Here is a 56,161-nt window from a genome sequence, read left to right as displayed (position 1 = left end):
CCTTGGCCTTTTCGCGGATAGGCATGTAGTCGACGACAACGCCGTAAGCCTTCTCACCTGATGCAACCGACTTCAGCACCGCGCCGTTACCGCCACCGGAAATGGCTTCATTGGCCTTCAGCTGCTTGTAATAGTCCCAGCCGAGGCCGTTGGCAGCGGCCAGCGTCTGCGCGTGGATCAGCGCTGCACCAGAGGTCAGCGGGCTCGGCATGGTCACCAGACCCTTGGCTTCCGCCTTGGCAAGATCCTTCCAGCTCGTCGGCTTCATCGCAGCGGCAGTGTTATACATGATGCCGGTGGTGATGAGCTTGGTGGAATAATAATAGCCGTCCGCATCGTAGAGCGAGGCGTCGATGTTCTTCGCTTCCGGCGACTTGTGGGCCATAAGCTGGCCAGCCTGCTTCATACGCTCGAGTGTGACGGTGTCGGCGATCAAGAGCACGTCGGCAACCGGATTGCCGGCGCTGATCTCAGCCATCAGCTTGGCCATGATCTTCGGCGTTCCGTCACGCACCCATTCGACTTCGATACCGGGATTGGCGGCCTTGAAACCATCAACGGTCGCCTGCGCGTCCTCGTTCGGCTGGCTGGTATAAAGCACCAGGTCGGCAGCATTGGCAGCGGTGGCGATGAAGCCGAGCGATACGATGGCGGTAAAAGCGGAAAGCAGCGTTTTCATAGGTCCAGTCCCTGTTGTTTCGTGGGACCGCTAAAACATGATTGCATAACATGTATGTGACAGGCAGGATTTTAGGGGTGTGATCTCGGTAGCCAAGGTGGAGACCGGGGCTTACCCCCCCTCTGCCCTGCCGGGCATCTCCCCCACAAGGAGGGGGATCGGCAAGACGCTCTTTCGTCACTTAATTTTCGAACGTTGAGATGGGCGAAACCTCACCACGGGTCGATCTCCCCACCTGTGGGGGAGATGTCCGGCAGGACAGAGGGGGGGGGGTAAGCCGCACCCCCTGTCGCTGCCGAAAACCTCGCAACCCTCAAATCGCCGGAACCACTTCGGTCGTCTCCGCCTGCGCCGTCGCGATCAACCGGCCAAGCCGCTTCATGCCTTCCTCGATCATCGCCTCGTTGGCGCAGGAGAAGCTGATGCGCAGCGTGTTCGTGCCCGAGCCATCCGCAAAGAAGGCGCGACCCGGAACGAAGGCGACCTTCTCCGTTGCGATGGATTTTGCCAGCAGTGCGGCACCATCCATGCCTTCCGGCAGGGTGACCCAGATGAACATGCCGCCTTCCGGCTTGGTCCAGCGCGTGCCCTTCGGCATGTATCTGTCGAGCGCAGCCAGCATCGCATCGCGGCGGGCGCTGTAGGCAGCCTTGATCTTGGCGACCTGTTTGTCGAAGCCGCGCGAAGCGACACGTTCAATGGCGATCTGGTTGATCGTCGAGGAATGCAGGTCTGCGGCCTGCTTCATCAGCACCAGCTTGCGGATAACTGGCGCGGACGCAACGATGTAACCGACGCGAAGGCCGGGTGCGAGCGTCTTGGAGAAGCTGCCGCAATAGATGGTGCGGGTGTTCTCGATGCCGCCCGAGCGGGCAATGTCCAGCGCCATGATCGGCGGAACCGCCTCGCCGTCGTAACGCAGCGACTGATAGGCGGCGTCTTCGATGACGGCGATATCCAGCTCGTCAGCCAGCGCCAGAACCTTTTCACGGCCGGCAAGATCAACGGTTTCCCCGGTCGGATTGGAGAAATCGGCAGAGAGATAAGCGAACTTCACCGCGCCGCCGAGCTTTGCCGCGGTTTCGCGGTAAGCTTCGGGCGTGCGGTTACCGCCGGGATTGAGCTGGTCGTAATTCGGCTCATAGGCGTTGAAGGCGGAAAGTGCGCCGAGATAGGTCGGCCAGGTTACCAGCGCGGTATCCTTCGGCGACAGGAACAGCTTGCCGAGGTAGTCGAGACCCTGCTGCGAACCGGAAACGATGAAGACGTTGTCGGCAGTGCATTCAATGCCGATCTCGGCCATTTCGCCCGCCAGCCATTCGCGCAGCGGCTTGTAACCTTCGCTCACCGAATATTGCAGCGCCGAGTTGACCTGCGAACCCGAAAAAATTTCCGCATAAGCCTGCTGGAACTCCTCTGCGGGGAAAAGAGCCGGGTCCGGAATACCGCCGGCAAAGGAGATGATATCGGGCTGCTCGAGCAGCTTCAGCAGCTCGCGGATTTCAGACGCTTTCATGCGCGACGAGCGCGTGGCGAAAATTTGTTCCCAATCAAGCATGGGTACGTTTCCTCTTGTGTCGTTTTTATGCGTGCATCTTTACAGAAATGTCGATACGTCAGCAATACTGACTTATCAGTTTTTCGAATTATTTCTGCCTCCCTGCACGTTACCCGCATTTGGGCCCGCCTTTGGCGGACAAAGCCAAATACACCCTTGCGCAAAGCTTCACAATCTTCCGTTTGCGATTGACGCGGCAAGGTTTTCCGGCTGGATTGCGGCCACGCGCCGCGACACGGCGAAAGCATCATGGGAGTTTGACGACATGCTGAAAAATATCGACCCGGCGCTGAATGCCGATGTCCTTCACGCGCTACGCGCCATGGGTCACGGCGATACGCTGGTGATTTCCGACACCAACTTCCCTTCCGATTCGGTGGCTCGCCAGACAACGGTCGGCAAGGTGCTGCGCATGGACAACATCTCCGCCGCCCGCGCCATGCAGGCGATCCTCTCGGTGTTGCCACTCGACACGCCGCTGCAGCCTTCGGTCGGACGCATGGAAGTGATGGGCGCGCCGGACCAGCTGGAACCCGTACAGGTCGAAGTGCAGAAGGAAATAGACGCGGCGGAGGGAAAATCCGCCCCCATGTATGGTATCGAACGCTTCGCCTTCTATGAACAGGCTAAAAAAGCATATTGCGTCATCACAACAGGCGAGACCCGTTTTTACGGCTGCTTCCTGCTGACGAAGGGCGTCATCCCGCCGGGCAAATAAGATCGAACGGCAGACTGGGTCGTGTGCTAAACCCGTCATGACAATTTCAAGTTGTTGTGGCAAAAACTTCCACTAGGTTTTGTAAAACCAACCGGAGGTGTGAGGTATCATGACCCAATATGTCCTGGCGTTCTGGAATGTCGAAAACCTGTTTGCGCCGGAGGGTTATCCAGCGCGCGAACCTTGGATTGCCGAGCGGCTGAAGAACGATCTCAAAGGCTGGACCGAAGATCTGTTCAAGACCAAGCTCAGGCAACTCGGTTTGATCATAAGGCAGATCGGCGGCGCCGGGCCGGATCTGCTCGGCGTGTGCGAAGTCGAGAACCGTTTCGTTCTGGAGACGCTTGCGGAACATCTGAACGACCTCATGCCTGAGCGCGCCTACCGTGTGGTGCATGCAGATTCCAGCAAGGACCAGCGCGGCATCGATACGGCCTTCATCTATGACAGCAAGAAGCTACTGATCAACGAAACCGAGATTTTCAGCCATTTCGTGATGCGCCGCACCGGTACCCGCGACATTACCCAATGCACCTTCATCACCAAGGGCGGACGCCAGCTTATCGCCCTTTCCAATCACTGGCCGTCGCGCTCCGGCGGCGCGGTGGAAAGCGCCGGTTTTCGCATGACCGCCGGTGAGACGCTTGGCTACTGGCACCAGCGGATCAGGGAAGAAAAAGGAAACGACATCGCCGTCGTCGCCTTCGGCGATTTCAACGACGACCCTTCCGATGCATCGCTGCGCTATCACGCCAATTCCACCCGCGAGCGCGACGATGTCGAAAGCTCGCAATCGGCAATGTTCTACAATCTCACCTGGAACTACCTGCGCCAGCAGGTAGTAGATTCAGTCGGTACGGCAAGAACGATCTATGGCACGCTCTATTTCAACGGCGACGCCAATATCTTCGACCAGATCCTCGTCTCAAGATCGCTTCTAACCGGGAGCAGCGGCTTCGCGGTGCGCGAGGAAACCGCGAAAATTGAAGCCATTGCCGCCATGGTCAGCCACAGCAAGAATGAGGGGCCGATCCGCTTCGGCCTGTCGAAAGGCGATGCAGTCAAAAACGTCAATCTCGGTGGTTTCTCCGATCACTTTCCCGTATCGGTCATTATCGAGGAAGCCGACGCCATCGTGTGATCCTAGCCAGGCGCAATGCAGAAAGGCCGGAGCTCTCGCCCCGGCCTTCCAATATTCTGTCAAGCAATGAAGCTTAGTTGACGGCCTTGTCAACCAGCTTGTTCTTGCCGATCCAGGGCATCATGCCGCGCAGCTTTGCGCCGACTTCTTCGATCTGGTGGGCGTCGTTGTTGCGACGGATGCCCTTGAAGCGTGCGCCGCCGGCCTTCCATTCCTGCATCCACTCAGTGGTGAACTTGCCGGTCTGGATGTCGTGAAGAACGCGCTTCATTTCAGCCTTGGTGTCAGCGGTGATGATGCGAGGACCGGTGACGTATTCGCCCCACTCGGCCGTGTTGGAGATCGAGTAGTTCATGTTGGCGATGCCGCCTTCATAGATCAGATCAACGATCAGCTTCACTTCGTGCAGGCACTCGAAATAGGCCATCTCCGGTGCGTAACCGGCTTCGACCAGGGTTTCGAAACCGGCGCGGATGAGTTCTACGAGACCGCCGCACAGAACGACCTGTTCGCCGAAGAGGTCGGTTTCGCACTCTTCCTTGAAGTTGGTTTCGATGATGCCAGAACGGCCACCGCCAACGCCGCAGGCGTAGGAGAGAGCGAGTTCAAGTGCGTTGCCGGAAGCGTTCTGGTGAACGGCAACGAGGCAGGGCACGCCGCCGCCCTTCTGGTATTCGCCGCGAACCGTGTGGCCGGGGCCCTTTGGTGCGATCATGACGACGTCGAGCGAAGCCTTCGGCTCGATGAGGCCGAAGTGAACGTTGAGGCCGTGTGCGAAAGCAATCGCCGCACCGTCACGGATGTTGCCAGCAATGTCGGCCTTGTAGATGTCGGCCTGCAATTCGTCAGGCGTCGCCATCATCAAAAGGTCGCCCCACTTGGCGGCTTCGGCAACGGTCATGACCTTGAAGCCGTCGGCTTCCGCCTTCTTGACGGTCGGCGAACCGGCCTTCAGAGCAATGACGACGTTCTTGGCGCCGGAATCCTTGAGGTTCAGCGCATGGGCGCGGCCCTGGGAACCGTAGCCGACGATGACGACATTCTTGGACTTGATGAGATTGAGATCCGCATCACGATCATAATAAACGCGCATTTTATGGTCCTTCCCTAATGCTTGTCTCTGTGTGAACCGGAACCTCAGGCGACCTTGCCGCCCAGTTCCGAATGTACCTTTTCCGTGCCGTAGAGTGTTAGAAAGGCGACCACCGCCTTCTTTGCCCGGGCGGAAAAATCCTTGTCAGGCGCCTCGCCCAGCAGCATGCGCACATGCAGATCCGAAACGATGAGGCCGTAAAAACTGCGATACGCCTCTTCGGCGTCATCGAAACGCAGGTAACCCGAACGGCGACCCGCCTCGATCAACCCGCGGGCGCGGCGGTCGATCTGGCGACGGCCACGTTCCAGAAGAAGATCGCCAAGCTTCGAACCATCACGGCTCGCCTGCCCTATCGCCAGACGGTTGAGCGCCAGCGACACATCGCCCGCCAGCACATCAAGCAGATCATGTGCGAAAACCTCGAGATGATCGGCAAGCTGCGGCGCAGACACGCGGTCGCCCGCCTTCTCGAAGGTGCGAACCTTGCTCTGCTGGAAAGTGATCATCGCAGCCAGCAGGCCGTCCCGGTCGCCAAACCATTTGTAGAGGCTTTCCTTGGAACAGTTGGCCGCACGCGCAAGACCAGAGGTCGTCAGCGCTTTCTCGCCACCCTCGACCAGAAGACGCAATGCCTGATCCAGAACGGCGTTCTGGCGCGGCGAAAATTCCTGCGCTGTGATCGGGTCGGAGGCCACTTATTTCCACTCCAGAGGCTCGATTAATGTACCGTACGGTACGGTTCGAGCGCCATTTAAGCGGAGGCAGCTTGCCCGTCAAGCGCTTTCTTCGCAGTGATGTACGAATTGACGCGATGCGGCAGCAGGATGCGCCGCACCATAATGCCGCTTTATCCGGCCGCGCTTATCTCACGCGAGGCGTCGACGTCGCGTGAGGGCGACATCCCGTAAAAGCGGCTGTATTCCCGGCTGAACTGCGAAGGGCTCTGGTAACCGACACGATGGCCGGCCGTGCCTGCATCCAGGCGCTCCAGCAGCATCAGCCGGCGCGCCTCATGCAGCCGCAGCTGCTTCTGGTACTGAATGGGCGTCATGGCCGTGATCGTCTTGAAATGGTGATGGAAAGACGACACGCTCATGCCGATATGCTCCGCAAGTTCCTCGATACGCAACTGGCGCGCGAAATTCTCGCGCAGCCAGGCGATGGCGCGGGCGATCCGATTGCCATGGCTTCCGGCAGCGACGATGTTCATCAGCTGCCCACCCGCTGGTCCCGTCAGGATTCGATAGAGGATTTCCTGCTCGATCAGCGGCGCCATGGCCGCAATGTCCGCCGGGCGGTCAAGCAGGCGCATCAGCCGGATGGCCGCATCAAGCAGCTCCGGTGTGGCGGCGTTCACCACGATGCCGCGCTGGCCGCTTACCGGCTCCTGAGGCCGCTCGATCGGCATGCGGCTCATAAGGTCGAGCAGCTTTTCGCTGTCGATCGCAAGCCCGATGCAAAAATGCGGTACTTCCTCGCTCGCTTCCACCACACGCCAGGCAACCGGCAGGTCGAGCGAGGTCAAAAGATAGTCGCCGGCCCCGTAATTGATCGTATCCGTTCCCAGCTGCACACTTTTCGACCCCTGGATCACCATTGCCAAACAGGGACGATAGCTGCCGTGGCACGGCGCGCTGGGTGTGGACCGGCGGCTGATGCCGAGGGTTTCGATTGCCGTCTGGACCTCGCCATCGCGGGTGGCATGCCGTGCGGCGATGGAGGCGATCTCCTGATAGAGATTGAACGGCATGGTCATCTGGGAAACCCTTTAGGGAAGGAAGCAGCGTGTCTGTTTGCATTATCTAGAAAGCCGGGCCAGTTTCCGCAAATAGCCCACCGAAATTTTTTGCAGGATCGTGCAAGAAGCTCGGAGGATCGCTCTAACGCCCCGGCACCCTTCCATTGCATATTCCGCCGTCCCCAACTCCCGAAAGGATATTCAGATGGCCATTGCAAGAGGTTATGCTGCGACCGATGCGTCGAAGCCGCTTACCCCGTTCACCTTCGAACGCCGCGAGCCTAACGATGACGACGTTGTCATCGATATCAAATATGCCGGCATCTGCCACTCGGACATCCACACCGTCCGCAACGAATGGAAGAATGCCGTCTTCCCGATCGTTCCCGGCCATGAGATTGCCGGTGTCGTGAAAGCCGTTGGCTCCAAGGTCACGAAATTCAAGGTCGGCGATCATGTCGGCGTTGGCTGCTTCGTCGATTCCTGCGTCGGTTGCGCCACCCGCGACCTCGACAACGAACACTACATGCCCGGCCTCGTCCAGACCTATAACGATGTCGATCCGAATACGAAGACAGCCACCCATGGCGGTTATTCCGACTCGATCGTCGTCAAGGAAGGTTATGTCCTGTCGATCCCGGACAACCTGCCGCTCGACGCTTCCGCGCCGCTTCTATGCGCAGGCATCACGCTCTACTCGCCGCTGCGCCGCTGGAACGCCGGTCCCGGTCAGAAGGTCGCAATCGTCGGCATGGGTGGTCTTGGCCACATGGGCGTCAAGCTCGGCGCTGCCATGGGCGCGGATGTCACAGTTCTTTCCCAGACCCTGTCGAAGAAGGAAGATGGCCTGAAGCTCGGCGCGAAGGAATATTACGCCACCAGCGACGCCTCGACCTTCGAAAAGCTGGCCGGCACCTTCGACCTGATCATCTGCACGGCAGGTGTCGCAATCGACTGGAACGCTTATCTCGGCCTCCTGAAGCCCAAGGGCAGCATGGTCGTGGTCGGTGCACCGGAACATGCGATCCCGGTCCACGCCTTCTCGCTCATCATCGGTGCGAAGAGCCTCTCCGGCTCGATGATCGGCTCGATCAAGGAAACCCAGGAAATGCTAGATTTCTGCGGCGAGCATGACATCGTCTCGGAGATCGAAACGATCAACATCCAGGATGTCAACGAAGCCTATGAGCGCGTGCTGAAGAGCGACGTTCGCTACCGCTTCGTCATCGACATGGCATCGCTCGACGCTTGAGCCCTGGATTGGCACAAGCTCGCCACATCCGCACTCCGTAACCCCGCACTTAATACGGCGTGACGGAGGAATGGTTTGGCGCACTGACCATAAGCAAGCGCGGGAAGCCAATGCTTCCCGCGCTTTCCTTTACCCGCCCTGCCCTCAGGCCTCGTCCTTCAACGTCTCTTTCTGGGTGATCAGCCGCGCGCTGTGCTGGCCGCTGAGGTAAATCCACAGCCAGCTCCACGCCACGGCCAGCCGCGAGCGCGTTCCGATCAGGAAATAGATATGGGCAAGCCCCCAGATCCACCATGCAAGCACGCCCTTGAGCTTGAACCTGCCGAAATCGATGACCGCCGCGCGTTTGCCGATTGTCGCCAGATTACCCTGATGGCTGTAGCGGAACGGCGCGGGCTCCGGCTCTCCGGATAGCCGCGCATTGATGACCTTTGCCACATGGGCGCCCTGCTGCTTGGCTGCAGGCGCAATGCCCGGCACCGGTTTGCCGTTTTCCTGATTGACGGCGGCCGTATCGCCGATGACGAAAATATTGGGGTCGTCTTCCAGATTGAGATGCGGCCCGACGATAGCGCGTCCCGCCCTGTCGGCAGCAGCATTCAGCCACTTTGCAGCGGGAGACGCCTGCACGCCAGCGGCCCAGACCACCGTGCGGCACGGATAAAAGGTCTCACCCACCGTCACGCCCTCATCGGTGCAGGCCGTCACCGGTGTGCCGAGCAGAACCTCGACGCCGAGCTTTTCAAGCGCCTGCTTGGCATAGGCGGAAAGATCGTCCGTGAAAACCGGCAGAACGCGCGGACCTGCCTCGACAAGCAGCACGCGGCTCTTTCTGGTATCCACATTGCGGAATTCCGGCGGCAGCGCCTTGTGGGCAAGCTCGGCGATCATGCCCGCCATTTCCACGCCCGTCGGGCCTGCCCCGATGATGACGAAGGTCAGTTGCGCCTGCCGTTCGTCTTCGCTGCTGGCAAGTTCCGCACGCTCGAAAGCCAGAAGCAGGCGGCGGCGGATCGTCGTTGCATCCTCGAGCGTCTTGAGGCCGGGAGCGGCACGCTCCCATTCGTCACGGCCGAAATAGGCATGACGGGCGCCGGTGGCCAGCACCAGCGTATCGAAGCCGATGACCTGACCGGAACTCAGATGCACGGTGCGGGCGTCACGGTCTACGCCGTTCACTTCCGCAAGCAGCGTCGTCACTTCCTTGCGGTCGCGGTAAAGATGGCGGATCGGCCAGGCGATTTCGGATGTCGCAAGAGCCGTCGTCGCAACCTGATAAAGCAATGGCTGAAATAGATGATGGTTGCGGCGGTCAATCAATGTGATGCGGACAGGGGCCCCCTCCAGCCCGTGTACCATTTGTAAGCCGCCGAAGCCTCCACCCACGACGACAACGTGATGTTCTTGCATGTGTCTCTGCCTTTAAAAGCTCGCGCACGGAGCATGCGCAAGCAGATTATAGGCAAAAAAATTGACTTTGGTTATGAAATAGCCTGACCGCAGGCGCGACAAAAACGCCGGACTGTTTCAGCCATGCCATATTCCAGCGCATCCGCCGTCAACCCGTGACCGATGGAGACCTCTGCAAGATAAGGTATACGTTTCATAAGCTTGGGCAGGTTTGCTACAGTCAGGTCGTGCCCGGCATTGACGGCAAGCCCGAGCGCTGCGGCGTAGTCCGCCGTCTGTCCGAGTTTTTCCAGAAGCGCGTCACCCTTTTGCGGATCGTCAAAACAGCCGCCATAGGGACCGGTATAGAGCTCGATGCGGGCAGCACCCGTCTCAGCCGCCAGCTCCACCGCTTCGCGCTCGCCGTCACCATCGGCAAAAAGCGAAACCCGCATACCGCCAGCCTTCAGGCGCCCAACGGCTTCTCTCAGGAAAACCGCGTGCTTGCGGAAATCCCAGCCATGGTCTGATGTCGCCTGCGACGGATCGTCGGGCACCAGCGTCACCTGCTCAGGCTGGGTCTGTTCGCACAGAACTAGAAAATCCTCCGTCGGATAACCTTCGATGTTGAATTCCGCACTTGGGAAACTGTCATCGATGAGCGCACGCAGCACCGGCAGGTCCGAAAAGCGGATATGGCGCTGGTCCGGTCGAGGGTGTACAGTCAGCCCGCTAGCACCCGCAGCGAGTGCAATATGCCCGAAATGCGCGACATCCGGCCATGGGAGATCGCGACGGTTGCGCAGCATGGCAATTGCGTTCAGATTGACGGAAAGTTTTGCGGGCATGACGGTCGAGGCTCCGGTTCGGAATTGACATCCTGTTTCACGCAGGTTGACGCCGACCGCAAGGAGGCCGATAAAATTTTTTAAGGATACGGGAACGAAAGCAGGCAATACAGGTTACGGTTCTCATGCAGCATCGGCAAAATGTCTTGATCAGAAGACAGGTCTGCGGTGGGGAACAAGTAACGAATGCCATAAAAAGCAGGCACACTGTCAAAACGCGCGAAGGGGGAAACGATGCAGAATGGCAGGATGCCGTTTGAACACGGCGACGAGGACAAACCCAATCTAAGGATCAGCAGCTTTTTACCGGATATAAGCCTGCCCTCCTCCCTGCCCGCCGAACCGGTTCCCATCGCCGACATGGCCAACATTTTCGGCGTAACGCACCGGACCCTGCATTTTTACGAAGAAAAGGCGCTGCTGACCTCAAAACGCATCGGCCAGATGCGGGTTTATTCCCACCGCAACGTGCAACGCATGGCGGTGATAAATGTCTGTCGCGAAGTCGGCATTTCCGTCGCAGCCATTACAGACATCATGGAAAAACTTGCCCGCTCTCTCTCGCAGGAAGAAGCGGACGAGATATTCCACTCCGCGCTGCGGCAGCGAAAAAGAGAACTGACCGCGGAACGCTCCACGCTTCAGCGCCAGGCCCAGCAGATCGAGGAACTGCTCGCCACCGATAACGATGCTGATGGCCTCGATGCGGCTGAGCGGGGACCGGGCAAGGATATCGCGCTGACAGACAACGAGCGAAAATGCCTGGAACTGATGGCGGAGGGGTACGCCCCGGTAAGGCTCGCGCGCGCTCTCGGCCTTTCAGGTAACGACCTCAACGAACTGGAGGCGAAGATTATCGGCAAGTTCAGTGCCAGCAACCGCTTTCAGGCAGTTGCCAAAGCGGTTCTGCTGGGCGTCATCCGCGCCTGACAAGGCATTTCCACGAAAACTTCACAGCGGTTTTCCGTCCGGACAATGCACAGACAAAAGAAATGGAGCATTGAAGGTGTCCCGCTATTCACCGGAAATGCTCTATCTCAGCGAACGATTGTGAGTGTTTCTGCGGCGCGGGTGATGGCGGTGTAAAGCCACCGCTCGCGCGAATCGCGGAAGGCATAGCTCTCGTCAAAGAGAACCACATTGTTCCACTGCGAACCCTGCGCCTTGTGCACGGTCAGCGCATAGCCGAAATCGAACTCGTCATAACGCTTGCGGGTGGTCCACGGTATTTCCGTTTCCACATCCTCGAAAGCCGCCTTCAGCAATTTGATCTTGGCAGCGCCGCGATCCATATCGTCGTCTTCAGGCCGGATCATCAGGTTGATGCCGGGTTTCACCGTCTCGCGCGACGAACTCATGACCTGCCAGAGAGAGCCGTTCAGCAGGCCCTTGGCCGGATCGTTCCTCAAGCAAACCAGCTTGTCGCCGGATTGCGGATAATCGGCCGTAAATCCCTTCAGCTCGCGAAGCCGCTGGTTATAACGGCGTCGCGTGCGATTTGTGCCGACGAGCACCTGATCGGCATCGAGCACGAGCGACTGTGTCACCTCGGACTTGGAAATCACCTGCGCGGCACCGTAATCGCCACGCATGATCTCGCGGCCTTCCCGCACATCCATGGCAAGGTGGATGATGGGATTGTCCTTGGCCTGCCGATGAATTTCGGAGAGCAGGTAATCAGGCTCCTGCTCCGTAAAGAAGCCACCACCTGAAACCGGCGGCAACTGCCCGGGATCGCCGAGCACCAGGATAGGCGTGCCGAAGCTCATCAGATCCTTGCCGAGCTGCTCATCCACCATCGAACATTCATCGATGATGATGAGTGCCGCCTTGGCGAGCGGGCTCTGGCGGTTGATGGAAAACATCGGTGCGACCGAGGTCTTGCCGGTTTCCTCGTCTTCCACGGTCTCTTCGCCGCGCGGGCGGTAGATCAGCGAATGGATGGTGCGGGCATTGGTCGCCCCGCGCGAGCGCAGCACCTGCGCCGCCTTGCCAGTGAAGGCCGCAAACAGCACTTCGCCATCGACATTTTCCGCGAAATGTTTGGCAAGCGTTGTCTTTCCGGTTCCGGCATAACCGAACAACCGAAAAACCGGCGTCCGGCCTTCCTTCAGCCAGCGGGAAACAGCCTTGAGCGCTTCGTCCTGTTGCGGTGAAAATAACATGCGCCCTCATCGCAGGATTCGAGCACCGTGCGCAACAGAAAAAGAACGAAAGATGAATCACACCATCAGAATGCGGCAATAAAACACGGCTGGTTTTTAAACCATGGCGGGTATCATGCGGCGCATGAAGATATTGATTCTGGGCGCAACGGGTTTCATCGGTTCCGAAGTGATCCGCAGCCTTCACGGCAAAGGTCATACCGTTACTGGGCAGGCTCGCATCATTGCGCGAGCTAAAGATAAATGGCCTTTCGCCAGCTGGGTTCCCGCCGATCTCTCGCGTATGACCAGCGCTGCCGACTGGGCGGCACTCGTTAGCGACCATGACGCCATCGTCAATTGCGCAGGTGCGCTTCAGGACGGCTTATCGGATGATCTTGCCGCGACGCAGGAAAAAGCGATGCTCGCGCTCTACCAGGCAGCGGTAAATGCGGGCGGCAAACTGGTGATCCAGATATCGGCCCGCACTTCCGGAGCCGCTTCCCAACTGCCCTTCCTCGCAACCAAACGCCGCGCCGATGTGGCACTTGCCGCAAGCGGTCTGCGCTTTGTCATTCTCCGCCCCGCACTGGTTGTCGGCCGCAACGCCCATGGTGGCACAGCACTCGTGCGCGCGCTTGCGAGCTTCCCCTTCGCTGTGCCGCTCGTAAACGGCAAGATGCCTGTACAGACCGTCGCAGTCGAAGATGTCGCGTTGGCAGTCAGCGCGGCAATAGATGGCGAAATCCCGTCAGGTAGCGATATCGAGCTGGCAGCAAACGAAACGCTGACATTGCAAGGCGTGATCGCTGCGCACCGGCAATGGCTCGGCCTCGCCCCTGCTCCCGCGCTAAATCTTCCGGCTGCCTTCATGCGCCCAGTCGCCCTCACGGCGGATATTGCGGGAAAACTCGGCTGGCGGTCGCCGTTGCGCTCAACCGCCATGACGGTGATGTCGGAAGGTATCGTGACGGAGAACAGCGCGCCAAAAGCGACGACGTCGCTCAAGAGCTTGAGGGACACGCTGGCGGCTCACCCTTCCGGCGTGCAGGACCTGTGGTTTGCCAGATCATATCTGCTCAAACCCGTCCTCATTCTCTGCCTGTCGCTGTTCTGGCTATTGTCCGGCCTCGTCCCGCTGCTTGATATCGACAGCTCGGCCGCGCATTTCCTGCCCTTCATGCCGCAAGTGCCAGCCGTCACCCTCACACTCGCATCCTGCCTCATCGATATCGCCCTGGGCGTCACCGTCCTGATAAGACCACTTGCCAGAAAAGCGCTCATCGCCATGCTCCTGGTCACCGCCGCCTATCTGACTGGTGGCAGTCTGCTGGAGCCGGGTCTGTGGCTCGATCCGCTCGGCCCCCTCGTCAAGGTCCTGCCCTCCATCGCCCTGACACTTGTCGCCCTTGCCACATTGGATGAACGCTGATGACACCTGAAGACCTTCTGCGGCTCGCCCATGTCATCGGCGCAACCGTGCTGTTCGGCACCGGGGCTGGCATAGCGTTTTTCATGGTGATGGCGCGGCGGACGGCAAACCCGGCGCTGATCGCCCATGTTTCGGGCACGGTCGTCATCGCCGACACCATCTTCACCGCCACGGCGGCGATCATCCAGCCGGTCACCGGTTATTTTCTGGCGCGCATCATCGGCTGGCCGCTGAGCGAAGGCTGGATCGCCCTTTCGCTCTGCCTTTATGTCTTCACCGGCATTTTCTGGCTGCCGGTGGTGTGGATCCAGATCAAACTGCGCGACATCGCCCGCGATTGTGTCGCTGCGGACGAGGCCCTGCCGCCGCAATGGTTCCGTCTCTACCGCATCTGGTTTGCCTGCGGTTTTCCGGCTTTCTTCGCGGTTCTCGGCATCATCTGGCTGATGCTGACCAAGCCGGATATTGCCCTGTTCGGTTGATGCGCCTCAATTGATCGCCTGTCTTTCGACAAGCTGCGCCAGTTGCTCGGCAACCGTGTTCCAGCCGTCGAAAAATCCCATCTCCGCGTGCTTGTCGCGATCCCCAGGGTTTCTATGCATGGCATAGGCCACATACTCCATGCCTTCAGGATGATCGCGAAAACTCATCACCGCGGTGAGGAATGGGCGCGCGGACGGGCGAAAGCCTGCCGTCAACGCGTCGGTGAAGACCAGACGCTCCTCATGATCCACCGCCAGGAAACAACCGCTTATGTGATCGCCAAATGCCTTCCCGTCTTCGCTGTAGCGGGTCTCGAAAGCGCCGCCGGGGAAAAGCTCCATTTTCTCGACACGGCATTTGCCGGGATGCGGCACCCACCACTGTTCGAGGCTGTTTTTGTCGACCCAGGCGTTCCAGACCAGATGGCGCGGCGCCCTGATGATCCTTGAAATCTTCAGATCGAGATCGGGATTGAAAGTGTCGGTCATTTGTCATTCTCCCCTTTATCGGAGGTTCTGTCCTGTTGCGCCATGACGAACTGTTCAAGCCGGTCCGTCCGGCCTTCCCAGATGGCATGCTGTTGCGAAAGCCAGCCCTCGATCATTGAAAACCGTTGTTTCTCCAGCGAGCAGAACCGCACCCGGCCCTGCTTGCGCGTCACGATCAACCCCGCTCCTTCCAGCTGGCGGATATGTTTCATGAACGACGGCAGGGCCATGGCGAAAGGTTCGGCAAGCGTGCCGACGCTCGCATCCCCGCTGCCCAACCGCAAAAGCACGGCCCGTCGTGTCGGATCGGCAAGGGACTGGAAGATATCGTCAAGTGGCACTGAATAGTTATCCATAAGACTAACTATCACAGCGAAAAACTTAGCTCAACGGATAAGTTTAAAAATCGCACCGGCGGAGGGAATAAAGCAGTGACCTGCGGTGTCTTTTGATGTGCTGGCGGCAGAAGCCGCCCGAACCAAGGAGGATATGTCCATGAAAATCCGCTTTATCGTTCCCGCCCTCGTTCTGGCATTTGCCGGAACGGCCTATGCGGCACCCGCGGTCGAAACGGTCAAGACCGCCAAAGGCAATGTGCTTGCGGGCGAAAAAGGCATGACGCTCTACACTTTCAAGAATGACAAGAAGGGCGTATCCAATTGTTATGACAAGTGCGCCACCAACTGGCCGCCGTTCTTCGCGGCTACTGGCGACAAGGCCGAAGGCGCCTATTCCGTCGTGACGCGCAAGGACGGCAAGATGCAGTGGGCAAAGGACGGCATGCCGCTCTACTACTGGGCCAAGGACATGAAAAAAGGCGATGCAACCGGCGACGGTATGAACGGTGTATGGGATGCCGCAAAACCATGATGGCATGAATGGCAAGACGCGGGGGAGCCTCTCCCCCGCAGCCGGCTCCTTCGAGGCGGAGATGCTGGCGCTGATACCCATGCTGCGGCGTTATTCCCGCAGCCTTTCCCACTCCGACGCCGATGGCGAGGACCTTTTGCAGGACTGCGTGGAAAAGGCGCTGACCAACAAGAGGCAATGGCACGGAACGGCTTTGAAATCATGGGCTTACGCGATAATGACGAATCTTTATCGCAACCGCCACCGCGCCGCGAAACGTCACCCGTCCGAAAGTCTCGACGGCCATGAGAGCCTGGCCGTTGCCGACACACTCGGCGACACGCTGGAAAACGATAGGCTGCACGTCGCGCTCGGGCTGCTTTCGCCAGAGATGCGGGCGGTGCTGATGCTGGTGACGGTGGAAGGCTACAGCTATCAGGAGGCAGCCGAGACATTGTCGATCCCGGTGGGTACCGTCATGTCCAGACTTTCCCGCGCCCGCGAAACCCTGCGCCAGCACCTGGCGGTGGACAATATCATTCCCCTGCGGAGACCACGATGAAAAGGCCCGATGCCATTACCGAAGACGATCTGCACGCTTATGTCGATGGGCTTTTGTCCGACGACGACCGCGCGGCTGTCGAGGCCTGGCTGACCGAAAGGCCGCAGGAGCGGGAGCGTGTGGAAGACTGGAAAAAACAGGCTGAAACCCTGCGAGCCGCATTCGCCGCCTATGCCGCCGAACATCCGCACGACACCGCGATGCTTGCCGAAAGAAAACAGGCGCCCGCGTGGCGGCTGAAACCGGTTCTTCTGCGAACGGCAGCTGTGTTGCTGATCTTCGCGGCGGGTGCGGCAGCCGGCAGGCTTGTGCCGCCGCCGCTCGCCACGCAGCAGGACGTGGTTCTGGCGTCGTTGACGACTGACATTCCCGCGCAGGCGAAATCGGCCTATCTCATCTATGCAAGCGAGGTGCGCCACCCCGTTGAAGTTGGAGCCGAACAGCAGCAGCACCTTGCAACATGGCTCGGCAAAAGGCTCGGTTATCCCTTCGCCATCCCCGATCTTTCCAAGATCGGATATGATCTCGTCGGCGGGCGCCTGATCCCCGTCAGCGGCAAGCCAGGGGCGATGCTGATGTATCAGGACAAGACCGGCCGCCGGGTAACGGTGCTGGTTGGCCACAACGAGGAAAACCGCACCACCAGCTTCCGCATGGCGAGCGCCGATGGCGTCGAGACCTTTTACTGGATCGACAACGAACTCGGCTATGCGGTTTCTGCCGAACTGACGCGCGCCGAGGTGCAGAAGATCGCCGAGGAATGTTACCGCCAGTTCCCTGCGTAGAATAACCTATACCCCCACCCCACATCCATGCGACAGGCACAGGGGTGACGAAGGGAGAACACCTATTTCAACATCGGCCAGAGGCTGACGACGAGAAGGACGGCCATGGTGATGTTGAACCATTTGAGCCGCACAGGAACGGAAAGCCAGTCGCGCAGGGCCGAACCGAAGCCCGCCCAGGTCGAAACGCTGGGAAGATTGACGGCGGCGAAAACCACGCCGACGATCAAAACGGTGACGAGATATTGCCGCTCATCCGTATAGGTCGCCATCGCGGTCACGGCCATTACCCAAGCCTTGGGATTGACCCACTGAAAGGCTGCGGCGGCAAGAAAGCTCATCGGCACCGATGCGGCAGCACCCTCGTTCAGGCTGCGGGAAGTGCCGATCTTCCACGCGATCCAGACGAGATAAAGTCCGCCCGCGAATTTCAGCACGGTATAGAGCAAGGGCACGGAGTGCAGCAGCGCGCCAAGCCCAAATCCGACGCCGATCAGCAATGACAGGAACCCCGCCCCGATGCCCAGCATATGCGGGATCGTGCGGCGGAAACCGAAATTCACGCCGGAGGCAAAAAGCATCATATTGTTCGGGCCGGGCGTGATGGAGGTTGTGAAGGCAAACAGCACCAGCGCAACGAGGGTTTCGACAGTCATGATCTCTCCTGTGAAAAGACCCTATCCGCCGAACCACCATCAAACCAGTCCGATCAACCGATAGGCGTAGTCAAATTTTTTGATGGATCGATCCTTTCCATGCCGGGTTTGAGAAGTCGGAACAAAGGGCTATTCTCCGTCAACAACCGCTGGAGCGAACCGATGTATGACGACATTCCTTCCGTCACCCTGCCATCCGGAAAAGAGATACCAGCCCTTGGCCTCGGCACCTGGAACATGGGCGAGATGAGATCATCGGCTCCGCAGGAAGTCGAGAGCATTCGCAAGGCGATCGATCTCGGCATGACGCTGATCGACACGGCCGAAATGTATGCAGACGGCCGATCCGAAGAGGTGGTGGGCACGGCGATTGCCGGCCGGCGCGACGAGGTGTTTCTGGTCAGCAAGGTCTATCCCTGGAACGCCAGCGCCCGAGGCACGATTGAGGCCTGCGAGCGCAGCCTCGCAAGGCTCGGCACCGACCGGCTCGATCTCTATCTGCTGCATTGGCGTGGTGATCACCCGCTGGAAGAAACGGTGGCCGCTTTCGAAAAGCTGAAAAAAGCCGGCAAGATCGGCGACTGGGGCGTCTCGAATTTCGACACCGACGACATGGAGGAGCTTTTCGCTGTTCCCGACGGTAAGAATTGCGCCGCCAATCAGGTGCTCTACAATCTCTCCCGGCGCGGACCGGAATTTTCGCTTCTGCCCTGGTGTCAGTGGCACAGCGTGCCGCTGATGGCCTATTCGCCAATCGAACAGGGGCGCATCCTAAACAACCACGAACTCATCCGCATCGCCAAGGCCTATCAGGCTACGCCTGCGCAACTGGCACTGGCCTTTCTTCTGGAAAGAGAAGGCGTCATCGCCATTCCAAAATCCGCCAGCGCCGCACGCGTGGAGGAGAACCGAGGTGCCACCGATCTCGAAATCACCGATGAGGACTGGGCCGCGCTGGATGCCGCCTTCCCACCACCGACACGCAAGACGGCGCTGGAAATGCTGTGATTTAACAAAGCATTAAGATGTTTTTCGGAATCAGGCACTCAAGCAATTGAATCGAAGTGTGAGCCCTGCGAACTGATGCTTTGGGCTGCACCATTTCAATTCAATAACGGCGCAGCGAACCGCGCCGTCAGTCTCCCAGACATGCTGCACCCAGTTACGGTATGCGGCGCTCATATTCCTCTTTCAGTCCCAGCCAGCTATCCCAGAAAGGCCCCGGTTCCTTTTCCTGAAGACGGGCGGCGAGAATGTCGAGATGCGCATGCCAGCCGGCGCTGACATTGAGCTTGGTCGTGCGATCCGCAAGCCGGCGGTGAACGAGTGTCAGAAGCACATCCTTGCCCAGAGCCTGAAGCTCGATCGACACCTCTGCGCTCTCACCCCAGGTGAAGACGAGGCGGTGCGGCGCAACGACGGTGATGATGCGTGAGGTCATCCTGTTCTCTTCGGAAAAACCTTCCGGGCGGCTGCCCGGCGGGTCGGAAAGCTCGTCGTTGCGCCAGACGAGTTCAAATGGTGCGTCGGGCGCAAGCCGCATCTCGCCGGACGCCAGCCACCGGCGGCGAAGTTCGCTCTGTGTCAGATAGGCCCAGACCCGCTCGATTGGTCCCGGCAGGAGCCGTTCTATCTTCAGGGTTGTCGACTCGACGAGCCGGCCATAGGCGTCAGGCATTGCAATATCAGCCATTGTCATTTCCTCCATCTGCAGGGGATTTTCCCTGATCATCCTCCCTGAGCATCTGCTCAAGAATATCGAGGCGGCTGTTCCAGAACTGCCGGTAGAAATCCAGCCATTCATGCGCCTCTGCCAACCGTTCCGGCGCAAGGCGGCAGACATGGGTACGCCCCCTCACCTCACGGCGAATAAGCCCGGCGTTTTCCAGCGCCTTGATGTGCTTGGATGCCGCAGCCAGCGATATGTCGAACGGCTCGGCCAGCTGGCTCACCGTTCGCTCGCCACGGGATAGATCGCGCAGCATCGTGCGCCGCGTCGCATCGCCAAGGGCATGAAAGACAGTGTCGAGATGTGGAACAGATAATTCAACCATGTTGTTGAATATAGGCCGCCAGACTAAAAAGTCAACCATATGGTTGAATATCAATTCACCGGAGCGCAGCCCATAAAAAAAACCCGCGGCGAACCGCGGGCTTGGTATTACAAGGATATTCGAAAGGCGGAGGATCACATCCCCTGCGAACCGCGGTTCATGGCTGCAATACCCGTGCGGCAGATCTCGATCAGGCCGAGCGGCTTGATGATGGCCACGAACTGGTCGATCTTGGACGACTTGCCGGTGATTTCGAAGATGAAATGCTCGACTGTCGCGTCCACCACCTTGGCCTGAAACGCATCCGCAAGACGAAGCGTCTCGGCGCGGGCTTCACCCGAACCGGCGACCTTGATCAGCGCTACTTCACGCTCGATCGGCCGTTCCTGCCCGAGTTCGCGGGCGCGAACGGTGAGATCGAGCACCCGGTGCACAGGAACGATGCGTTCCAGCTGCGCCTTGATCTGCTCCAGCACGATCGGCGTGCCGCGCGTTACGATCGTGATGCGCGACAGATGCGCCTCATGCTCGGTTTCCGAAACCGTCAGGCTTTCGATGTTGTAACCCCGGCCGGAAAACAGGCCGATGACCCGGGCGAGAACGCCCGGCTCGTTGCTGACGAGAACCGACAGCGTGTGATTTTCGACGGCAGCCGTTTCCTTCTGGATGAAATAGGCGGAGCCGGTGGGTTGTAGGTGTGCGTTCATGTCCTTTTCCTCTCCCGGCTCAGACTAGCTGACGGCCCTTGGCATCGATGGCGTTGGCAACAGCTTCATCCGTCGCCTCATCCGGCAACAGCATCTCGTTATGGGCTTTACCAGATGGGATCATCGGGAAGCAATTGGCGAGATTGGCAACGCGGCAATCGAAGATGACCGGCCTGTTGACCGCAATCATCTCGGCGATCTTGTCGTCCAGTTCCTTCGGATCGTCGCAATACATGCCAACCGCGCCATAGGCTTCCGCCAGTTTGACAAAGTCAGGCATGGCTTCGGTATAGGAGTTGGACAGGCGGTTGCCGTGCAGCAACTGCTGCCACTGCCGCACCATGCCCATATACTGGTTGTTGAGGATGAAAATCTTCACCGGCAGACCGTACTGGATGGCGCAGGACATTTCCTGAATGCACATCTGGATCGAGGCATCACCGGCAATGTCGATAACCAGCGCTTCCGGATGCGCGACCTGAACGCCGATAGCTGCCGGCAGGCCGTATCCCATGGTACCGAGACCGCCCGAAGTCATCCAGTGGTTCGGCTCCTCGAAGCCGAAGAACTGCGCCGCCCACATCTGGTGCTGGCCAACTTCGGTGGTGATGAAAGTCTCGCGCCCCTTCGATGCCTCGTAAAGACGCTGCAATGCATATTGCGGCATGATGACATCGTTGGAATTCTTGTAGGCGAAGGAGTTGCGGGCGCGCCAGCGCTCGATCTGCAGCCACCAGTCCGCGGTCTGCGCTTTTTCCGGCTTCTTCGGCAAAGCGCGCCACAGGCGAACCATATCTTCCAGAACATGGCTGACGTCGCCAATGATCGGAACGTCGACGCGCACGGTCTTGTTGATCGAAGACGGATCGATATCGACGTGAATCTTCTTGGAATTCGGCGAAAACGCATTCAGGCGCCCGGTAATACGGTCGTCGAAACGTGCGCCGATGCAGACCAGCACGTCGCAATCATGCATTGTCATATTGGCTTCGTACGAACCGTGCATGCCCAGCATGCCGAGCCAGTTCTTGCCGGAAGCCGGATAGGCGCCGAGACCCATCAGCGTCGAGGTGATCGGGAAACCGGTCAGCTCTACCAGTTCGCGCAGCAGCCGTGTCGCTTCCGGGCCGGAGTTGATGACGCCACCACCGGTGTAGAAAACCGGCTTCTTTGCCTTAGACATCAATTCGATGGCCGCGTGAATGGCGTTGAGATCGCCCTGAACCTTCGGCTTGTAGCTCTTCTGCTGAATGGCGGCGGAAGGCGGCGTATAGGTGCCGGTGGCGAACTGGATGTCCTTCGGAATATCGACGACGACGGGACCGGGACGACCAGTCTGTGCGATGCGGAAGGCCTCATGGATGATGCCCGCCAGTTCGTTGACGTCCTTTACCAGCCAGTTGTGCTTGGTGCAGGGGCGCGTAATGCCGACGGTATCGCATTCCTGAAATGCGTCGGAGCCGATCAGCGATGTCGGAACCTGGCCGGAAAGGCAGACGAGCGGAATGGAATCCATCAGCGCATCCTGCAGCGGGGTGACCGCATTGGTGGCGCCGGGGCCGGAGGTAACGAGCATGACACCGACCTTGCCGGTGGAGCGGGCATAACCTTCGGCAGCATGGCCGGCACCCTGCTCGTGACGTACGAGAATATGCTGAATGTCTTCCTGCTGGAAAATCTCGTCGTAGATCGGAAGCACGGCACCACCAGGATAACCGAAGATGTGCTCGACGCCGTTGTCCTTCAGCGCCTTCAGAACAATCTCCGCACCTGTCATGCTATTGCTGTTTTCCGTATTATCCTTATCCGTCATTGCCTGTTTCCATCCCGCTTTGGCTTTGGATATCGAGGAGCCCGAGGGCCTGTTTGAAGACATAAAAAAAGGCCCCTAGAGGAGCCTCGTTCAGCGCATGGGTGCTTTCGCCGGATGGTTACACCATCCTGCCCATGCGCCGTCCCACCACGATAAGTACGTTAAGATTTTTCATGGGCCGGAGTGTTAGCCAGAAAAGCGCCAGTCGTCAACGCATATTGCGGAAAAAATCGGCGTCGGCTTCTTTTATTACCCTTAAGGCGCCATGGACGAAATTTTCGAACGCAACAGATACACAGGTTGTTAAATATAATCTTTTACAATCAAGAATGCAGATAATGCCCGAACCACCGCGATCATCCGCATGTACCGGGATAAGACGTGAATAGTGACGAGTTTCATAGAGCGTCCCGCATGGACGAAAACGAACGGCGATCCGGCCAGCAGCCGGCTAACCGCATGCTCGGCCGCGTCATCGCCTGTGATGGCGCCCATGCGACAATCGCCGCAGAAACTGAAATCGGTTCAACCGATGTCGCGCAGCTCTGGTCCGTCGGACGCCTGATCTCGATCGAAATGGGAACGAGCCGCGTCGCCGCACTGGTATACGCCATGCGCACGGGCGAAGAACACTGGTCGTCGGACAAGCCGAACCGGCTGCTGATCGACGTGGAACTCGTTGGCGAAGTCTACCGCACCGAAGATGGCAGCGAACGTTTTTCCACCGGCATTTCCCGTTACCCCTACCTCGGCGCGGTCGCGCATCGCATCCGCACGGGAGACCTTTCCAAGATCTATGACAGCGGCAAGCGAGACACATGCGTCATTGGTAAGCTGACGCAGGACGACACGATTGGCGCGGCCATCAACATCCAGCAGATGCTGGCGAAACATTTCGCCGTCGTCGGCTCGACGGGCGTGGGCAAAACCACCGCCGTCTCCCTTCTTCTGAACAAGGCGATCGAGACGGACCCGAAGCTGCGTGTCCTCATTCTCGATCCGCACAATGAATTTGCGGCCGCCTTTCCCGATCACTCTGTCGTCATCGACACCGACACGCTCGACCTTCCCTTCTGGCTGATGCGCCTTGAAGAATTCGCGGAAGTGATTTTCCGCGGACGCAAGCCCGTACCGGAAGAGATGGATGTCCTTCGCGACATCATTCCGGAAGCGAAAAAGGCATTTCGCGGCACAGATGGCTCCGCCGTTCGCCGCACGTCCGACAAGAGCGCGATCACGCCCGATACGCCGGTACCTTACCGCATGGCCGATATTCTCGCCCTCATCGACGAGCGCATCGGGCGGCTGGAAGGGCGCGGCGAAAAGCCGACCCTGCGCTCCCTCAAGGGCCGCATTCTCTCGGCCATCAACGATACGCGCTATAACTTCATGTTCTCCAGCAATACGATCAGCGACACCATTCTGGAAACGGTGGCGCATATCTTCCGTATTCCAGGAGAAGGCAAGCCAATTTCGGTTTTCCAGCTGTCCGGCATCCCCTCGGAAGTGGTGAACTCGGTCGTCTCCGTCCTTTGCCGCATGTCCTTCGAACTCGCGGTGCTGGCGCGCGGCTCGCTGCATATGCTTGTCGTCTGCGAAGAAGCGCACCGTTATGTTCCCGCCGACCCTGAGCGCGGATTTTTCCCGACCCGGCAGGCGATCGCGCAGATCGCCAAGGAAGGCCGCAAATACGGTATTTCGCTTGGCGTCATCAGCCAGCGTCCGAGTGAGCTGGACCAGACCATCCTGTCACAATGCTCGACCGTTTTTGCCATGCGGCTGACGAACGAGATCGACCAGAAGATCATTCTGTCCGCCGTACCGAACGCCTCAACCTCGACCACCAGTTTCCTCTCGTCCATCGGCAATGGCGAGGCAATCGCCTTTGGCGAGGCGGTGGGCGTACCGATGCGCATGCGCTTCGACCGCGTCTCCACGGCAAAATTGCCGAAGGCGAACGGCGCAGTCAGCCATACGCCCCACGAAACGCCCGATACAGTCGATCTGAACACCATCGTCAGCCGCATGCGCGCGGTAGCCAAACCGGTCATCACCGGCTTCCAGCAAAGCGTCGAAGCGGCCTTCTCCGATATGCAGGAACCGATGTCAGCCCCTAGAGAAGCGGACGACGTCGATCGCTGGAAACGCGAACTGGGGACGGCGGCGATAGAGGGATACGAACCTTACCGCCCCGACATGCTGCCCGGACGCACAACCCTAACGCAACTGTCGCCCGCAACGGCAACGGATACCAGCGCTGTCAACGAATTGCGCAAAGTCGGCTTCCAGATGCAGGCACAAAGTGGCCCGCCTCCATCAGAGACACGTCCTTCGCTGCGGGAGAGCCTGATGAAAAAGCCGCTAGGCAGCCTTTACCGCAAGGACTGAGCGCGGCCCCTACGGCTGGATACGTGCCCAGTCCGGCCCCATCTGGTTGCGGAACCAGGTCATCTGCCGCTTGGCATATTGGCGGGTCGCGGCCGCCGATTTTTCGATGACCTCTGCCTCACTCATACCGCCAGCCAGCATATCGGCGATCTGGGAAACGCCGATCGCCTTCATCGCTGTGGCATCAGGCGCAAGGTTCAGGGCGAGAAGAGCCCTCACCTCTTCCACAGCACCACTCTCCATCATGGTTTCGAACCGCCGATTGATGCGGTCGTGCAGCACGGGCCGTTCCGGCAGGACCACGAATTTCTCCGCTCGGTCCGGATCAACTATCATCGGACCACTGGCTTTTTGGAACTCCATGATCGACTTTCCGGTCGCCTCCATGACTTCCAGCGCCCGAACGATCCGCTGGCCGTCTCCCGGCTGAAGCCCCTGTGCCATCAAGGGATCGCACCGCGACAGTTCCGCGTGCAGGACCGTTGACCCCTCTTCGATCAGCCGGGCGCGCAGCCTCTCGCGTATGTCGTCAGGAATGGCTGGCATATCGGACAAGCCGCCCGTCAGTGCCTTGAAATAAAGCCCCGTACCGCCAACGATGACCGGAAAACGCTGCTGCCTGCGCAAATCCCCAAGCAGGGCGGAAATGTCCCGCAGCCATTCACCCGTTGAATAGGAACTGCTTGCCGGCACATGGCCGTATAGCAGATGTGGCACGCCTGCCATTTCTTCCTCGGATGGCCGAGCGGTCAGCACCCGCAGCGTGTCATAAACCTGCATGCTGTCGGCATTGATCACGACACCGTTCCGCTCCCGCGCCATACGAAGCGCAAGCGCGGACTTGCCGCTTGCCGTCGGGCCGGTTATCAGGATCGCATCAAAATTCTCATCAAGGTTTTTCATCATGGCTTTCGTTGCCACGCTTATCGCCAATCCGTCAAATCCTGTTCTGACACCGGCCCTCGGCGAAGCGGCCGCCAATGCCGTAAACGCATCCGGTCTCTACTGGCTGGCCGATGGCATCGCCTGCGATATTGCCCTGCCCTCTGGCACCGATGCCGAACAGGCACGTGACGCGATTGCCGACGTGCTTTCGGGCCAGCCGATCGATATCGTCGTTCAGGAACAGGACAAGCGCCGCAAGAAGCTTCTGATCGCCGATATGGATTCGACCATGATCGGTCAGGAATGCATCGACGAGCTGGCCGCCGAAGTGGGATTGAAGGACAAGGTTTCCACGATTACCGCTCGCGCCATGAATGGCGAAATCGCTTTTGAGCCGGCGCTCCGCGAGCGCGTGGCGCTGCTGAAGGGCCTGCCAGTCTCCGTCATCGATGACGTTATCGAAAAGCGCATCACGCTGACATCAGGCGGCAAGGAGCTGATCGCCACCATGAAGGCGAAAGGCTACTATACCGCCCTCGTTTCTGGCGGTTTCACGGTCTTCACCGGCCGGGTGGCGGCGATGCTGGGGTTTGACGAGAACCGCGCCAATCTTCTCGGCGAGGCCGATGGCCAGTTGGATGGCACCGTTGCCGAACCGATCCTCGGCAAACAGGCCAAGGTGGATGCGCTGAACGATATCGCCGCAAAGCTCGGCATCTCGCCGGACGAGGCAATGGCGGTCGGCGATGGCGCCAACGATCTCGGCATGCTGCATCTGGCCGGCGCGGGCGTTGCCCTGCACGCCAAGCCCGCCGTCGCCGCCGAGGCGCAGATGCGCATCGACCATGGCGACCTGACCGCACTCCTTTACATTCAGGGTTACCGCAAGACGGATTTTGTCGTTCCATGATCATCCGCGAAACATCAAGGCTCATTCTGCGCGAGTGGAAGGAGAGCGACCGCAATCTGTTCCGCGAAATCAACGCCGACGAAAAGGTCATGGAATTTTTTCCCTTCCGCCGCAGCCATGCGGAAGCGGATGCGGTTCTCGAAACCATCAACGGCATGATCCGCGGCAGCGGTTACGGCTTCTACGCCATGGAACTGCGCGAAACCGGCGAGGTTATGGGATTTTGCGGCATATCGCCGGTCATGAACCTCGATCCGCCCTTCCCGCTCGGAACCATGGAAATCGGCTGGCGGCTTGCCACCCGCTTCTGGGGTCACGGCTATGTCACCGAGGCCGCGCAATCGCTGCTCGTCATGGCTTTTGACGAAAAGGAAACGCCGGAAATCGTCTCCTTTGCCGTCCATGACAACCAGCGTTCGACGCGGGTGATGGAACGTATCGGCCTCAAGCGTGACCCGTCACGAGACTTCGACCACCCGCGCGTCCCGGAAGACACCCATCCGCATCTGCGCCCGCATGTGACCTATGCGCTGACGCTCGCGGAGTGGCGGGAACGACGGGCGCAGTAGCGCCCTCGCCCGCCAGTTCGGCAATTATTTCACAGCCGCATTTCCGCCGTCGGCAAACAGGGCCGATCCGGCAACAAAGCTCGACATCGGGCTGGAGAGGAAAAGGGCGGCCTGCGCCAGTTCCTCCGGTTCCGCAATGCGCTTCATCGCATGCAGCCCTGCAGCCCACTCCTTCTGGGCCGCATCTCCCGCCATCGGCGTATCGACTCCGCCGGGAAGCAGCGCATTGGCGCGAATTCCCTTGAAGGCGTAGTCGGCAGTAATGCCCTTCACCAGCCCCATCAGCGCCGCCTTGGCGGTGCCATAGGCTGCCATGCCGGGTATGCCGGCGCTGGTGCCGACGAAGCTGGAGATGAAGACGACCGAACCGCCTCCCCGCTTCAACATCGCAGGGATCTGGCTGCGCACGCCGAGAAATGCGGAAGTGAGGTTGGCGGTGATCACGTGATCCCATTCCTCTACCGAAATCTCCGCAAGCGGTTTTGTTGCTCCAACGGCACCGGCATTGTTGACGGCGATATCGAGACCGCCAAAGACGGTCATGGCCGCATCCGTCAGACGGGCATGGGTTTCCGCAACTGTGACGTCACCCGCCACGGGGTGAACGCGACCGCCGGCCTGGCGAATGGCGGAAGCCACATCCTCGAGTGCCTCGGCACCACGCGCGTTGATAATGACGGCCGCGCCCTGTTCGGCAAACAGGCTTGCCGTCGCCCGGCCGATGCCGGATGACGCGCCAGTGATGATCGCAACCTTGTTTTCCAATAATTTCATATCCTTGGCCTCCTTTGCCGGAGACCGAGGAATAGAGAGCAAGCCGAACCACAGCCACCCGATTCCTGCCGAACCGGGCGAAAGAAGCTTTACTCCAGCGGCAGCGCCACGACGCGCAGATTGCCCTGTGCATCGGCAACCATCATATGCGCATTCTTGCGACCCTCGGATTTCAGGCCGTTGACACGCACAAGCACGTCGCCCGGAACCTCCATGAAGTCCTGTCCGACCTCGACGATGACATCACCCGCCTTCATGCCCTTCTGTTCGGCAGGCGAACCCTGATCGACGCTAGCAACAAGCACGCCTTCGACGCTTTCGGCAATGCCCTTCTCCGTCCGCAACTCGTTGCTCAGCACTACGAGGTTCATGCCGAGCACGCGCTGCGGCGCTTCGCGCACCTCCGGCGTCTGGTCCTGCGCCTGATCGTCGGAACCGCCCTTGTCATCAGGCACGACCATGCCGCCGTCACCGTCCTCGGCCTGCGGATCGTCGGTTGCGGCCTTTTCATCGGGCGCATCCTGCAACTGGCCAAGCTTTACCTTGACGGTCTCTTCCTTTCCGTCACGGAAGACCACGACATCGACTTCCTTGCCGACCGGGCTTTCCGCCACGATCCTCAAGAGGTCACGCATCTCGTGAATATCCTTGCCGTCGAATTTCAGCACGATATCGCCGGCCTGGATCGGGCCGTTTTCCACCGGGCCACCCTTGGCCACGCCGGAAATCAAGGCACCCTTTGCCGCTTCCATGCCAAGGCTTGCGGCCACGTCGTCGGTAACCGGCTGGACGCGCACGCCGAGCCAGCCACGGCGGGTTTCGCCGAATTGGATGAGCTGCTCGACGATATTCTGGGCGAGTTCCGTCGGAACCGCGAAACCGATGCCAATCGAACCGCCGCTCGGCGAAATGATCGCCGTATTGATGCCGATCACCTCACCCTTCATGTTGAAGAGCGGACCGCCGGAATTACCCTTGTTGATTGCCGCATCCGTCTGGATGAAGTTGTCATAGGGACCGGCATTGATGTTGCGCCCGCGCGCGGAAACGACGCCGACAGTCAGCGATCCACCGAGGCCGAAAGGATTGCCAACGGCCATGACCCAGTCACCGATGCGCATACTGCGCGAATCGCCGAACTTGACTGCCTTCAGCGGAGCCTTCGGCTCAACCTTCAAAACGGAAAGATCGGTCTTGGTATCAGTGCCGACCAGCGTTGCCTTCAGCTTCGAACCATTCGGGAAAATCACCTCGATGGCGTCTGCGCCCTCAATGACGTGATTGTTGGTGACGATGTAGCCAGCCGGATCGATAACGAAGCCGGATCCCAGCGAACTGACCTTGTCGCCGCCTTCCGGTTTCTGGTTGTCGAAATAATCCTTGAAGAACTCCTGGAAAGGCGAACCTTCCGGCAGTTTCGGCGGCACAGGCCCTTTGCCCTCGGTCTTGACGTTCTGCGACGTCGAAATATTCACCACCGCATCAAGAAGCGGTGCGGCAAGATCGGCGACCGATGCCGGCCCATGGCTCTGCGCCCATGCCGCAACCGGTGCCGAAAGGCTACCCGCCACAAGTGCGAAGCCCGCGACTGCGGCAATGCTGCTGCGAAAAGGCGAAAGAAGGGTCACGGCCATAAGCGTCCTCGCGTTTCAAATCGTCATTCCCTGCATATATCGTCAAAGCATAAGGCGGAATGATGAAGTGTAAAAATACCTTTTCGTGAACAGCACCGGCTGCCTTGCTCACTGCCTACAGCATCGGCGCGAAAACGGATATCCCTTTCCGGGCGCGAGACAACAGGATTTTGTCCCCTTTTCGTTTTGCTGCCACTCAGCCATTCGCTCAAAAAGAAAGGGCCGGTTAAAACCGGCCCCTCCAAAATCATTCGATCCGCTATCAATTTGCCGGCGGTGCCGCAGGTGCGGCCGGAGCCGTGGATGGAGCACCGTTGATGTCGTTGAAATAACGGAAGAAGGTCGAGTCGGGAGACAGGACCAGCGTAGTGCCGGTTCCAGACAGCGCGCTGGAATAGGCCGCCATGGAACGATAGAACTCGAAGAAGCTCGGGTCGCGCTGGAAAGCTTCGCCGAAGACCCGGTTACGCTCCGCATCGCCTTCACCGCGCAGGACTTCGGACTGACGCTGGGCATCGGATTCGAATTCCACGACCTGACGGTCGGCAATAGCGCGACGACGCTGTGCCGCCTCGTTACCGCGGGCGCGGATCAGCTCGGCTTCGGCCAGACGTTCCGACTTCATACGCTCGAAGGTCTGCTGCGAGACTTCCTGCGTGAGATCGGTGCGGCGGATACGGACATCCACGATGCTGACGCCAAGCGATTCCGCATCGGGACGCAGATCGTCACGTACTTCCTGCATCATCGATGCACGCGCATCCGAAAGCGCCGATTCGAAGCCGCGAAGACCGTAGACCCGGCGCAACGACGCGTCGAGACGAGTGCGTAGACGCGATTCCGCCGACATCTGGTCACCGGAGACCGTCTGCCGGAAGCGGCGGGCATCCGTAATGCGATAGACCACGAAGGCATCAACCTCGTAGAACTTGCCGCCGGAAACCTGAACACGGATGTTGTCGTGATCGAAGCGCAGCGCCCGGTTCTCGATATATTGCACCCGATCGGCATCCATGAAGGCGAAGGGCAGCTTGAAATAAAGGCCCGGCGCGGTTTTCACATCCTGGATCTGACCGAAGCGCACAACGATGGCCTGCTGGCGCTCGGTGACGACGAAGATCGACGAATAGGCCAGGAAAAGCACGGCGGCGAGACCGACGAGAACGGCCGTAAGACGGTTGCTCATATCAGTTGCCTCCCTGCTGTGCCGCGCCCGGATTGCCGCGCATGATCTCGTTCAGAGGCAGATAAGGCACCACACCCTGTTTTTCGTCGATGATGACCTTGTTGGAACCCTTCAGGACCTGTTCCATCGTTTCCAGGAACATGCGCTGGCGGGTTACGTCAGGTGCCGTGCGATATTGATCGTAGATGGAGATGAAGCGCTGTGCCTCACCCTCTGCCTCGTTGACGACACGAGATTTGTAGGCGTTCGCCTCTTCGATGATCTGTGCTGCCTGACCACGTGCGGCACCCAGCTTCTGGTTGGCGTACTGGTTGGCTTCCTGCACGAAGCGGTCCTCGTCCTGCTCGGCACGCTGCACTTCATCGAAGGCGTCGGCCACTTCGCGCGGCGGCGCCGCGTCTTCGATGGCGACAGCATTGATGGAGATGCCGGCCCCGTATCCGTCCATGGTGGACTGGATGATGGTGCGCACATCCGCCGCGATCGCCTGACGGTTATCACGGAAAATGTCCTGTGCGGGACGACGGCCGACGATTTCGCGCATCGCGCTTTCGGAAACCTGCTGCAAGGTCTCAGCCGGGCTATCGACGTTGAACAGGTAGGATTTCGGATCGGAAACCGTATAGAGCACCGAGAACTGCACGTTGACGATGTTCTGGTCACCGGTCAGCATCACGCCGTTCGCGGAGGAAGACGAAGCGCGCGAACCGATATTCTGCTGCTGTTCGGTCACCTTGACGATTTCAACCGTCTCGATCGGCCACAGATGGAAATGCAGGCCGGGCATCGAAATCTCATCCTTCGGACGCCCGAAACGCAGCTCCACGCCGCGCTCGTCCGGCTGGACGGTGTAGATGGACTGAATGCCGAGGAAAACCAGAACGACGAGAGCGACGATCGCAATCGCGCCGCCATTGAAACCGCCCGGCAGGACATTCTTGAAGCGGTCCTGGCTGCGCCGGATGATCTCTTCCAGATCGGGCGGGCCGCCATTGCCGCCGCCACCGCCGCGAGGCCGGTTAGGTCCCTGCCCCCATGGGCCGCCACCGCCGCCCTGGTTGTTTCCGCCACCACCGCCGCCGCCCCAAGGGCCGCCGCCGCCATTCTGATTGCTCCAGGGCATCAATACCTCTTTATAAAAGCCTCTCCCGATCCCGTTCGAAAGCGATTGCTCGCGTGCGGCGGGAATATGGACCCGTTATAAGAAGGAGAAGCGTGCGTTTCAACGCAGAGGTGGTAACTAAATACCCAATCAGGGTAAATAGTTCACTTTGACGCGGCTCTGCGCAAATAAGTGGTGAACAGAACCGGATAATTGTCCTTTTCCCCTGCGGGAACGGCATTTTCCTCGATTTTTTCAAAGACGGCGGGATCGATTTCCGGAAAAAAAGTGTCGCCATCAAGCTTTACGGCCACATGGGTGACGGAAAGTTGATCGGCAAACGGCATGGCCTGACGGTAGATTTCACCGCCACCGGCCACGAAAACCTCGTCCACACCCAGTTCCGCAGCCTTGCTTTTGCCAAGCGCGAGGGCGTCTTCAAGCGACGACACGACATCCACGCCATCAGGCCTGTAATCGGCATTGCGGCTGACGATGATGTGCGGCCGGCCCGGCAAGGGACGCTCGCCCACCGAGAGAAATGTCTTCCTGCCCATGATGAGCGGTTTGCCCATCGTCATCGCCTTGAAGCGCTTGAGGTCAGTGGAAAGCTTCCAAGGCATATCGAGGTCGCGGCCGATAACGCCGTTTCCCGACACCGCGACGACGATGGTGATGCGCGGCTCGCTCATACCGCGATCGGTGCCTTGATGCTTGAATCGGCCTCGTAGTTCTCAAGCGTAAAGTCTTCGAACTTAAAGGAGAAGAGGTCTCGCACATCCGGGTTGAGGCGCATCGTCGGCAGGGCCTTGGGGGTCCGCGTCATCTGCAATTTCGCCTGCTCGAAATGGTTGGCGTAGATATGCGCGTCACCAAGCGTATGGACGAAATCGCCGGGTTTCAGCCCCGTGACCTGCGCCACCATCTGCGTCAGAAGTGCGTAGGAAGCAATATTGAAAGGCACGCCGAGAAAAATATCGGCCGAGCGCTGGTAAAGCTGGCAGGACAGCTTTCCATCCGAAACATAGAACTGGAACAGGCAATGGCAGGGCGGCAGCGCCATCTCGTCCACCAGCGCCGGGTTCCAGGCCGAAACAATGTGGCGGCGGGAATTGGGATTGGTTTTCAGGGCCTCGATCAAAAGCGCGATCTGGTCGATGTGGCGGCCGTCGGGCGCCGGCCAGGAACGCCACTGTGCTCCGTAAACCGGACCCAGATCACCATTTTCATCGGCCCATTCGTCCCATATGGAAACGCCGTTTTCCTTGAGATAGGCGATATTGGTATCGCCCTTCAGGAACCACAGGAGTTCATGGATGATCGAGCGCAGATGCAGCTTCTTGGTGGTGAGAACCGGAAAACCTTCCGTAAGATCGAAGCGCATCTGGTAACCGAAGACCGAACGCGTACCCGTGCCGGTGCGATCTCCGCGGTCGGAGCCGGTGTCCATCACATGCCGGAGAAGATCGAGATATTGTTTCATGTGTTCTGCCGCCGATTCCCTGATACCAAGGGAATATAATAACACAGGGCGACAGAACCAATCACCAGCGGGTCGCTTATCCCCGCGAAAAAATCAGAGCGACTGGAGTTTGCCCAGTTCCTTGGCCACCAGATAATAAAAGGTCACACGCGACTTGGAGCGGTCTGCGGCCATGGCCTTGGCGGTTGCATCGATCGCCTTGTCGGCGCTGTCATCGGTCACGCCAAGCTTCTTGCCGCACCAGTTCGCCTTCACACGCGCAAGCTCTTCCGGATCGGAAGCGGACACCAGCGATGAATCCCGGTTGCGCAGGGCAATGCCGAGATGTTTGACGATCTTGCCGACAATCGCTTCGTCGGCTGCTGCGTCGTATTTCTTCACATCTGCGAGATAGTCAGTCATGTCCACTCCTTCGTGTGTCCCCGGCCCGGTGTTGCTTGTGGTGACCGGTTGTAGGGAGAATGTGTCAGCAATCCCTCGTCGTCAAGAATTGTCTAAATTGTGGGCGGCAAACACGAAATCTTTTCATGGAATTGGCATCGGCCCCTTTTCTCGGCCAAGGGAAACGCCTATATGAACCTTGCCGGGGCAACCCGGCTATGGCGATAAACGGTCGGTGTAATAAACCTATTGGACCCGGGGGCGGTACCCGGCGCCTCCACCAAAAACCGGCGGCTTTTCAAGATGAAGGCCGGCTTTTGATGGGGGCGAAATAGGATCGACAAGGGCGTAAAGATCGAACTTTTGCTCGGCATGATACCGCCGTTATCGGGTCACAAGTGTAGTTGCAAATGACAACAACGCTAAGGAATACGCTCTCGCTGCCTAATGGCGGTGCGGGAATTCCGCTCTAAAGTCCTCACGGTTAGCCCCGTGAGGCGGGGTTCGGAGGTACCTGGCAACAGAAACCTCCACCTTCTCCATTTTGCCTGAATTGGTTATATGATAGCTGACTTGCACACAGCATCGGCTTTTCCGTTGCTGCCGTTCAGGACATTGCGTATACTTGGGTAATGCGTAGCCGCCAGGATCGAAATTGATCCCGGCTTGCGGATTACGCAAAGATTCAAAGTGTTACAGCGTCCTTGGCGCACTTGGTGCGCAGCGCTTTAAAAGACGTTCGAATAAGGGAAAGACAGGACCGCATGGGGCAGGATCATATCCGTTACGACATTCTCGCACAGGATGCCCTTCGCGGCGTTATTCGCAAAGTTTTGGGTGAAGTGGCCGCAACCGGCCGCCTGCCCGGCGACCACCATTTCTTCATAACATTTCTGACCGGCGCGCCCGGTGTGCGGATTTCGCAGCACCTCAAGTCCAAATATGCCGAGCAGATGACCATCGTCATCCAGCATCAGTTCTGGGACCTGAAGGTGACGGAGATCGGCTTTGAAATCGGCCTGTCCTTCTCGGATACGCCGGAAAAGCTGGTTGTTCCCTATAACGCCATCAGAGGTTTCTACGATCCCTCCGTCAATTTCGAGCTTGAGTTCGATGTGCCCCTGGCAGACGAGGAAGAGCTGGAAGAGGCCGAAATCACCGCCTATCCCGTTTCCCATGAGGCAAAGCCGGCTACAACGTCCGAGACGCCCAAGTCCGGTGAGGAAAAGAAGGAAGGCTCTGTCGTTTCTCTGGATGCCTTCCGAAAGAAGCAATAACGGCTTTTTGCCCGACCGCGCGAAGCTCAAGGAGACATATCCGCATGGCCGCCGATATCGTCAATCTGCGTCAGTTCCGGAAGCAGAAAGCCCGTAGCGAAAAAGAAATTCAGGCGGATCAGAACCGCCTGTATTTCGGTCGCACCAAGGCGGAAAAAAACCTCACATCGGCCCTAAACGAAAAAGCCGAAAAGGCGCTCGATCAGGGGCGGCTTGAAAAGGACGACGACAGGACCGACAGGGATTGAAGAGCCGGCCTGCCCGGGCAAGCTTTCGGAAGACCGGAAAAAACACTGCTAAACAGAGGCTTGCAGGCACGACATGATTCAGATTCCCAACCGGACCAGCCGGAAAGATTGATCTGATGATCCGCAAGCACTCCACGACATTGCACGGCCACCGCACCAGCATTTCACTCGAGGATGCCTTCTGGGACGAGCTGAAAATCATCGCCGAAAAGCGCAAGATCAGTTTCGCCGCCCTGCTTGCGGAAATAGACGACAACCGGCCAGCCGACAGCAATCTGTCCTCATCCCTTCGGGTCCATGTACTGAATTGGCTGAAGAGCAAGTGAGCTTGCTGCAAGGTGGCATCGAAAGATGACACTGCAGCGGCGCGCATATGCGCCGGCTCATATCCAGCCATTCTCCGACTACAAACATTCTTGCCGAAAACTCATAATGTCGTGAAAGCATTCATTAAACATTAGCGCGCTAATTTGTACTGCAAGGCGCTTCAGTACTGCGTAGCCTTGCTTCCAGATTTGTATTTCAAGCTTTTCCTTTCCTACCGCACGCCACGAGGCGACCCATGGTTTCCGCCGTTTCGGGAACGAGCATCGCTGTTTCCGTCCTCTCCTCTTCATCCACCTCGTCTTCAAGCGTTGCCGAACTGAAATCGCAGATTGCCGAAAAGCAGTCAGAACTCGCCCAGACCTCCGAAGCGAAAGCACAGGAAGAACTGAAGAGTACTATTGCATCGCTGCAAGCGCAGCTCGAGGCACTCGAAAACAGCTCCGACAAATCGGCTTCCTCAAGCAACAGCGCGGACAAGCCCAGCCTGTCGGGGGAAAGCAGCAGGATCGGCACCAAGAATTTTGATGCCGACACGCCCTTCGGCAAGCGTGAAGCCTGGATTTAACAGGCTAACGGATAATTTTGGCAAAGCGGTCGAAGCGGCAGCTGTCCGGACCGTGTCAAAATTCGCCCTGAGACACGGGCTCTAACCTCTCCCCAAAACGCGCCGTCGTCGCGGCAAACTTACGGATTGGCCGGAGCGTTTTCGGGCGCCAGTTGCCTGATCGCATCTTCCGTTGGAGGCACCGTCAGGGCCGGCGTTGACTGCCGCTCGGGAACAGGTTGCTGCTGCTGCTGCTGCTGTTGCTGTTGCTGTTGCTGCAACCGCTCCTGCTGTTCCTTTTCCTGCCGCAGACGCTCCTCTGCCGCCGCCTTAAGGCGCGCCTCCTCTTCGGCCTTGGCCTTGGCTTCCGCCTCCACCCGTTCCTTTTCAGCCTGACGTTCAGCCGCCTGAGAACGATAGAGCGCCGTTTCACGACGCAGGCGCTGCTTTTCGAGAACGCTGGCCTGCATCGCCTCGACGCGACGGCGTTCCTTTTCGAAAGCCCGGAGTGACAGATAATTGCCGAGCGCCGAAACATCGGTCGTCAAAGCCGGTGCGGCGAGCGGACCGTTATAGTTGAGACGCAGCGAGGGTTCGGCGCCAGCAACCGCTTCTGTGCCGGGATTGAAGATAAGATCGAGATCGCCATTCACGGTCGATGCTGCAATATCGACCGTCGCATCTCCGGTAAGCGTCACCGGATCGATCCCGGCGCGCAAATTCTGGAAGTGCAGCGCGCCGCCATTCAGGGTGAATGGCAGGGCTACGTTGCCGAGCGGTATTTCGCCCTGCCACAGGCTCTGATCCACCAGCGGCCGAACCTTTGGCGCGTCGATCGGCTGCTGCAAGCCTTCCGCCGCCTGCAGGATCGGCGGAAAGGCACCGGGATTAAGTCCTTTGAGCACAAGCCCGCTGGCGCGCACTTCCCCGGAGCCACCTGCCGATTTCAAAATTTCACCAACGCTTTTGCCCGTCGATTCGGCGGTCAGATCGATCGCCACCCGGCCCGTCGCGACCGGGCCGTTGGCATTCGCCCACAATATCGACTCAGGATTGGCGTCGTTCACCGCAATCTTGGTGCGGAAAATGCCCGCTCCCTCGCCTGTGGACATGGCAAGCCGCCCGGTCAGCTTTCCGCCCATGAAGGTGCCGGCGATATCATCAAGCGCGAGATTGCCATCATCATGCGTGATCTTGGTCGACAGACCCGTGACCGTGCCGAAGGGACCGGCCTCGAAACTTTCCGCTTTCAGCGAGAGCGAGGCCTTGAGTTGCGGGAAAGCCGGCATGGCCAGCGGCTTGGCGTTGAGCGCGCCCGTCTCCGGGTCGATCACCGGTCCGTAGATCGCATCTCCGAGCCAGGCAAGATCGACGGTCCGAAGGGCAAGATCACCGGTGACGGAATGGGGGGCCGCGCGCTGGAACGCCAGACTGCCCGAGAAGGGGTTGCCGCCCGCCTGCCCGCCGAGGGCGGAAAACGCAATCTTCTGCGCATCCACCGCCATTTTTCCGTTCGCCTTCAGCGCCATGCCACCACCAAGCTGCGGCAGGCCAACCGCGTTCATGATGAGATAGGGCTCGATATCAGCGCTTTCGAGCGCCAGATCCGCACTACCCTCGCCGAAATTGGCGGCGGCAACGGCAAAGGATCCGATCATCGAGAAATGCGTGCGCTCCGTCGAGAAACGGATATCGGTCTGGACGGGAGAACCGAGCGTGCCGTTGAGCTTGACGGAAAGCAGCCCTTCCCCATCGGCATCGAACGGCAGGGGATCAAGCCCTGCCTGCCCGAACAGGATCGCCGTCGACTGGTTTTTCAAAACCCCTTCCAGCGACATCGCCGTATCATCGGTGATGGACAGGAAATCCGGCATCTTGGCCACGGCCGAAAGACGGCTGCCGTTGACTGTGCCGGAAACGGCGACATTGGCGCCGCCATTTTCGCTGTTGACCGAAACATCCATGGCAAGGTCGGAATTGGCGTACCACGGCGAACTCGCCGCCAGCCGGCTGAGGAACGGATGACCAGGCAATTTCTGCTGCAGCATGGCGAAGAACGGCTGCATGTCGGTCGCATGCAGGTTCACCGTGCCCTTGCCTGCATATTTCAGCAACGACCCCTGCAACTGCCCTTTCGCCTTGACTTCGGCACCGGCGATATCGCCAGCCGTCATCTTTTCAAGCGAGAGAACGCCGCCCGCCATTGTGAAGGCGGTTTCCACATGATTTGCAGTCACACCGGCCATGTTGAACCGGTCGGCCTTGAACTTGGCGTCGATGCGATGGTCGAGAACAGAACTTCCGACCTGATCGCCGAGCGCCAGGCTGCCAAGCGCCTTCAGGGCGTCGAGATCGATCTCGTTACCGGCAAGATCGATCGAAAGATTGGAGGCCTTGCCGTCAGAGCGCCGTTCCAGCTTCCCCTTCAGAGAGGCGTCGCCAATGGCAAGCTCGAGATTGTCGAAACGCTGGTTCAGCGTCGTCAGCGAGACGTCGGCGGAAAAACCGGCTGCATTGAGCTGGCGGATCGCCGGATCGACAGAACCGGAAAGCCAGTTTGCCAGCCCGGATGGCTGGTTGGAGGCAACGAGCAGATTGCCGTTGAAAGCGGGACCATCCAGCAGCGTCAGGGAACCTTTGGCTTCCAGCTGCGTCCTGCCGGGCAGCGTTGCCACGGCGTTAACCACCTGCCAGCCGCTGCCATCAGGGCGCACGTCCAGCCGGATATCACGAATGGTCGTGTCGTCGGAAACCAGCGCTGGTAGGCTGATGCTGGCCTTGCCCGGGACCGGCGGAACCGGAATGCGGGCGACCATGGCGGCAAATGCCTCGATGCGCTGGCGCACGGAGGCGGTGGGCTGGCGCGAGGTCTTGCCGGTCTGCACGACGGGCGGTGCGAAACGATTGACGTCGATCTGCTGGCCATCCGCCGTCAGCAGGAATTCCGGCTTGGCCCCGGTATCCAGCGTTGCCTCGCCGGTCACGACGTAAGGATTTTCGTTGCCACCGAGCTCCATGCGGTAGCTCGGTATGCGCACGCTTTCATTCGTCAGTTCGAAGCTGCCGCGGGTGCGCGGCGACGAGAACAGCGATTGCCCGCCCTGCTGCTTCTGTTTTTGGTCTTCACGGAAACTGAAGGCGAAGGAACCGCTATAGGCGGGCTTTCCCGCAGTCGCGGCAATCGCACCGTCCAGATCGACCTCGACCGGATGTTCATCCGGCACCACGCGAATCCGCAGGCCCATGCGCCCATTGGTATAATCCGGCTCACTGCTCGACAGCGAGAACGAGCCTGGATGCCCGTCAACGGCAGCGCGCCCTTCCGCCTTCCATGGTCCGGCCAGCGAATTGGCGGACATGTCGGCGTTAAGACCCGTCACAACACGGTTGCGGCCGGATTGCTCATCGATGAATTCGATCTGCCCGCCTTCGATCTGCACACTTTCCAGAACCACGGTGCGGGCTGGAATTTCCGCCCGGCTGCCGCGCATCCAGTCCAGAGTGCCGTCCTTCAAAAGCCGGATCTTGGCCTTGGGTTCCTCGATGCGCATGTCGAAGATACGCGCTTCACCGGAAAGGAAAGGCGCCAGCTCGGCATCCATGGAAAAACGCGCCACCTGAATGAGCGGCGATCCGTCCGCATCCGTTCCGGCGCGCACGTCATGCAGCGTCACCGAAGGGAAAGGGAGAAGCCGGGCTTCGACGCGACCGTGCACCACCACCTTCTTGCCCAGAATGCGGCTTGCCTGATCTTCGAAATCGCGGCGGAAATCCGTCCAGTCAACGAAATAGGGAATGAGCAGCGCTGAAAACAGCACCACGGCCAGCAGTCCGCCCAGAAAAACCAGAATACGCCCGAGCACTGAACTGCTTCTCCCTTCGCGAACGCTGCAAACCTATTCTTATTTGCCTTAACGGCAAGCAGCCTTTTGTACCAATCAATTGTGAGAATGATCAGACAAGACGGAACAGTTTGCCTGGATTGAAGATGTTATTGGGGTCGAGCGACGTTTTGATGGCGCGCATCACATCCAGCGCATTTCCCGCCTCTTCGGCCAGAAAACTCATCTTGCCCTGGCCGATGCCGTGTTCTCCGGTGCAGGTGCCGTCCATGGCGATGGCCCGGCGATTGAGACGCGCAACGAAAGCTTCGGTTTTGGCGACACTTTCGGCATCCTTGCCATCGAACAGGATGAGTACATGGAAATTGCCGTCGCCGGCATGACCGACGATCGGCGCCAGAAAGCCGTTTTCCTTGATATCCCGCTGCGTTTCCACCACGCAGTCCGCCAGCCGCGAAATCGGCACGCAGACATCGGTGGACAAACCGTCGAGATGCGGCGCAAGCGCCCGCGAGGCCCAATAAGCGTCATGCCGGGCCTTCCACAGCTTGTTGCGCTCGGCCGCATCGCTGGTCCAGCGGAAATCGACGCTGCCGCATTCCGCCGCGATCTCTGCAAATTGCTGCGATTGCAGGGCCGCCGTCTCTTCGGTGCCGTGGAACTCCACGAACAGCGTCGGTTTTTCCGCGTAGTTCAGGCCGGAATAGGCATTGCAGGCCCGCACCTGCACTTCATCAAGCAGTTCGATGCGCGCAACCGGAACACCCATCTGGATCGTCATGATAACGGCGTCACAGGCCGCCTGAATACTGTCGAAGGTGCAGACGCCACCAGCGATCTTTTCCGGGATGCCCTGCAACCGCAGCGTAACCGAGGTCAGAACCCCAAGCGTGCCCTCGGCGCCGACGAAAAGCCGCGTCAGATCGTAACCGGCCGACGACTTGCGGGCACGGCGAGCAGTGCGGATTTCCTCACCATTGGCAACAACGGCGGTAACGGCCAGCACATTGTCCTTCATCGTGCCGTAACGCACGGCATTGGTGCCCGACGCCCGCGTCGAGGCCATGCCGCCGATAGAGGCATTAGCACCCGGATCGATCGGAAAGAACAGGCCGGTATCACGCAGATAGACGTTAAGGTCCTCGCGCGTCACACCCGGCTCCACCGTCACGTCAAGATCTTCGGCGTTTACCTCAATGATGCGATTCATCCGGCTGAAATCGATGCATATTCCGCCATCAGGCGCATTGACCTGCCCTTCCAGTGAAGAGCCAGTACCGAAAGGAATGACCGGCACCTTATAGAGCGCGCAGGCTTTCACCACGGCCTTCACGTCATCGGCGCTCTCGGCAAAAACGACACCGTCGGGCGCCTGCAAGGTCAGATAGGTGGTGGTATGGCCGTGCTGCTCGCGAAACGCCTGCCCAGTCTGGAGCTTGTCACCGAGCTGCTGCTTCAGCGCTGCAAGCACCGACGCGATGCCTTCCTCGTTGCGTTTTCCCGCGACCACATCTTTCAGCGCCATCGTCCATCTCCACCGCAAGATACCGCCGTAACGGACTCGATCCGTTACGAAATTCCGGTGCGTGGTATGGGATAAGGTTAAGGCTTTGTCCAGCCGGTCAGCCGCCCGAACGGTAGGAACAACCTCCTCTCACATGGCCTTCCGCATGCACATACTGCCAGCCCTGAGCAAGCTCCAGCTTGTATACATCTTATACGTGAATTTCTTCATTGATGCTCATAAATGCATATAAATTACAACCGGAATGCGGAGCCGGGCTAGAAACGGGTCCGTATTCAAACATCAGGGTTTCAACATGACTACAATTATAAGTCAGCCCTTTGCAGGATCGAATTATTTTCGACTGCTGACCGAGAACATTCCCGAAAAAAACCGGGCAAGTAGCCCTTCAGGCGCCACGAATGGTGTTGACCCTCTGACCGCACTGCTTGCCTCCAGCGCGGACAACGAAACGGGCGACCTTACCTACGACATGAGAGGCAGGATCGACGGGATGTCGGAGAAAGGTGCCGACGATGTTGACAAAGCAAAGAACAGCTCAGGCCCAGAGATGGCTATAGACTGGGCAGCAGAAGTTATTCGAACCACCAGCCTCAATGTTTCATCGGCCTCCAGCACTCGGGATTTGTTGGGGGAGGAATTGCGGTTCGGCCGGGCCATGCATACCCCAGGTGTACGGCCTGAAGACATTGTTCGCAATTTCGTTCCCGAGGGCATGACGAAAGAAAGCGTGTATGACCTAACACCGGAGGCATATCAGGCTGAGCTAAGTAAAGCATACAACAACGCCTCACAGCGCGAACAGAAGGAGAGTTGGGCATACTTCGGCGTCGATTTCGATGCCTATATGGCCGGTGTGGACAACCAGGCCTATGCAGCCATGGGCGTTCCCGGAAGCATACAAACACTTCAAAATGCAATCGATTTTTATAACAGCACACACAAAGTGGAAACGAGTAGCATCGACCCGGAAACTTTAACGGAGAAACAGAAGGCGCTTCTAAAAATGCTCGAAGACACCAATAACTATTGGAAAAAGCGCGCTAGAGACCAACTCGACCAGACGATTTCCAGCCTGTTCAATAGTTATGACAGAACAGGAAATCTGATCGAAATGGACACGACCGGCAGGGTAAGCGTCGGCGCCTTTGAACTATCATATAAAGGCGTCCAGATTTATCGCCCGAACAGGAGTTGAATAGTCTCCGCGATGGTGGATGCGCCGATAGCGCGTTCCAAACGGCTCGGCAACGTTCGAGAACCACCTCATATAGCGGCAAACGACATGGCTTATTGCTGTGATTATAAATCAACGCTCCCGATCTGCTCGACCTTGTCTCGCAAAATTCACAAAAACCCCTTCGACAGAAACGTCTAGATATGCAACCATAAGGACTCATTTTAGCTTAACATATATCAGGAGTATAATAAATGGCCAGATATACCGGAAGCGATAAAGCCGATGTCTATAGCGGCACCCCTTATGCCGACGTTATCTACGGCAGACAGGGATATGATGAACTCCGCGGCAACGGTGGCGACGACGTCATCTATGCGGGTGGCGGATGGTTACCCGGATATGACCGCGTGTGGGGCGGCGACGGCAACGACACCATTTATCTCGAGCAAAACCCTTTGCCGAATTATGCCTATGGAGAGGCAGGAGACGATTCTATCTTCGGCGGCGCGGGATCAGACACCATCGATGGCGGCTCGGGCAATGATCGTATCGAAGGCGGTGGCGGTGCTGACATCCTTAAGGGAGGGCTGGGTAACGACACGATTACTATTGGAATGGGTTCAGTTTCTGCACGTACCACAGTCGATGGTGGTGACGGTGCCGATAAGATTCATCTCAACTACGGCTGGGAAATGTTTGTTTCCGGTGGTGCAGGCGATGATTATTTCTATGCGAATCGCGCGTCCCTCACAGGTACGGATTTTGACGGAGGCTCCGGATATGACATTATCGAAGCGAGTTTCAATGAGAGCCGTATCGGCATTCGATCGATCCGCGATATCGAAGAGATCAAAGGCGCAGGCCGTACGAATGTGAGCATCGAATTCGATGATCTCGGCGGCACTCTTGATTTTACCAAGATTAAAATCACTGATATCGCCAAATTCCGAGGCTCAGATAACGCCGATACACTATACCTTGTCGGAAAAAATTCCGGCGACTCGACCCTCTCTGGCACCAATGACCTGATCGATATGGGTAGTGGAAACGACGTGGTTTATAGTGGCTTCGGCAACGACACCGTTGCTGGCGGATCCGGAAACGATAAACTTTTCGGCGGCGACGGCGATGACACCCTGCAAGGCGGAAACGGTAACGACATTCTTTCCGGCGAATTTGGCAGCGACCGGCTCGAAGGCGGAAACGGAAGCGATACCTTCGTCTTCCGCACCGGCTTCGGTAATGACGTGATTGCTGACTTCTCCGTTACCGACGGGGATGTCATCGAAATAGGAGGATTTAGCGGCATTGATGAATTTTCTGATCTTGCCACTTTGTTCACCGAAGCAAACGGATCAACGGTGATCAATTTCACTCCGTCCGACAGCCTTTCTCTGGCCGGCGTTTCCATTTCGAGCCTTTCCGCAAACGATTTCCTGTTTGTTGCCTGAGACAGACGGGGTTTAATCAGTTTCTAAAATGGGCAAGCCGACTCGCCGGCTTGCCCATAAATTTTTATTCCGCCGCAAGCAGCTGCTTGTCCTCCTCCAGCGCCTTCCGACGCGCGGCAAGTTCCAGTTCGCGGTGGAGGCGGATTTCCTCATCGGCTTGCGGTTTGGCGAAACGGGCAATCAGCAGGTAGGAAACCGGGGTGATGTAAAGCGTCACCAGCGTCGCAAAACCCAGACCGCCAACGATAACCCAGCCCAGCGCGATGCGTGCTTCCGCCCCTGCTCCCTGCGCCAGCACCAGCGGCACGCCGCCCAAAATGGTCGCGATCATTGTCATCATCACCGGGCGCAGGCGGATGCTGGTGGCTTTTTCGATGGCTTCGCGCACGGTGGCGCCCTGGTCACGCAGATGGTTGGCGAATTCCACGATGAGAATGCCGTTCTTCGCCATCACGCCCACCAGAAGCACAAGCCCGATCTGGCTATAAACGTTGAGGCTCGATCCGGTGACGAGCAGCGCGATGACGGCGCAGGCAAGACCGAGCGGCACCGTCGACATGATGATGATCGAACTCAGGACACTTTCGAACTGCGCGGCCAGGACAAGGAAGATGATGGCGATGGCGAAACCGAAGGTCAGCAGCATGCCGCTCGAATTCTCCTCAAGCGTCGCCGCCTCGCCGAGCGGCAGAAGGCGGGCGCCGGGCGGCAGGAGGGATTGTGAGAGCTCGTTCACCTTTTCCAAAGCCTGACCGAGCGAAACGCCGTCCTTGAGATTGGCGGTAAAGCCGACGGAGGGAAGCTGCTGCTCGCGGTTCAGCTGCGGCGCCACCGCATTTTCCTTCAGGGTGGCAATGACCGACATCGGCACGATCTTGCCGTCACCCGTTTTCAGGAAGACGTTTTCGAGATCGGTCGGGTCGTTGATCGGCCGGGTGGAGGACAGCAGCCGGACCGGGATTGCATCCCCATCCACGAAGACGTCGACAACCGAACGTCCTTCCAGCAGCGATTGCATGGCGCGTGACAGGCCGGTGATATCAATGCCTAGATCGGAGGCGCGCTCCCGGTCGATGGAGACGGATAGCTGCGCCTGGTTGGGCTCGTTGTCCAAACGCGGCGTTTCGAACAGGCCGCTTTCCTCCATGGAAAGCAGTAGTTTCTGCGTAGCAGCTGTCAGTGCCTGATAATTGCTGCCGACCATTGCCATCTGCAGGCCGTTGCCCGCACCACGAATGCGCAGGCTGTTCGGCTGCATGGCGTTGCCGCGCAGCGCCGGCACCTTGTTGGCGGCAGCGGTAACGTCGGCGGCAATCTGGTTCTGCGTGCGGTCGCGATCAGCCCACGGCGCCAGCGTCAGCACCAGAAAACCGGTGTTGGAGGAACCGTTCATACCGGTGATGGAGTAAATATTGCGGATTTCGCCACTGTCGCGCAGCGGCTGGAGATTTTCCTCGATCCGCTGCAACTGGTCGCGCGTATAGTCGAGGCTGACACCCTGCGGCGCCGTCACACGCATCATCACCGAGGCGCGGTCCTCGCGCGGCGTCAGTTCGTTCTGGATCATGCCGAAGGCAATCCAAGACAGGCCCGAAAAGACAAGCGCAACGATGATGACGATGAGCGGGTTGTTGAGGCAGGCGGAAAGCGTCGTCTTATAGGTGGAGGCAAAGACATTGCCGAACCACGCCAGCGGTCCCGTGGGTTCCTTCAATCCGTCTTTCAGCATCCGCGAAGCGAGCATCGGACAAAGCGTCAGGGCCACGATGGAGGAAAGACCGACAGCGAAGGCGAGAACGAAACCGAATTCACGGAAAAGGCCACCCAGCTGGCCCGGAAGGAAGGAGAGCGGAATGAACACTGCGGCAAGTGTCGCCGTCGTCGCAATCACCGCGAAGAACACTTCCTGCGTGCCGAGAACAGCGGCAGCGCGCGGCCCCATGCCCTCCGCACGGCGGCGCACGATATTTTCCAGCACCACGATCGCATCATCGACCACCAGACCCGTCGCCAGAACGATGGCGAGCAGCGTAAGGATGTTAATCGAGAATCCGACCATGTAGATGGCGATGATCGTGCCGATCAAAGCCACCGGCATGGTGATCGCCGGAATGAGGGTTGCCCGCCAGTCACGCAGGAACAGGTAGAGCACCACAACCACGATCAGCGCGGAAAGACCAAGCGCCAGTTCCACCTCGTGCAACGCGCCTTCGATGAAGACGGCGTCGTCACTGGTCACCACGATGCGCGTACCCTGCGGCAGGTTGGCCGACATGGCCTCGACGGCAGCCTTCACGCCGGTGGAGATATTGAGCGTATTGGACTGCGCCTGCCGGATGACGCCGAGACCCACGCCCTGCACACCATTGGACCGCAGCGAGGTGGACTCGTCATCCGCACCCAGCATCACGGTTGCCACATCGCGCAGGCGGATATTGTCCTTGATCAGAAGGTTGGAAAAATCCTCAGGCTTCGTGAGGCTCGCGGTCGCGCGCACGACGATGTCCTGCGTCGAACTTTTCAGCGATCCCGCCGGCACATCAAGCGCGGCACTGGCCAGCGCGGTGGAAATGTCCGTCACCGTCAGACCACGGCTGGCAAGTGCGGCCTGATTGAGATCGACACGGAAGACTTTTTCCTGATCGCCGTAAAGCTCCACATCCGCCACGCCATCGACTGCGGCAAGGCGGTCGATGACTTCGTCATCCACCAGCTTGGTCAGATCTTCCATGCTGAGCGTGGACGAAGTGACGGCAAGACGCATGATCGGCTGGCTGTCGGAATCCGCCTTGATGATCTGCGGCTCGTCAGCATCATCAGGCAACTGGTTGGTTACGCGGCCAATGGCATCGCGCACATCGTTTGCGGCAACGGCCATATCGACATTGTCGCCGAATTCCATCGTTACGCGGCTGGTGCCGAATTGCGAATTGGAGGAGATGGTTTTGACGCCGCTGACGCGCGCAACAGCTCCCTCGATGGTCTGCGTCACTTCCTGATCGATGGTTTCGGGCGCCGCACCTTCATAAGTCGTCCTGACGCTGATGGACGGCCGGTCCACATCCGGCAACTCGCGCACCTCAACGCCAACCAGCGCGGCAAGGCCGGCAACCACAAGCAACGTATTGAGAACCGCTGCCAGAATGGGCCGGCGAACGAACAGTGCGGTGAAGGCGAGCTTGGAATCCTGACCCGAAGGCGGCTGAGTCGTCATTGGCTGGCAACCTCCTCGGGCTTCGGCTGGCTTGCGACACGGACGGCACCCCCCTCCCGCACCCGCTGCAATCCTTCGGTCACGACCTGATCGCCTTCCGCCAGTTCCGCTTTCACGAGAACGGCGTCGGGGTTACGCTGCACGATCTGCACCCGCACCTTGGCCGATTTATTGTCGGTCACGCGCCAGACATAGGAACCTTCGGCATCCCACTGCACGGCCAGCGGATCGACGGATGCATAGGTCTCTCCGGCAAAACGCATGGTGACGCCGAAGGACATACCGGCCCGAAGCTCATCCTTGTCGTTAGCAAACCGTGCCCGGATGCGGATGGTACGGCTTGCGGCGTCGACACGGTTGTCGACGGCCTCGACCTCACCTTTGAACGTCTCGCCGGGGCGTGAAATCGAGGTGGCCTCTACAGGCATTCCGACGGTAATTGCAGTTACGAACCGTTCCGGAGCCCAGAAATTGACCAGAATTTGAGAACGGTCATCAATGCCGACGATCGTAGATTGCGTGGTGACATTGTCGCCGATATTGGCGGCCACGATCCCGACAACACCCTCAATCGGTGCGACGATGTCGCGGCGCCTGAGGTTCAGCTCGGCGGTGCTCAGTGCAAGCTTGGCGGCTTCCTCGGCAATCTGCGCGTCCAGCACATCAAGGCGGGATACGGATTTCAGGTTACTGTAGGAACTCGATTTTTCGACGGCGCTGCGTAGCGCAACCTGCGCCTTGTCACGCTCGATCACCTGCTCCTCGTCATCGAGCCGCGCGAGCACCTGCCCCTTTACGACGCGGGCGCCGGATGAAATGCGGATTTCCGAAAGCGTGCCTGATGTCTGCGGCATGACGACGACCGACTGGATGGCCTCGCCACTGCCGATGGCGTTCAGCCTGTCATTGACCGTGCCCTGCTTGACCGGGGCCATCGCCACCAGGGTGGCATTGCCATCGCGGCGTGCAGCGCCGGCATTTTGGCCGGATGACGAACCGGGTGTTCTGGCACCGGATGCGGCAACCTCGACCGCGCCACCAGGTGTTTTGCCGATGCCGATACCCGCGAGCAGATTCCGCGCTTCGGGTGAATAAAATCCCCAAAGACAGAGTCCTGCTCCCGCCACAGCAAGACAGACACCCACCTGTTTCCACACCCGCATACAATTCTCCGATTATCCGCACAGCATAAACCCGCCCCGAAAAGAGCTTTTCGGAACGGTAGAAGTATTCCCGCATGCCTTAACGAAGGCAACGCACAAATCCGTTCCTTACATAATTGTAATTTGTGATGAATTGTCGTCGAAAGCGCACTGACGGCCATTTCTGTCGCAAACATTCGCCAATCCGGTAATCTGCAGCTGAAATAGCCATGACCGGAGGAATGCATGAGCACCGTAACGAAAGCCGAAAATCCCGAAGCCAACCCGCGCGTCAAGGCTGTGTTCGACGATATCCGCACAACGCGGAAATCGGATTTCATCAACAATATGTGGCTCTACCTCGCCTTCGACCCCGATCTTCTGGAAAAGACCTGGGCCGAGGTCAAGGCGGTGATGGCCACACCTTCAGCGCTCGATCCGCTGGTGAAGGAAATGCTTTATATCGCCGTTTCCGTCACCAATGGCTGCTCCTACTGCGCCCACTCCCATACTGCGGCTGCAAAAGCCAAGGGCATGACGGGCGAACAGCATGCCGATCTCATGCGCGTCATCGCCCTTGCCGCCAAGACCAACCAACTGGCCGTGGCGCTGCAATTGCCGGTGGACGCGGCTTTTGATGCCGACAGGCGGGTCTGAGACGAAAAAACGTCTTGGAATAGGCGTTTTGACGGATGATACCGGAATAAAAGCAGAACACGGTTCTAGCCTTTATATCCCGAATCACTACATTGGGCCGCATGAGCAACAGTTTTGACGATATGCCGTTCTTCGACGAAGAACCTGAGGCGCCGCGCAAGGCGACGAACAATGCCGATGCAGGCAACGCAGGCGGGCTTGGCATTGCCGCGCGCGCCATGGCGGCACGCGATCAGGCCCGGCCCACGCCCGACTATCTTTCCGGCCTCAACCCGGAGCAGCGCGAGGCCGTGGAGACACTGGACGGCGCGGTTCTGGTGCTTGCAGGCGCCGGCACCGGCAAGACCCGCGTTCTCACCACCCGCATCGCCCATATTCTGGCGACCGGACGCGCCTATCCCAGCCAGATTCTGGCCGTGACCTTCACCAACAAGGCCGCGCGCGAGATGAAGGAACGTATTGGCGTTCTGGTCGGCGGCGCGGTTGAGGGCATGCCCTGGCTCGGCACTTTCCACTCCATCGGTGTCAAGCTCTTGCGTCGCCATGCCGAACTCATCGGCCTGAAGTCTGATTTCACCATTCTCGACACCGACGATGTGGTGCGGCTGATCAAACAGCTTATCCAGGCCGAAGGTCTTGATGACAAGCGCTGGCCGGCCAAACAATTCGCCGGCATGATTGACGGCTGGAAGAACAAGGGGCTGACGCCGCCGGATATTCCCGAGGGCGATTCCCGCGCCTTTGCCAATGGCAAGGGCCGCGAACTTTACACGGCCTATCAGAACCGGCTGAAAACGCTTAACGCCTGCGATTTCGGCGATCTTCTGCTGCACCCCATCAGCATCTTCCGTCGCAATCCCGATATTCTGAAGGAGTACCACCAGAAATTCCGCTACATTCTGGTGGACGAATATCAGGACACCAATACGGCGCAATATATGTGGCTCAGGCTTCTTGCCCAGCGCCCCAAAGGCGAGCCGCAAAACGTCTGCTGCGTCGGCGACGACGACCAGTCAATCTATGGCTGGCGCGGCGCCGAAGTGGACAACATCCTGCGCTTCGACAAGGATTTTCCCGGTGCCAAGGTCATCAAGCTGGAGCGTAACTACCGCTCCACCGAGCATATTCTCGGCACCGCCGGCCATCTGATCGCCCATAATGAAGGGCGTCTCGGCAAGACCCTGTTCACCGAGCGCAGCAGCCCCGACGATGAGAAGGTCGTGGTGCATGCGGCCTGGGATTCCGAAGAGGAAGCCCGCGCCGTCGGTGAAGAAATCGAGCAGCTTCAGCGCAAGAACCACAAGCTGAACGACATGGCCATTCTCGTTCGCGCCTCCTTCCAGATGCGCGAGTTCGAAGACCGTTTCGTCACGCTAGGCCTCAATTACCGCGTCATCGGCGGTCCGCGCTTCTACGAGCGTCTCGAAATCCGCGATGCCATGGCCTATTTTCGCCTTGTATGCCAGCCGGCCGACGATCTGGCCTTCGAGCGCATCGTCAACACCCCCAAGCGCGGCTTGGGCGACACGACCATCCGCAATCTGCATGATTACGCCCGCGCCCGCGACATTCCGATGCTGGCGGCAGCGACCGACATCATCGAGACCGACGAGCTGAAACCGAAAGCGCGCAAGGCGCTGTTCGACGTGGTGCAGGATTTCCGCCGCTGGCAGGGGCTTCTGGAAAACACCGGACACACCACGCTTGCCGAGCAGATCCTTGACGAAAGCGGCTATACTGCCATGTGGCAGGCCGACAAGACGGCGGAAGCGCCCGGCCGACTGGAAAACCTGAAGGAACTCATCCGCTCGATGGAGGCCTTCGAGAGCCTGCGCGGTTTCCTCGAGCATGTCGCGCTCGTCATGGATGCCGAGCAGAACGAAAATCTCGATGCCGTCTCAATCATGACGCTGCATTCCGCCAAGGGGCTGGAATTCGACACCGTCTTCCTTCCCGGTTGGGAAGAAGGTCTGTTCCCGCACCAGCGGGCGCTGGACGAAGGCGGCCGCTCCGGTCTGGAGGAAGAACGTCGTCTCGCCTACGTCGGCATCACCCGCGCCAAGAAGCTATGCCATATCTGGTTCGTATCGAACCGGCGTATCCATGGTCTGTGGCAATCCACCCTGCCCTCGCGTTTTCTCGATGAACTGCCGCCAGCGCACGTGGATGTCGCGGCATCCGACAGCAATTACGGTGGTTACGGCGGACGCGGCGGTTATGGCCAGTCCCGTTTCGACAAGGCGGAGCCCTTCGCTAACAACTACTCCACCCCCGGCTGGAAACGTGCCCAGGCCAACAAGTCCGACGCGACCCGCGATAACTGGGGCACACGCTCCGGCCATGCGGTCGAGAGGATTGGTTATGGCGAAAGCGGGCCCCGCGCCCGCACGATCGACGGCGAACTGGTGGCCAAATCGGTTGCCGACACACCGTCGAAATTCGTGGTCGGAGACCGCGTTTTCCATATCAAATTCGGCAATGGCAACATCTCCGCCATCGAGGGTAACAAACTGACCATCGATTTTGACCGCGCCGGACAAAAGCGTGTGCTGGATGGATTTGTGGAAAAGGTTTGATTCGACAACTATGAGTGTGCGAATGCAGTTTTTTCCATAGCCCCCGTCACGCCGTTGCAATAAAGGAGTTGCAACAGGGTGCAGAAACCGGGCGAGGACTGCTTTGCATATTTTACCGAAAAGCGGGCGCAAGCTTGCCGTTTTCCTGATCAATATGGACAGCGCCACCAAGCGCCTCGAGGACATGAACGCACGCCTCGACGCCATCGGGCTGAAGGCAGAGCGGGTCCCAGGCGTCAATGGCCGTGAACTGAATTATCCTATCCCGGAATTCAGCGAGCTTTCCTACATGCTCATGCATGGCCGCCGCACCTCGCCGCCGGAAATCGGCTGCTATCTCAGCCATGTCGCCTGTGCCAACAGGTTCATGGGCAGCGATGCCGATATCGCGCTCATTCTTGAAGACGATGTCGTCTTCGAAAAGGATTTCCTGGAAGCAATCGACGAGGCGATAGTGAATGGAAGCGACTGGGATCTGCTTCGGCTGACCACGGTCAGCAACGGTCGCAAGTTTCCGTTCCGCAAGCTCGTTGGCGGGCGCTCACTCGCAATTGCGTTGACGCGGGAAAAGGGTTCGGGCGCATATCTCGTCAACCGCCGCGCCGGCAAATGGATCTCGAAGCTGATCCCCATGCGGCTTGCCTACGATATTGCCTTCGACCTGGAATATCTCGCTGGCCTGAAGGCAGCCTTCATTTACCCACTCTGCGCCACGCAGGATGCGGACGGGGAAAGCCAGATCCAGAACAATCTGCGGATATACCGTCTGCCCCGCTGGCGCTACTTCACCGTGCTGCCCTACCGCACTTTTCTGGAAACCAGCCGTTTCCTCATGCGCAGCCTCCGGTTTGCCGTTGCCAAGCTGACCGTTGCGCTGGAGCGCGGCAAGGGCAAGACCGTTCCCACCGGCAATTGACTGCGCTGGCCTACACTTCGCCGGGCGTGAACCCAACCAGGTAGACCGCGGCGATCACAGCTGCGAGAGTGAAAATCGAAATGACGAAAATCGTCATCCGGTTCAAGGGTTTGCGCGTCGTTTTCTTCATGGTGGAATAATGCGAAGCGCGCGTACTGGTTCCCTACGGATTGTCAGCTTTTGCGTGCGGTAACCTGTGAGACAGGTAATCCCGCATCTGCTCCATTGCCTCCTCGCGCGTCAGACCGCCGGACTGCAATCCTGAGCGCAACCAGAGGCCGTCGATAAGCGAAGTGATCCCGAGCGCGACAGTTGCGCAGTCTTGCCTCGGCACGAGATGCACCAAAGCCGACAAAAGATTGGAGCGCATCCGCGCATGGATCACCTTCTGGATCCTGGCGAGCTGCGGCTCGCGCGGAACCTCGGCGCAAAGCGACAGCCAGGCGTGGCAGATCGAGGGCTGAAAGAAGCTCTCGTCGAAATTCGCCTCGATAATCGCATCGAGCCGTTCACGCGGACTGACCGCCCGATTGAGGCGCGCCACCACGGCCTCCTTCAGCTTCACATTGGCTTCGCGCATGGCGTGCTCGAACAGTTCCTGCTTGTTGGCGAAATAATGCAGCACGATGCCTTTCGAGGCGCCTGCCTGCGCCGCCACCCTTTCAAGCGTGGCACCCGCCATTCCCTCACGTTGAAGGACTTCGAATGCAGCCCGCCTCAGCTCCGCCCGGCGAATATCGCTTATCTTGGTCAGTCGCATCTTTGTCTCCTTGCGTGAGCAATATTGACAAATTTTCCGTAAAGATCAATTATTGTCCCACCGGTCAATCTAATGACCCAATAGACAAAAAAGGTGGAACAATGAAAAAATGGGCAGGTGTTTTTTCGGCCGCGATGGTTTTGACAACCGTCGGCACTTCCGCGCTCGCATCGGATGCTGAAACTTGCAAGGTTGTGCGACTGGCCGAGCCGGGCTGGAACGATCTTGCTTTCACCACCGGCATCGCCATGTCGCTGTTGAAATCACTGGGATATGAGCCGCAAAGCCAGCTTCTCGGGATCGACGTCATCTACACGAGCCTGAAGAGCAAGGATCTCGACGTCTTTCTGGGCTATTGGAACCCGGCAATGGTGAACTACTACAAGCCTTACAAGGAAGACGGATCGGTCGAAAAAGTCCGAACCAATCTTGTAGGCGCCAAATACACTTTCGCGGTTCCGACCTACGTTTGGGATGCCGGCGTCAGGGATTTCTCCGACCTGCAAAAATTCGCGGACAAGTTCGACAGCAAGCTCTACGGCATCGAACCGGGCTCCAACCAGTTGATGCTGGATGCCGTCAACGATCCGGCACTGGGACTGCACAATTGGGAAGTGGTCGAGTCCAGCGAACAGGGCATGCTTTCGCAGGTAACCCGTTTCGCCCGCAACAAGTCCTTCATTGTTTTCCAGGGGTGGGCGCCGCACCCGATGAACAGCAAATTCGACATCAAGTACCTGACGGGCGGCGATAAATTTTACGGGCCCGACTTCGGCGCTGCAACAGTCGATACGCAGGTACGCAAAGGCTACCTGCAGGAATGCCCGAATGTGGCGAAGCTGCTCGACAATCTCGCATTCGACGTGGAGTACGAGAACAAGGGCATGGATTATATCATGAACGGTGGAATGTCCCCGGAAGACGCGGCAAGGCAGGCGATCAAGGATGAGCCGCAACGACTGGACGCTTGGCTGAAGGGCGTATCGACGTTCGACGGGCAGGATGGTCTCACTGCCGTTAAGGCGGGGATCGGCCTGTGACGGCAATATTGCAGGATGATTGGGAGAAGCGGAAGCAATATGTAGAATTGCCCCGCGGTCGCCAGCTGGCTTTCATCGACACCGGCGGTCCGGGCCCAGTCCTGCTAATGCTGCATGGTTTTTCGGACACCAGCCGCAGCTTCTCCATGCTGGAGCCTTTTTTCAGCGAATACAGGCTCATCGTTCCTGACCTGCCCGGACACGGTGTTTCCTCGGCGGGACAGAGCCTGCATGTCGCTGATTTCGCCGAAACGGTCGATCGGTTTCTAACGCTCCTGGGTATTTCACGGCTGTTTCTGCTCGGCCACTCCATGGGTGCGATGACCACTATCGAACTTGCCGCCCGGCGAGGCGACACGATCCGGGCTCTTGCCCTTATTTCGGCAACGCTTGAGCCGGATTTTGGCGCGGAAAGCCAGTTGACCAGAGATATTCTCGCACTTCGGGACCCGATCGGACCCAATAGCTGCTTTCTGCGCGGCTGGTATTCGTGCAGTCAGCCAGTCGACGATGATTTTTTGTCGAAAATGAAACAGGATGCCGCCAACATGCCGGCTGCCATCTGGCATGGCGTCGTTGAGCGCTTTGCGGATACAAACCTGCATCACAGCGCGTCCAGAATAAAAAAACCGGTACTGTGCCTCGCCGGTTTCGAAGACCCCCTTTTCGGCGCGTCGCATCGTCGAAAATTGGCCGCCGCCTTTCCCGAGGCTCAAACCGTTACGCTCGATGGGCATGGCCACAATCCGCATTGGGAAAACCCGAAGGGCGTATCCACGCTGATCGCCGATTTTTTCGCGGATGTGATGACCGACTGCGCTAAGTAAGAGGGTGGAGTGCGCCGGTTGCACATGTTTCTGGAAACAACTGACAAATCGATTTCGATTCAGGTGCCGATGTTGTAACGCTTCGCTGAATAATCATATTTTGGCTGGCCATGACAGAAACGACCCATCCCCGCCTGAACCCGTTGCACCTTGCCGCCGCCTTCGCAAGCGGCTGTCTTCTGACATTGATGGTGCATTTCAACGGCCAGCTTGCGCATTACGGTAACGCACTTTTCTCCTCCTGGACTGCACACGGCACCGGCACGGTGGCGGCGTTGATCTATCTCGCGATCATGCGCCCGAAGACGGAGGCGGGTGCGCTGGCCAAACCGAAGGCGCCGCTCTGGGCCTATTGCGGTGGGGTGATTGGTGCGGCCATTGTCATCCTCACCTCCACCGCCGTCAATTCGCCGCTCGCCCTCTCCGGCACCATCGCGCTCGGGTTGGGCGGACAGGTGATCTTCAGCCTTCTGGCCGATTTCTTCGGCCTATTTGGCCTGCCCAAACGGCGACCGGATTTGCGTGACATGGCGGCGGTGGCACTGATTCTCTGTGGCAGCGCACTTATTATCCTTGTCGGGAGAACGGCATGATCGTCTGGATAGCCATGGCGTTTACCGGCGGCGTCTTCGTGGCGCTGAGCCGTCAGGTCAACGGCCGCCTCAGCCTGTCGAACTCACCGCTGATCGCCTCGTTCTGGAACCATATCGTCGGTTTCGGGGTATTGACCGTCATCGGCCTCATCGTCGGCGGCCTCATTCCGCCAGGCGCGGCCGACGCGCCGTGGCTTGCCTTTATCGGTGGCCCCATCGGTGTTGTCTTCATCGCTTCGGGAAGCTGGCTCATCCCCCGCATCGGCGCGGTCAATACCGCACTTCTCGTCATCAGCGGCCAGATGGTCTCAAGCGTCGTGCTCGACTTTTTCAGCGAT

Annotated in this window: 54 protein-coding genes and 1 other RNA gene (2 of these 55 running past the window's edge); 27 read left to right on the top strand and 28 right to left on the bottom strand. The window is 58.8% G+C overall.

Going from position 1 to position 56,161, the window contains the following annotated elements:
* Positions 1-679 carry the 5' portion of an ABC transporter substrate-binding protein gene (locus tag ACQZ63_RS17055; protein ID WP_013636459.1) on the bottom strand. Its footprint begins 305 nt before the window's first position, so the window shows 679 of its 984 coding nt (coding positions 1-679); the start codon lies at positions 677-679; its stop codon lies off the left edge, out of view.
* A 313-nt stretch (positions 680-992) separates the two neighbouring features.
* Positions 993-2,237: an aminotransferase-like domain-containing protein gene (locus ACQZ63_RS17050; RefSeq protein WP_025593984.1), complete on the bottom strand. Its 1,245-nt coding sequence runs from the start codon at positions 2,235-2,237 to the stop codon at positions 993-995.
* 265 nt (positions 2,238-2,502) lie between these two features.
* On the opposite strand from ACQZ63_RS17050, the gene ACQZ63_RS17045 reads away from it, so the two are divergent.
* Positions 2,503-2,955 carry an RbsD/FucU family protein gene (locus tag ACQZ63_RS17045; RefSeq protein WP_003513061.1) on the top strand — a complete coding sequence of 151 codons (453 nt, stop codon included), beginning with the start codon at positions 2,503-2,505 and terminating at the stop codon, positions 2,953-2,955.
* Between the two features lie 109 nt (positions 2,956-3,064).
* Entirely contained in the window at positions 3,065-4,096 is a 1,032-nt protein-coding gene (locus ACQZ63_RS17040) for an endonuclease/exonuclease/phosphatase family protein (protein ID WP_019565331.1), read from the top strand.
* Positions 4,097-4,169: 73 nt separating this feature from the next.
* Here ACQZ63_RS17040 and ilvC read toward each other — a convergent pair whose 3' ends face one another.
* The 3 genes from ilvC to ACQZ63_RS17025 form a co-directional block, all read right to left on the bottom strand.
* Positions 4,170-5,189, bottom strand: coding sequence for a ketol-acid reductoisomerase (gene ilvC / locus ACQZ63_RS17035; protein ID WP_003507583.1), 1,020 nt, complete (start codon positions 5,187-5,189; stop codon positions 4,170-4,172).
* A 44-nt stretch (positions 5,190-5,233) separates the two neighbouring features.
* Positions 5,234-5,887, bottom strand: a complete 654-nt coding sequence (locus ACQZ63_RS17030) for a TetR/AcrR family transcriptional regulator (RefSeq protein ID WP_003513063.1) — start codon at positions 5,885-5,887, stop codon at positions 5,234-5,236.
* A 152-nt stretch (positions 5,888-6,039) separates the two neighbouring features.
* A complete protein-coding gene (locus tag ACQZ63_RS17025; RefSeq protein ID WP_019565330.1) occupies positions 6,040-6,948 on the bottom strand; it encodes an AraC family transcriptional regulator in 909 nt (302 codons plus the stop codon).
* A 187-nt stretch (positions 6,949-7,135) separates the two neighbouring features.
* Here ACQZ63_RS17025 and ACQZ63_RS17020 point away from each other — a divergent pair, with 187 nt between their 5' ends.
* On the top strand, positions 7,136-8,182 hold the full coding sequence (locus ACQZ63_RS17020) for an NAD(P)-dependent alcohol dehydrogenase (protein ID WP_003513067.1): 1,047 nt from the start codon (positions 7,136-7,138) through the stop codon (positions 8,180-8,182).
* A gap of 144 nt (positions 8,183-8,326) precedes the next feature.
* On the opposite strand, the gene ACQZ63_RS17015 is transcribed toward ACQZ63_RS17020, so the two are convergent.
* Both ACQZ63_RS17015 and ACQZ63_RS17010 read right to left on the bottom strand, forming a co-directional pair.
* Entirely contained in the window at positions 8,327-9,592 is a 1,266-nt protein-coding gene (locus ACQZ63_RS17015) for an NAD(P)/FAD-dependent oxidoreductase (RefSeq protein ID WP_065702378.1), read from the bottom strand.
* Between the two features lie 71 nt (positions 9,593-9,663).
* The gene (locus ACQZ63_RS17010) at positions 9,664-10,419 is read right to left on the bottom strand and encodes a pyridoxine 5'-phosphate synthase (RefSeq protein ID WP_003513071.1); all 756 of its coding nucleotides are present in this window, start codon (positions 10,417-10,419) and stop codon (positions 9,664-9,666) included.
* Positions 10,420-10,653: 234 nt separating this feature from the next.
* On the opposite strand from ACQZ63_RS17010, the gene ACQZ63_RS17005 reads away from it, so the two are divergent.
* Positions 10,654-11,349, top strand: coding sequence for a MerR family transcriptional regulator (locus tag ACQZ63_RS17005; RefSeq protein ID WP_026330785.1), 696 nt, complete (start codon positions 10,654-10,656; stop codon positions 11,347-11,349).
* 107 nt (positions 11,350-11,456) lie between these two features.
* Here ACQZ63_RS17005 and ACQZ63_RS17000 read toward each other — a convergent pair whose 3' ends face one another.
* Positions 11,457-12,584 carry an ATP-dependent DNA helicase gene (locus ACQZ63_RS17000; RefSeq protein ID WP_003513075.1) on the bottom strand — a complete coding sequence of 376 codons (1,128 nt, stop codon included), beginning with the start codon at positions 12,582-12,584 and terminating at the stop codon, positions 11,457-11,459.
* 124 nt (positions 12,585-12,708) lie between these two features.
* On the opposite strand from ACQZ63_RS17000, the gene ACQZ63_RS16995 reads away from it, so the two are divergent.
* Together ACQZ63_RS16995 and ACQZ63_RS16990 are read left to right on the top strand one after the other, a co-directional pair.
* Entirely contained in the window at positions 12,709-13,995 is a 1,287-nt protein-coding gene (locus ACQZ63_RS16995; protein ID WP_448799328.1) for an SDR family oxidoreductase, read from the top strand.
* Positions 13,995-14,477, top strand: coding sequence for a DUF2269 family protein (locus ACQZ63_RS16990; RefSeq protein ID WP_003513079.1), 483 nt, complete (start codon positions 13,995-13,997; stop codon positions 14,475-14,477). The genes ACQZ63_RS16995 and ACQZ63_RS16990 overlap by 1 nt, the downstream gene beginning before the upstream one ends.
* 6 nt (positions 14,478-14,483) lie before the next feature.
* Here the strand turns inward: ACQZ63_RS16990 and ACQZ63_RS16985 are convergent, their stop codons facing one another.
* A complete protein-coding gene (locus ACQZ63_RS16985) occupies positions 14,484-14,966 on the bottom strand; it encodes an SRPBCC family protein (RefSeq protein ID WP_113157818.1) in 483 nt (160 codons plus the stop codon).
* The gene (locus ACQZ63_RS16980; protein WP_025593992.1) at positions 14,963-15,322 is read right to left on the bottom strand and encodes an ArsR/SmtB family transcription factor; all 360 of its coding nucleotides are present in this window, start codon (positions 15,320-15,322) and stop codon (positions 14,963-14,965) included. Before ACQZ63_RS16980 ends, ACQZ63_RS16985 begins: the two co-directional genes overlap by 4 nt.
* A 133-nt stretch (positions 15,323-15,455) precedes the next feature.
* Between ACQZ63_RS16980 and ACQZ63_RS16975 the strand changes: the two genes are divergently transcribed.
* Genes ACQZ63_RS16975 through ACQZ63_RS16965 form a run of 3 tightly spaced genes read left to right on the top strand, consistent with a single transcriptional unit; the run spans position 15,456 to position 17,162 of the window.
* Positions 15,456-15,836 carry a COG4315 family predicted lipoprotein gene (locus ACQZ63_RS16975; RefSeq protein WP_080580913.1) on the top strand — a complete coding sequence of 127 codons (381 nt, stop codon included), beginning with the start codon at positions 15,456-15,458 and terminating at the stop codon, positions 15,834-15,836.
* Positions 15,820-16,377, top strand: a complete 558-nt coding sequence (locus ACQZ63_RS16970; RefSeq protein ID WP_162763671.1) for an RNA polymerase sigma factor — start codon at positions 15,820-15,822, stop codon at positions 16,375-16,377. The genes ACQZ63_RS16975 and ACQZ63_RS16970 overlap by 17 nt, the downstream gene beginning before the upstream one ends.
* The gene (locus tag ACQZ63_RS16965; RefSeq protein ID WP_111783536.1) at positions 16,374-17,162 is read left to right on the top strand and encodes an anti-sigma factor family protein; all 789 of its coding nucleotides are present in this window, start codon (positions 16,374-16,376) and stop codon (positions 17,160-17,162) included. Before ACQZ63_RS16970 ends, ACQZ63_RS16965 begins: the two co-directional genes overlap by 4 nt.
* 62 nt (positions 17,163-17,224) lie before the next feature.
* On the opposite strand, the gene ACQZ63_RS16960 is transcribed toward ACQZ63_RS16965, so the two are convergent.
* Positions 17,225-17,818: a LysE family translocator gene (locus ACQZ63_RS16960; protein WP_013636470.1), complete on the bottom strand. Its 594-nt coding sequence runs from the start codon at positions 17,816-17,818 to the stop codon at positions 17,225-17,227.
* 162 nt (positions 17,819-17,980) lie between these two features.
* Here ACQZ63_RS16960 and ACQZ63_RS16955 point away from each other — a divergent pair, with 162 nt between their 5' ends.
* On the top strand, positions 17,981-18,826 hold the full coding sequence (locus tag ACQZ63_RS16955; protein WP_013636471.1) for an aldo/keto reductase: 846 nt from the start codon (positions 17,981-17,983) through the stop codon (positions 18,824-18,826).
* Between the two features lie 154 nt (positions 18,827-18,980).
* On the opposite strand, the gene ACQZ63_RS16950 is transcribed toward ACQZ63_RS16955, so the two are convergent.
* The 4 genes from ACQZ63_RS16950 to ACQZ63_RS16935 all read right to left on the bottom strand — a co-directional run bounded on the left by ACQZ63_RS16950 (position 18,981) and on the right by ACQZ63_RS16935 (position 22,392).
* Entirely contained in the window at positions 18,981-19,511 is a 531-nt protein-coding gene (locus ACQZ63_RS16950; protein ID WP_448799327.1) for an SRPBCC family protein, read from the bottom strand.
* The gene (locus ACQZ63_RS16945) at positions 19,504-19,872 is read right to left on the bottom strand and encodes an ArsR/SmtB family transcription factor (RefSeq protein WP_003513097.1); all 369 of its coding nucleotides are present in this window, start codon (positions 19,870-19,872) and stop codon (positions 19,504-19,506) included. Before ACQZ63_RS16945 ends, ACQZ63_RS16950 begins: the two co-directional genes overlap by 8 nt.
* 134 nt (positions 19,873-20,006) lie before the next feature.
* Positions 20,007-20,579: an acetolactate synthase small subunit gene (gene ilvN / locus ACQZ63_RS16940; RefSeq protein ID WP_003513099.1), complete on the bottom strand. Its 573-nt coding sequence runs from the start codon at positions 20,577-20,579 to the stop codon at positions 20,007-20,009.
* A 19-nt stretch (positions 20,580-20,598) separates the two neighbouring features.
* Positions 20,599-22,392 carry an acetolactate synthase 3 large subunit gene (locus ACQZ63_RS16935; protein ID WP_013636474.1) on the bottom strand — a complete coding sequence of 598 codons (1,794 nt, stop codon included), beginning with the start codon at positions 22,390-22,392 and terminating at the stop codon, positions 20,599-20,601.
* A 381-nt stretch (positions 22,393-22,773) separates the two neighbouring features.
* On the opposite strand from ACQZ63_RS16935, the gene ACQZ63_RS16930 reads away from it, so the two are divergent.
* On the top strand, positions 22,774-24,780 hold the full coding sequence (locus tag ACQZ63_RS16930) for an ATP-binding protein (protein WP_083211491.1): 2,007 nt from the start codon (positions 22,774-22,776) through the stop codon (positions 24,778-24,780).
* A 9-nt stretch (positions 24,781-24,789) separates the two neighbouring features.
* On the opposite strand, the gene miaA is transcribed toward ACQZ63_RS16930, so the two are convergent.
* Positions 24,790-25,686, bottom strand: a complete 897-nt coding sequence (gene miaA, locus ACQZ63_RS16925) for a tRNA (adenosine(37)-N6)-dimethylallyltransferase MiaA (RefSeq protein ID WP_065702370.1) — start codon at positions 25,684-25,686, stop codon at positions 24,790-24,792.
* Between miaA and serB the strand changes: the two genes are divergently transcribed.
* Both serB and ACQZ63_RS16915 read left to right on the top strand, forming a co-directional pair.
* On the top strand, positions 25,685-26,575 hold the full coding sequence (serB, locus tag ACQZ63_RS16920; RefSeq protein ID WP_003513107.1) for a phosphoserine phosphatase SerB: 891 nt from the start codon (positions 25,685-25,687) through the stop codon (positions 26,573-26,575). The genes miaA and serB overlap by 2 nt on opposite strands.
* A complete protein-coding gene (locus ACQZ63_RS16915) occupies positions 26,572-27,144 on the top strand; it encodes a GNAT family N-acetyltransferase (protein ID WP_003513109.1) in 573 nt (190 codons plus the stop codon). Before serB ends, ACQZ63_RS16915 begins: the two co-directional genes overlap by 4 nt.
* A 24-nt stretch (positions 27,145-27,168) precedes the next feature.
* Here the strand turns inward: ACQZ63_RS16915 and ACQZ63_RS16910 are convergent, their stop codons facing one another.
* The 7 genes from ACQZ63_RS16910 to ACQZ63_RS16880 all read right to left on the bottom strand — a co-directional run bounded on the left by ACQZ63_RS16910 (position 27,169) and on the right by ACQZ63_RS16880 (position 33,725).
* Positions 27,169-27,918 carry an SDR family oxidoreductase gene (locus ACQZ63_RS16910; protein WP_113556367.1) on the bottom strand — a complete coding sequence of 250 codons (750 nt, stop codon included), beginning with the start codon at positions 27,916-27,918 and terminating at the stop codon, positions 27,169-27,171.
* Between the two features lie 89 nt (positions 27,919-28,007).
* On the bottom strand, positions 28,008-29,552 hold the full coding sequence (locus tag ACQZ63_RS16905) for a Do family serine endopeptidase (RefSeq protein ID WP_003513113.1): 1,545 nt from the start codon (positions 29,550-29,552) through the stop codon (positions 28,008-28,010).
* A gap of 262 nt (positions 29,553-29,814) precedes the next feature.
* Positions 29,815-30,738 (bottom strand): protease modulator HflC, encoded by a 924-nt coding sequence (gene hflC, locus ACQZ63_RS16900; protein ID WP_003513118.1) that lies wholly within the window; start codon positions 30,736-30,738, stop codon positions 29,815-29,817.
* Between the two features lies 1 nt (position 30,739).
* Positions 30,740-31,861 carry an FtsH protease activity modulator HflK gene (hflK, locus tag ACQZ63_RS16895; RefSeq protein ID WP_003513120.1) on the bottom strand — a complete coding sequence of 374 codons (1,122 nt, stop codon included), beginning with the start codon at positions 31,859-31,861 and terminating at the stop codon, positions 30,740-30,742.
* A 143-nt stretch (positions 31,862-32,004) separates the two neighbouring features.
* Complete coding sequence (locus ACQZ63_RS16890) at positions 32,005-32,532, bottom strand: dihydrofolate reductase (protein WP_113556368.1); 528 nt, start codon at positions 32,530-32,532, stop codon at positions 32,005-32,007.
* Positions 32,529-33,323, bottom strand: a complete 795-nt coding sequence (locus tag ACQZ63_RS16885; RefSeq protein ID WP_113556369.1) for a thymidylate synthase — start codon at positions 33,321-33,323, stop codon at positions 32,529-32,531. The genes ACQZ63_RS16890 and ACQZ63_RS16885 overlap by 4 nt, the downstream gene beginning before the upstream one ends.
* Positions 33,324-33,416: 93 nt before the next feature.
* Positions 33,417-33,725: a DUF2853 family protein gene (locus tag ACQZ63_RS16880; RefSeq protein WP_003513125.1), complete on the bottom strand. Its 309-nt coding sequence runs from the start codon at positions 33,723-33,725 to the stop codon at positions 33,417-33,419.
* A 141-nt stretch (positions 33,726-33,866) separates the two neighbouring features.
* Here ACQZ63_RS16880 and ssrA point away from each other — a divergent pair.
* The 5 genes from ssrA to ACQZ63_RS16855 all read left to right on the top strand — a co-directional run bounded on the left by ssrA (position 33,867) and on the right by ACQZ63_RS16855 (position 36,121).
* Positions 33,867-34,239: a transfer-messenger RNA gene (gene ssrA, locus ACQZ63_RS16875) on the top strand.
* A 229-nt stretch (positions 34,240-34,468) separates the two neighbouring features.
* Positions 34,469-34,981 (top strand): SspB family protein, encoded by a 513-nt coding sequence (locus ACQZ63_RS16870; RefSeq protein ID WP_003513127.1) that lies wholly within the window; start codon positions 34,469-34,471, stop codon positions 34,979-34,981.
* 44 nt (positions 34,982-35,025) lie between these two features.
* Positions 35,026-35,229, top strand: a complete 204-nt coding sequence (locus ACQZ63_RS16865; RefSeq protein ID WP_113556370.1) for a DUF4169 family protein — start codon at positions 35,026-35,028, stop codon at positions 35,227-35,229.
* A 116-nt stretch (positions 35,230-35,345) separates the two neighbouring features.
* Positions 35,346-35,555, top strand: a complete 210-nt coding sequence (locus ACQZ63_RS16860; RefSeq protein WP_013636481.1) for a ribbon-helix-helix domain-containing protein — start codon at positions 35,346-35,348, stop codon at positions 35,553-35,555.
* Positions 35,556-35,791: 236 nt separating this feature from the next.
* Positions 35,792-36,121, top strand: a complete 330-nt coding sequence (locus tag ACQZ63_RS16855) for a hypothetical protein (protein WP_065659211.1) — start codon at positions 35,792-35,794, stop codon at positions 36,119-36,121.
* Positions 36,122-36,240: 119 nt separating this feature from the next.
* On the opposite strand, the gene ACQZ63_RS16850 is transcribed toward ACQZ63_RS16855, so the two are convergent.
* Entirely contained in the window at positions 36,241-39,963 is a 3,723-nt protein-coding gene (locus ACQZ63_RS16850) for an AsmA family protein (protein WP_113556371.1), read from the bottom strand.
* Between the two features lie 91 nt (positions 39,964-40,054).
* Positions 40,055-41,467, bottom strand: coding sequence for an FAD-binding oxidoreductase (locus ACQZ63_RS16845; protein ID WP_111783546.1), 1,413 nt, complete (start codon positions 41,465-41,467; stop codon positions 40,055-40,057).
* A gap of 295 nt (positions 41,468-41,762) precedes the next feature.
* Between ACQZ63_RS16845 and ACQZ63_RS16840 the strand changes: the two genes are divergently transcribed.
* Together ACQZ63_RS16840 and ACQZ63_RS16835 are read left to right on the top strand one after the other, a co-directional pair.
* Positions 41,763-42,665, top strand: coding sequence for a hypothetical protein (locus ACQZ63_RS16840; protein WP_113556372.1), 903 nt, complete (start codon positions 41,763-41,765; stop codon positions 42,663-42,665).
* A gap of 233 nt (positions 42,666-42,898) precedes the next feature.
* The gene (locus tag ACQZ63_RS16835; protein WP_113556373.1) at positions 42,899-44,098 is read left to right on the top strand and encodes a calcium-binding protein; all 1,200 of its coding nucleotides are present in this window, start codon (positions 42,899-42,901) and stop codon (positions 44,096-44,098) included.
* A gap of 64 nt (positions 44,099-44,162) precedes the next feature.
* Here ACQZ63_RS16835 and ACQZ63_RS16830 read toward each other — a convergent pair whose 3' ends face one another.
* Positions 44,163-47,312, bottom strand: coding sequence for an efflux RND transporter permease subunit (locus tag ACQZ63_RS16830; RefSeq protein WP_065662318.1), 3,150 nt, complete (start codon positions 47,310-47,312; stop codon positions 44,163-44,165).
* Positions 47,309-48,475 (bottom strand): efflux RND transporter periplasmic adaptor subunit, encoded by a 1,167-nt coding sequence (locus ACQZ63_RS16825; RefSeq protein ID WP_113556374.1) that lies wholly within the window; start codon positions 48,473-48,475, stop codon positions 47,309-47,311. Before ACQZ63_RS16825 ends, ACQZ63_RS16830 begins: the two co-directional genes overlap by 4 nt.
* Positions 48,476-48,700: 225 nt before the next feature.
* On the opposite strand from ACQZ63_RS16825, the gene ACQZ63_RS16820 reads away from it, so the two are divergent.
* The 3 genes from ACQZ63_RS16820 (at position 48,701) to ACQZ63_RS16810 (ending at position 52,603) form a co-directional block, all read left to right on the top strand.
* Positions 48,701-49,111: a carboxymuconolactone decarboxylase family protein gene (locus ACQZ63_RS16820; protein ID WP_111798729.1), complete on the top strand. Its 411-nt coding sequence runs from the start codon at positions 48,701-48,703 to the stop codon at positions 49,109-49,111.
* Positions 49,112-49,212: 101 nt separating this feature from the next.
* Complete coding sequence (locus ACQZ63_RS16815; RefSeq protein WP_113556433.1) at positions 49,213-51,687, top strand: UvrD-helicase domain-containing protein; 2,475 nt, start codon at positions 49,213-49,215, stop codon at positions 51,685-51,687.
* A gap of 103 nt (positions 51,688-51,790) precedes the next feature.
* Positions 51,791-52,603 carry a glycosyltransferase family 25 protein gene (locus ACQZ63_RS16810; protein ID WP_080798177.1) on the top strand — a complete coding sequence of 271 codons (813 nt, stop codon included), beginning with the start codon at positions 51,791-51,793 and terminating at the stop codon, positions 52,601-52,603.
* 163 nt (positions 52,604-52,766) lie between these two features.
* On the opposite strand, the gene betI is transcribed toward ACQZ63_RS16810, so the two are convergent.
* Positions 52,767-53,363: a choline-binding transcriptional repressor BetI gene (betI, locus tag ACQZ63_RS16805; protein WP_111783548.1), complete on the bottom strand. Its 597-nt coding sequence runs from the start codon at positions 53,361-53,363 to the stop codon at positions 52,767-52,769.
* A gap of 101 nt (positions 53,364-53,464) precedes the next feature.
* On the opposite strand from betI, the gene ACQZ63_RS16800 reads away from it, so the two are divergent.
* From ACQZ63_RS16800 to ACQZ63_RS16785, 4 genes are all read left to right on the top strand, one after another.
* Positions 53,465-54,403: a choline ABC transporter substrate-binding protein gene (locus ACQZ63_RS16800; RefSeq protein ID WP_003513158.1), complete on the top strand. Its 939-nt coding sequence runs from the start codon at positions 53,465-53,467 to the stop codon at positions 54,401-54,403.
* Complete coding sequence (locus tag ACQZ63_RS16795) at positions 54,400-55,230, top strand: alpha/beta fold hydrolase (RefSeq protein WP_112682108.1); 831 nt, start codon at positions 54,400-54,402, stop codon at positions 55,228-55,230. The genes ACQZ63_RS16800 and ACQZ63_RS16795 overlap by 4 nt, the downstream gene beginning before the upstream one ends.
* A gap of 110 nt (positions 55,231-55,340) precedes the next feature.
* Positions 55,341-55,823: a DMT family transporter gene (locus ACQZ63_RS16790; RefSeq protein WP_003513161.1), complete on the top strand. Its 483-nt coding sequence runs from the start codon at positions 55,341-55,343 to the stop codon at positions 55,821-55,823.
* Positions 55,820-56,161 carry the 5' portion of a DMT family transporter gene (locus ACQZ63_RS16785; RefSeq protein ID WP_003513163.1) on the top strand. The gene runs 84 nt beyond the window's last position, so 342 of the gene's 426 nt are visible here — the first part of the coding sequence; the start codon lies at positions 55,820-55,822; the stop codon falls past the right edge of the window. The genes ACQZ63_RS16790 and ACQZ63_RS16785 overlap by 4 nt, the downstream gene beginning before the upstream one ends.

It is taken from the genome of Agrobacterium sp. CG160-95, from assembly GCF_053521725.1.
This window is presented reverse-complemented; position numbering and strand designations above follow the sequence as displayed.

Bases quoted from the DNA above. Each gene is read 5' to 3' on its own strand.
- miaA (WP_065702370.1), bottom strand. From the start codon at position 25,686: ATGATGAAAAACCTTGATGAGAATTTTGATGCGATCCTGATAACCGGC.
- ACQZ63_RS16835 (WP_113556373.1), top strand. From the start codon at position 42,899: ATGGCCAGATATACCGGAAGCGATAAAGCCGATGTCTATAGCGGCACC.
- ACQZ63_RS16945 (WP_003513097.1), bottom strand. From the start codon at position 19,872: ATGGTTGAATTATCTGTTCCACATCTCGACACTGTCTTTCATGCCCTT.
- ACQZ63_RS16855 (WP_065659211.1), top strand. From the start codon at position 35,792: ATGGTTTCCGCCGTTTCGGGAACGAGCATCGCTGTTTCCGTCCTCTCC.
- ACQZ63_RS16870 (WP_003513127.1), top strand. From the start codon at position 34,469: ATGGGGCAGGATCATATCCGTTACGACATTCTCGCACAGGATGCCCTT.
- ACQZ63_RS16995 (WP_448799328.1), top strand. From the start codon at position 12,709: ATGAAGATATTGATTCTGGGCGCAACGGGTTTCATCGGTTCCGAAGTG.
- ACQZ63_RS16935 (WP_013636474.1), bottom strand. From the start codon at position 22,392: ATGACGGATAAGGATAATACGGAAAACAGCAATAGCATGACAGGTGCG.
- ACQZ63_RS17025 (WP_019565330.1), bottom strand. From the start codon at position 6,948: ATGACCATGCCGTTCAATCTCTATCAGGAGATCGCCTCCATCGCCGCA.
- ACQZ63_RS16860 (WP_013636481.1), top strand. From the start codon at position 35,346: ATGATCCGCAAGCACTCCACGACATTGCACGGCCACCGCACCAGCATT.
- ACQZ63_RS17005 (WP_026330785.1), top strand. From the start codon at position 10,654: ATGCAGAATGGCAGGATGCCGTTTGAACACGGCGACGAGGACAAACCC.
- serB (WP_003513107.1), top strand. From the start codon at position 25,685: ATGGCTTTCGTTGCCACGCTTATCGCCAATCCGTCAAATCCTGTTCTG.
- ACQZ63_RS16990 (WP_003513079.1), top strand. From the start codon at position 13,995: ATGACACCTGAAGACCTTCTGCGGCTCGCCCATGTCATCGGCGCAACC.
- ACQZ63_RS16830 (WP_065662318.1), bottom strand. From the start codon at position 47,312: ATGACGACTCAGCCGCCTTCGGGTCAGGATTCCAAGCTCGCCTTCACC.
- ACQZ63_RS17045 (WP_003513061.1), top strand. From the start codon at position 2,503: ATGCTGAAAAATATCGACCCGGCGCTGAATGCCGATGTCCTTCACGCG.
- ACQZ63_RS17015 (WP_065702378.1), bottom strand. From the start codon at position 9,592: ATGCAAGAACATCACGTTGTCGTCGTGGGTGGAGGCTTCGGCGGCTTA.
- ACQZ63_RS17040 (WP_019565331.1), top strand. From the start codon at position 3,065: ATGACCCAATATGTCCTGGCGTTCTGGAATGTCGAAAACCTGTTTGCG.
- ACQZ63_RS17010 (WP_003513071.1), bottom strand. From the start codon at position 10,419: ATGCCCGCAAAACTTTCCGTCAATCTGAACGCAATTGCCATGCTGCGC.
- ACQZ63_RS16845 (WP_111783546.1), bottom strand. From the start codon at position 41,467: ATGGCGCTGAAAGATGTGGTCGCGGGAAAACGCAACGAGGAAGGCATC.
- ACQZ63_RS17020 (WP_003513067.1), top strand. From the start codon at position 7,136: ATGGCCATTGCAAGAGGTTATGCTGCGACCGATGCGTCGAAGCCGCTT.
- ACQZ63_RS16840 (WP_113556372.1), top strand. From the start codon at position 41,763: ATGACTACAATTATAAGTCAGCCCTTTGCAGGATCGAATTATTTTCGA.
- ACQZ63_RS16790 (WP_003513161.1), top strand. From the start codon at position 55,341: ATGACAGAAACGACCCATCCCCGCCTGAACCCGTTGCACCTTGCCGCC.
- ACQZ63_RS16825 (WP_113556374.1), bottom strand. From the start codon at position 48,475: ATGCGGGTGTGGAAACAGGTGGGTGTCTGTCTTGCTGTGGCGGGAGCA.
- ACQZ63_RS16960 (WP_013636470.1), bottom strand. From the start codon at position 17,818: ATGACTGTCGAAACCCTCGTTGCGCTGGTGCTGTTTGCCTTCACAACC.
- ACQZ63_RS16815 (WP_113556433.1), top strand. From the start codon at position 49,213: ATGAGCAACAGTTTTGACGATATGCCGTTCTTCGACGAAGAACCTGAG.
- ACQZ63_RS16955 (WP_013636471.1), top strand. From the start codon at position 17,981: ATGTATGACGACATTCCTTCCGTCACCCTGCCATCCGGAAAAGAGATA.
- ACQZ63_RS16820 (WP_111798729.1), top strand. From the start codon at position 48,701: ATGAGCACCGTAACGAAAGCCGAAAATCCCGAAGCCAACCCGCGCGTC.
- ACQZ63_RS17050 (WP_025593984.1), bottom strand. From the start codon at position 2,237: ATGCTTGATTGGGAACAAATTTTCGCCACGCGCTCGTCGCGCATGAAA.
- ACQZ63_RS16880 (WP_003513125.1), bottom strand. From the start codon at position 33,725: ATGACTGACTATCTCGCAGATGTGAAGAAATACGACGCAGCAGCCGAC.
- ACQZ63_RS16915 (WP_003513109.1), top strand. From the start codon at position 26,572: ATGATCATCCGCGAAACATCAAGGCTCATTCTGCGCGAGTGGAAGGAG.
- ACQZ63_RS16910 (WP_113556367.1), bottom strand. From the start codon at position 27,918: ATGAAATTATTGGAAAACAAGGTTGCGATCATCACTGGCGCGTCATCC.
- hflC (WP_003513118.1), bottom strand. From the start codon at position 30,738: ATGAGCAACCGTCTTACGGCCGTTCTCGTCGGTCTCGCCGCCGTGCTT.
- ACQZ63_RS16965 (WP_111783536.1), top strand. From the start codon at position 16,374: ATGAAAAGGCCCGATGCCATTACCGAAGACGATCTGCACGCTTATGTC.
- ACQZ63_RS16890 (WP_113556368.1), bottom strand. From the start codon at position 32,532: ATGAGCGAGCCGCGCATCACCATCGTCGTCGCGGTGTCGGGAAACGGC.
- ACQZ63_RS16885 (WP_113556369.1), bottom strand. From the start codon at position 33,323: ATGAAACAATATCTCGATCTTCTCCGGCATGTGATGGACACCGGCTCC.
- ACQZ63_RS16865 (WP_113556370.1), top strand. From the start codon at position 35,026: ATGGCCGCCGATATCGTCAATCTGCGTCAGTTCCGGAAGCAGAAAGCC.
- ACQZ63_RS17000 (WP_003513075.1), bottom strand. From the start codon at position 12,584: ATGTTATTTTCACCGCAACAGGACGAAGCGCTCAAGGCTGTTTCCCGC.
- ilvC (WP_003507583.1), bottom strand. From the start codon at position 5,189: ATGCGCGTTTATTATGATCGTGATGCGGATCTCAATCTCATCAAGTCC.
- hflK (WP_003513120.1), bottom strand. From the start codon at position 31,861: ATGCCCTGGAGCAATCAGAATGGCGGCGGCGGCCCTTGGGGCGGCGGC.
- ACQZ63_RS16970 (WP_162763671.1), top strand. From the start codon at position 15,820: ATGCCGCAAAACCATGATGGCATGAATGGCAAGACGCGGGGGAGCCTC.
- ACQZ63_RS16980 (WP_025593992.1), bottom strand. From the start codon at position 15,322: ATGGATAACTATTCAGTGCCACTTGACGATATCTTCCAGTCCCTTGCC.
- ilvN (WP_003513099.1), bottom strand. From the start codon at position 20,579: ATGAACGCACACCTACAACCCACCGGCTCCGCCTATTTCATCCAGAAG.
- ACQZ63_RS16905 (WP_003513113.1), bottom strand. From the start codon at position 29,552: ATGGCCGTGACCCTTCTTTCGCCTTTTCGCAGCAGCATTGCCGCAGTC.
- betI (WP_111783548.1), bottom strand. From the start codon at position 53,363: ATGCGACTGACCAAGATAAGCGATATTCGCCGGGCGGAGCTGAGGCGG.
- ACQZ63_RS16950 (WP_448799327.1), bottom strand. From the start codon at position 19,511: ATGGCTGATATTGCAATGCCTGACGCCTATGGCCGGCTCGTCGAGTCG.
- ACQZ63_RS16800 (WP_003513158.1), top strand. From the start codon at position 53,465: ATGAAAAAATGGGCAGGTGTTTTTTCGGCCGCGATGGTTTTGACAACC.
- ACQZ63_RS16975 (WP_080580913.1), top strand. From the start codon at position 15,456: ATGTCCATGAAAATCCGCTTTATCGTTCCCGCCCTCGTTCTGGCATTT.
- ACQZ63_RS16985 (WP_113157818.1), bottom strand. From the start codon at position 14,966: ATGACCGACACTTTCAATCCCGATCTCGATCTGAAGATTTCAAGGATC.